Source organism: Pelagibacterium limicola (assembly GCF_015694405.1).
GTDB classification, from domain to species: domain Bacteria; phylum Pseudomonadota; class Alphaproteobacteria; order Rhizobiales; family Devosiaceae; genus Pelagibacterium; species Pelagibacterium limicola.
Map to the genome: position 1 here is coordinate 111,036 of NZ_JADQDB010000010.1, position 57,547 is coordinate 168,582.

At 61.5% G+C, this 57,547-nt stretch carries 50 protein-coding genes (1 of these 50 running past the window's edge); 30 read left to right on the forward strand and 20 right to left on the reverse strand.

Annotated features, from left to right (window positions below):
- Nucleotides 1-133 precede the first annotated feature (133 nt).
- The 4 genes from I2G20_RS15890 to I2G20_RS15905 all read right to left on the reverse strand — a co-directional run bounded on the left by I2G20_RS15890 (nucleotide 134) and on the right by I2G20_RS15905 (nucleotide 4,220).
- The gene (locus I2G20_RS15890; RefSeq protein WP_196260718.1) at nucleotides 134-1,177 is read right to left on the reverse strand and encodes a protein-glutamate methylesterase/protein-glutamine glutaminase; all 1,044 of its coding nucleotides are present in this window, start codon (nucleotides 1,175-1,177) and stop codon (nucleotides 134-136) included.
- Nucleotides 1,174-2,031, reverse strand: coding sequence for a CheR family methyltransferase (locus I2G20_RS15895; protein WP_196260719.1), 858 nt, complete (start codon nucleotides 2,029-2,031; stop codon nucleotides 1,174-1,176). The genes I2G20_RS15890 and I2G20_RS15895 overlap by 4 nt, the downstream gene beginning before the upstream one ends.
- Before the next feature lie 15 nt (nucleotides 2,032-2,046).
- Nucleotides 2,047-3,606, reverse strand: a complete 1,560-nt coding sequence (locus I2G20_RS15900) for a methyl-accepting chemotaxis protein (protein WP_196260720.1) — start codon at nucleotides 3,604-3,606, stop codon at nucleotides 2,047-2,049.
- 119 nt (nucleotides 3,607-3,725) lie between these two features.
- Nucleotides 3,726-4,220, reverse strand: a complete 495-nt coding sequence (locus tag I2G20_RS15905) for a chemoreceptor glutamine deamidase CheD (protein ID WP_196260721.1) — start codon at nucleotides 4,218-4,220, stop codon at nucleotides 3,726-3,728.
- A 386-nt stretch (nucleotides 4,221-4,606) separates the two neighbouring features.
- Here I2G20_RS15905 and I2G20_RS15910 point away from each other — a divergent pair, with 386 nt between their 5' ends.
- Nucleotides 4,607-4,960: a hypothetical protein gene (locus tag I2G20_RS15910; RefSeq protein ID WP_196260722.1), complete on the forward strand. Its 354-nt coding sequence runs from the start codon at nucleotides 4,607-4,609 to the stop codon at nucleotides 4,958-4,960.
- A 234-nt stretch (nucleotides 4,961-5,194) separates the two neighbouring features.
- Here the strand turns inward: I2G20_RS15910 and I2G20_RS15915 are convergent, their stop codons facing one another.
- From I2G20_RS15915 to I2G20_RS15935, 5 genes are all read right to left on the reverse strand, one after another.
- Nucleotides 5,195-5,683 (reverse strand): chemotaxis protein CheW, encoded by a 489-nt coding sequence (locus I2G20_RS15915; protein ID WP_196260723.1) that lies wholly within the window; start codon nucleotides 5,681-5,683, stop codon nucleotides 5,195-5,197.
- A gap of 56 nt (nucleotides 5,684-5,739) precedes the next feature.
- Nucleotides 5,740-7,977, reverse strand: a complete 2,238-nt coding sequence (locus tag I2G20_RS15920; protein WP_196260724.1) for a chemotaxis protein CheA — start codon at nucleotides 7,975-7,977, stop codon at nucleotides 5,740-5,742.
- Nucleotides 7,978-8,008: 31 nt separating this feature from the next.
- On the reverse strand, nucleotides 8,009-8,368 hold the full coding sequence (locus I2G20_RS15925) for a response regulator (RefSeq protein ID WP_196260725.1): 360 nt from the start codon (nucleotides 8,366-8,368) through the stop codon (nucleotides 8,009-8,011).
- Between the two features lie 7 nt (nucleotides 8,369-8,375).
- A complete protein-coding gene (locus I2G20_RS15930; RefSeq protein WP_196260726.1) occupies nucleotides 8,376-8,666 on the reverse strand; it encodes an STAS domain-containing protein in 291 nt (96 codons plus the stop codon).
- Nucleotides 8,667-8,772: 106 nt separating this feature from the next.
- On the reverse strand, nucleotides 8,773-9,825 hold the full coding sequence (locus tag I2G20_RS15935) for an enoyl-CoA hydratase/isomerase family protein (protein ID WP_196260727.1): 1,053 nt from the start codon (nucleotides 9,823-9,825) through the stop codon (nucleotides 8,773-8,775).
- A 203-nt stretch (nucleotides 9,826-10,028) separates the two neighbouring features.
- Between I2G20_RS15935 and I2G20_RS15940 the strand changes: the two genes are divergently transcribed.
- From I2G20_RS15940 to I2G20_RS15965, 6 genes are all read left to right on the forward strand, one after another.
- Nucleotides 10,029-11,369, forward strand: coding sequence for an NAD(P)H-dependent oxidoreductase (locus I2G20_RS15940; RefSeq protein WP_196260728.1), 1,341 nt, complete (start codon nucleotides 10,029-10,031; stop codon nucleotides 11,367-11,369).
- A 130-nt stretch (nucleotides 11,370-11,499) separates the two neighbouring features.
- Nucleotides 11,500-12,609, forward strand: coding sequence for a pyridoxal phosphate-dependent aminotransferase (locus I2G20_RS15945; protein WP_196260729.1), 1,110 nt, complete (start codon nucleotides 11,500-11,502; stop codon nucleotides 12,607-12,609).
- 98 nt (nucleotides 12,610-12,707) lie between these two features.
- Nucleotides 12,708-13,865, forward strand: coding sequence for an ABC transporter permease (locus tag I2G20_RS15950; RefSeq protein ID WP_196260730.1), 1,158 nt, complete (start codon nucleotides 12,708-12,710; stop codon nucleotides 13,863-13,865).
- A 5-nt stretch (nucleotides 13,866-13,870) separates the two neighbouring features.
- Nucleotides 13,871-14,650: an ABC transporter ATP-binding protein gene (locus I2G20_RS15955; RefSeq protein ID WP_196260731.1), complete on the forward strand. Its 780-nt coding sequence runs from the start codon at nucleotides 13,871-13,873 to the stop codon at nucleotides 14,648-14,650.
- Nucleotides 14,640-16,136, forward strand: coding sequence for an MlaD family protein (locus I2G20_RS15960; RefSeq protein WP_196260732.1), 1,497 nt, complete (start codon nucleotides 14,640-14,642; stop codon nucleotides 16,134-16,136). The genes I2G20_RS15955 and I2G20_RS15960 overlap by 11 nt, the downstream gene beginning before the upstream one ends.
- Nucleotides 16,133-16,750: an ABC-type transport auxiliary lipoprotein family protein gene (locus tag I2G20_RS15965; RefSeq protein WP_196260733.1), complete on the forward strand. Its 618-nt coding sequence runs from the start codon at nucleotides 16,133-16,135 to the stop codon at nucleotides 16,748-16,750. The genes I2G20_RS15960 and I2G20_RS15965 overlap by 4 nt, the downstream gene beginning before the upstream one ends.
- 1 nt (nucleotide 16,751) lies before the next feature.
- Here I2G20_RS15965 and I2G20_RS15970 read toward each other — a convergent pair whose 3' ends face one another.
- Nucleotides 16,752-17,399 (reverse strand): DUF1028 domain-containing protein, encoded by a 648-nt coding sequence (locus I2G20_RS15970; protein ID WP_196260734.1) that lies wholly within the window; start codon nucleotides 17,397-17,399, stop codon nucleotides 16,752-16,754.
- Nucleotides 17,400-17,576: 177 nt separating this feature from the next.
- On the opposite strand from I2G20_RS15970, the gene I2G20_RS15975 reads away from it, so the two are divergent.
- The 6 genes from I2G20_RS15975 (at nucleotide 17,577) to I2G20_RS16000 (ending at nucleotide 24,585) form a co-directional block, all read left to right on the forward strand.
- Nucleotides 17,577-19,130, forward strand: a complete 1,554-nt coding sequence (locus I2G20_RS15975) for an ABC transporter substrate-binding protein (protein ID WP_196260735.1) — start codon at nucleotides 17,577-17,579, stop codon at nucleotides 19,128-19,130.
- A 74-nt stretch (nucleotides 19,131-19,204) separates the two neighbouring features.
- Nucleotides 19,205-20,152: an ABC transporter permease gene (locus I2G20_RS15980; protein WP_196260736.1), complete on the forward strand. Its 948-nt coding sequence runs from the start codon at nucleotides 19,205-19,207 to the stop codon at nucleotides 20,150-20,152.
- Complete coding sequence (locus I2G20_RS15985) at nucleotides 20,149-21,939, forward strand: dipeptide/oligopeptide/nickel ABC transporter permease/ATP-binding protein (protein WP_196260737.1); 1,791 nt, start codon at nucleotides 20,149-20,151, stop codon at nucleotides 21,937-21,939. Before I2G20_RS15980 ends, I2G20_RS15985 begins: the two co-directional genes overlap by 4 nt.
- On the forward strand, nucleotides 21,936-22,745 hold the full coding sequence (locus I2G20_RS15990) for an ATP-binding cassette domain-containing protein (RefSeq protein WP_196260738.1): 810 nt from the start codon (nucleotides 21,936-21,938) through the stop codon (nucleotides 22,743-22,745). Before I2G20_RS15985 ends, I2G20_RS15990 begins: the two co-directional genes overlap by 4 nt.
- Nucleotides 22,742-23,548, forward strand: a complete 807-nt coding sequence (locus tag I2G20_RS15995; RefSeq protein ID WP_196260739.1) for a FadR/GntR family transcriptional regulator — start codon at nucleotides 22,742-22,744, stop codon at nucleotides 23,546-23,548. Before I2G20_RS15990 ends, I2G20_RS15995 begins: the two co-directional genes overlap by 4 nt.
- Entirely contained in the window at nucleotides 23,545-24,585 is a 1,041-nt protein-coding gene (locus I2G20_RS16000) for an osmoprotectant NAGGN system M42 family peptidase (RefSeq protein WP_196260740.1), read from the forward strand. The genes I2G20_RS15995 and I2G20_RS16000 overlap by 4 nt, the downstream gene beginning before the upstream one ends.
- On the opposite strand, the gene I2G20_RS16005 is transcribed toward I2G20_RS16000, so the two are convergent.
- Nucleotides 24,582-25,034 (reverse strand): Lrp/AsnC ligand binding domain-containing protein, encoded by a 453-nt coding sequence (locus tag I2G20_RS16005; protein WP_196260741.1) that lies wholly within the window; start codon nucleotides 25,032-25,034, stop codon nucleotides 24,582-24,584. The two genes, I2G20_RS16000 and I2G20_RS16005, sit on opposite strands and share 4 nt — an antisense overlap.
- 142 nt (nucleotides 25,035-25,176) lie before the next feature.
- On the opposite strand from I2G20_RS16005, the gene I2G20_RS16010 reads away from it, so the two are divergent.
- From I2G20_RS16010 to I2G20_RS16045, 8 genes are read left to right on the forward strand one after another with little or no spacing between them, the layout of a single operon-like run.
- Nucleotides 25,177-26,406 (forward strand): thiamine pyrophosphate-dependent enzyme, encoded by a 1,230-nt coding sequence (locus I2G20_RS16010; RefSeq protein ID WP_196260742.1) that lies wholly within the window; start codon nucleotides 25,177-25,179, stop codon nucleotides 26,404-26,406.
- A gap of 2 nt (nucleotides 26,407-26,408) precedes the next feature.
- Nucleotides 26,409-27,428 (forward strand): alpha-ketoacid dehydrogenase subunit beta, encoded by a 1,020-nt coding sequence (locus I2G20_RS16015; protein ID WP_196260743.1) that lies wholly within the window; start codon nucleotides 26,409-26,411, stop codon nucleotides 27,426-27,428.
- Nucleotides 27,425-28,702 (forward strand): dihydrolipoamide acetyltransferase family protein, encoded by a 1,278-nt coding sequence (locus tag I2G20_RS16020; protein ID WP_196260744.1) that lies wholly within the window; start codon nucleotides 27,425-27,427, stop codon nucleotides 28,700-28,702. Before I2G20_RS16015 ends, I2G20_RS16020 begins: the two co-directional genes overlap by 4 nt.
- A gap of 11 nt (nucleotides 28,703-28,713) precedes the next feature.
- A complete protein-coding gene (locus I2G20_RS16025) occupies nucleotides 28,714-29,865 on the forward strand; it encodes an isovaleryl-CoA dehydrogenase (protein ID WP_281389749.1) in 1,152 nt (383 codons plus the stop codon).
- A complete protein-coding gene (locus I2G20_RS16030; RefSeq protein WP_196260745.1) occupies nucleotides 29,862-31,478 on the forward strand; it encodes a carboxyl transferase domain-containing protein in 1,617 nt (538 codons plus the stop codon). Before I2G20_RS16025 ends, I2G20_RS16030 begins: the two co-directional genes overlap by 4 nt.
- A gap of 2 nt (nucleotides 31,479-31,480) precedes the next feature.
- Nucleotides 31,481-33,346, forward strand: a complete 1,866-nt coding sequence (locus tag I2G20_RS16035; RefSeq protein ID WP_196260746.1) for an acetyl-CoA carboxylase biotin carboxylase subunit — start codon at nucleotides 31,481-31,483, stop codon at nucleotides 33,344-33,346.
- A gap of 2 nt (nucleotides 33,347-33,348) precedes the next feature.
- A complete protein-coding gene (locus I2G20_RS16040) occupies nucleotides 33,349-33,801 on the forward strand; it encodes a MaoC family dehydratase (RefSeq protein WP_196260747.1) in 453 nt (150 codons plus the stop codon).
- Nucleotides 33,798-34,634, forward strand: coding sequence for an HpcH/HpaI aldolase/citrate lyase family protein (locus I2G20_RS16045; protein WP_196260748.1), 837 nt, complete (start codon nucleotides 33,798-33,800; stop codon nucleotides 34,632-34,634). Before I2G20_RS16040 ends, I2G20_RS16045 begins: the two co-directional genes overlap by 4 nt.
- 38 nt (nucleotides 34,635-34,672) lie before the next feature.
- Here the strand turns inward: I2G20_RS16045 and I2G20_RS16050 are convergent, their stop codons facing one another.
- The 7 genes from I2G20_RS16050 to I2G20_RS16080 all read right to left on the reverse strand — a co-directional run bounded on the left by I2G20_RS16050 (nucleotide 34,673) and on the right by I2G20_RS16080 (nucleotide 42,220).
- Entirely contained in the window at nucleotides 34,673-36,214 is a 1,542-nt protein-coding gene (locus I2G20_RS16050) for a UxaA family hydrolase (RefSeq protein ID WP_196260749.1), read from the reverse strand.
- A gap of 6 nt (nucleotides 36,215-36,220) precedes the next feature.
- Nucleotides 36,221-37,246: an aldo/keto reductase gene (locus tag I2G20_RS16055; protein WP_196260750.1), complete on the reverse strand. Its 1,026-nt coding sequence runs from the start codon at nucleotides 37,244-37,246 to the stop codon at nucleotides 36,221-36,223.
- Between the two features lie 21 nt (nucleotides 37,247-37,267).
- Nucleotides 37,268-38,365: a mannitol dehydrogenase family protein gene (locus tag I2G20_RS16060; RefSeq protein ID WP_196260751.1), complete on the reverse strand. Its 1,098-nt coding sequence runs from the start codon at nucleotides 38,363-38,365 to the stop codon at nucleotides 37,268-37,270.
- Entirely contained in the window at nucleotides 38,362-39,369 is a 1,008-nt protein-coding gene (locus I2G20_RS16065) for a zinc-binding alcohol dehydrogenase family protein (RefSeq protein WP_196260752.1), read from the reverse strand. The genes I2G20_RS16060 and I2G20_RS16065 overlap by 4 nt, the downstream gene beginning before the upstream one ends.
- A 24-nt stretch (nucleotides 39,370-39,393) precedes the next feature.
- Complete coding sequence (locus I2G20_RS16070; RefSeq protein WP_207747658.1) at nucleotides 39,394-40,179, reverse strand: ATP-binding cassette domain-containing protein; 786 nt, start codon at nucleotides 40,177-40,179, stop codon at nucleotides 39,394-39,396.
- Between the two features lie 69 nt (nucleotides 40,180-40,248).
- Nucleotides 40,249-41,196, reverse strand: coding sequence for an ABC transporter substrate-binding protein (locus I2G20_RS16075; protein ID WP_196260753.1), 948 nt, complete (start codon nucleotides 41,194-41,196; stop codon nucleotides 40,249-40,251).
- 43 nt (nucleotides 41,197-41,239) lie between these two features.
- The gene (locus I2G20_RS16080; RefSeq protein ID WP_207747662.1) at nucleotides 41,240-42,220 is read right to left on the reverse strand and encodes an ABC transporter permease; all 981 of its coding nucleotides are present in this window, start codon (nucleotides 42,218-42,220) and stop codon (nucleotides 41,240-41,242) included.
- A gap of 268 nt (nucleotides 42,221-42,488) precedes the next feature.
- Between I2G20_RS16080 and I2G20_RS16085 the strand changes: the two genes are divergently transcribed.
- From I2G20_RS16085 to I2G20_RS16125, 9 genes are all read left to right on the forward strand, one after another.
- Complete coding sequence (locus tag I2G20_RS16085; protein ID WP_196260755.1) at nucleotides 42,489-43,433, forward strand: GntR family transcriptional regulator; 945 nt, start codon at nucleotides 42,489-42,491, stop codon at nucleotides 43,431-43,433.
- An 11-nt stretch (nucleotides 43,434-43,444) separates the two neighbouring features.
- Complete coding sequence (locus I2G20_RS16090; protein WP_196260756.1) at nucleotides 43,445-44,410, forward strand: phosphotriesterase family protein; 966 nt, start codon at nucleotides 43,445-43,447, stop codon at nucleotides 44,408-44,410.
- A 407-nt stretch (nucleotides 44,411-44,817) separates the two neighbouring features.
- On the forward strand, nucleotides 44,818-46,113 hold the full coding sequence (locus tag I2G20_RS16095; RefSeq protein WP_196260757.1) for an ABC transporter substrate-binding protein: 1,296 nt from the start codon (nucleotides 44,818-44,820) through the stop codon (nucleotides 46,111-46,113).
- The gene (locus tag I2G20_RS16100) at nucleotides 46,113-47,084 is read left to right on the forward strand and encodes a carbohydrate ABC transporter permease (protein ID WP_196260758.1); all 972 of its coding nucleotides are present in this window, start codon (nucleotides 46,113-46,115) and stop codon (nucleotides 47,082-47,084) included. Before I2G20_RS16095 ends, I2G20_RS16100 begins: the two co-directional genes overlap by 1 nt.
- A complete protein-coding gene (locus I2G20_RS16105; RefSeq protein ID WP_196260759.1) occupies nucleotides 47,081-47,902 on the forward strand; it encodes a carbohydrate ABC transporter permease in 822 nt (273 codons plus the stop codon). Before I2G20_RS16100 ends, I2G20_RS16105 begins: the two co-directional genes overlap by 4 nt.
- A 9-nt stretch (nucleotides 47,903-47,911) precedes the next feature.
- Nucleotides 47,912-49,945, forward strand: a complete 2,034-nt coding sequence (locus I2G20_RS16110; RefSeq protein ID WP_196260760.1) for an alpha-amylase family protein — start codon at nucleotides 47,912-47,914, stop codon at nucleotides 49,943-49,945.
- Complete coding sequence (locus tag I2G20_RS16115) at nucleotides 49,942-51,051, forward strand: LacI family DNA-binding transcriptional regulator (protein WP_196260761.1); 1,110 nt, start codon at nucleotides 49,942-49,944, stop codon at nucleotides 51,049-51,051. The genes I2G20_RS16110 and I2G20_RS16115 overlap by 4 nt, the downstream gene beginning before the upstream one ends.
- Nucleotides 51,044-52,105, forward strand: a complete 1,062-nt coding sequence (locus tag I2G20_RS16120; RefSeq protein ID WP_196260762.1) for an ABC transporter ATP-binding protein — start codon at nucleotides 51,044-51,046, stop codon at nucleotides 52,103-52,105. The genes I2G20_RS16115 and I2G20_RS16120 overlap by 8 nt, the downstream gene beginning before the upstream one ends.
- Nucleotides 52,102-54,339 (forward strand): glycoside hydrolase family 95 protein, encoded by a 2,238-nt coding sequence (locus I2G20_RS16125; protein WP_196260763.1) that lies wholly within the window; start codon nucleotides 52,102-52,104, stop codon nucleotides 54,337-54,339. The genes I2G20_RS16120 and I2G20_RS16125 overlap by 4 nt, the downstream gene beginning before the upstream one ends.
- A gap of 110 nt (nucleotides 54,340-54,449) precedes the next feature.
- Here the strand turns inward: I2G20_RS16125 and I2G20_RS16130 are convergent, their stop codons facing one another.
- Both I2G20_RS16130 and I2G20_RS16135 read right to left on the reverse strand, forming a co-directional pair.
- Nucleotides 54,450-56,012 (reverse strand): sensor histidine kinase, encoded by a 1,563-nt coding sequence (locus I2G20_RS16130; RefSeq protein WP_196260764.1) that lies wholly within the window; start codon nucleotides 56,010-56,012, stop codon nucleotides 54,450-54,452.
- Nucleotides 56,013-56,183: 171 nt separating this feature from the next.
- Nucleotides 56,184-57,547 carry the final stretch of an EAL domain-containing protein gene (locus tag I2G20_RS16135; protein ID WP_196260765.1) on the reverse strand. Its footprint extends 1,387 nt past the window's final position, so only the last 1,364 of its 2,751 coding nucleotides appear in the window; its start codon lies off the right edge, out of view — the gene reads right to left on this strand; the stop codon is at nucleotides 56,184-56,186.

The following is a 57,547-nucleotide window of genomic DNA, read 5'->3' on the forward strand; positions in this document are numbered from 1 at the left end:
CTCCAGATCGACATCGGGCGGCGCGGATAGGTGTTCGGACTAAACTACTCTGGAGCGACCCTTTCGGGCACACCCTGTTTGCACGGACTCTAGGCTAGGAAGCGTTACCATTCCCTCAATCTGCGCCAGCGATTTAGGCGGCGGCCTTGAGTTTCAAAAGCGCGGCGACAAGGCGTCCCGCGATCTTTTCGACCGGGGCTTCCTCGACCACCGCGCCAAGTTCGGCGGCGACTTTCGGCATTCCATAGATCAGCGCCGATCCTTTTGATTGCCCGATCGTGAACGCACCCGCCTCGCGCATGGATTTGAGTCCTTGGGCGCCATCGCGCCCCATGCCCGTAAGGATTGCCCCCACGGCCATCGGTCCCACAACCTTGGCCACGGACGCAAAGAGCACGTCAACACTGGGCCTGTGACCCGAGGTCGCCTCGTCCTGGGTTACCCGGCATTTGAGCTGCCCCGAACTTTTCTCGACCCTCAGGTGATTGTCCCCCGGCGCAACATATGCGGTGCCCGGCTCGAGCGGCAGCCGGTCGACTGCCTCGACCACCTTCACGGCGACCAGCTCGTTGAGTCGGTGTGCGAACCGGGCAGTGAAGCCTTTCGGCATATGCTGGGCGATGACGATGGGTGGGCAATCGGGGGGGATTTGCGAGAGCACCTGCCGGATCGCCTCCACCCCGCCGGTCGACGCACCGATGGCGATCAGCGCGCCGCTCGGCGCTGCCGCGGTCTTGAGCGGAAGGTCTGGCGCCGGCGCGCGATGCGCGCGGGCCTGCACGTCGGACGCCGCGGCAAAGCGGACCTTTTCGCGCACTGTGGCGCCGAATGCCTCGAGCCCGCCCGAGAGGTCGTGGCCGGGCTTGGCGACAAAATCGACGGCGCCGAGTTCGAGCGCCAGCATTGTTTCGCTTGCCCCCTTGGTGGTGAGTGTCGAGACCATCACCACCGGCATGGGCCGCAAACGCATGATCTTTTGCAAGAAGGCCAGCCCGTTCATATTGGGCATTTCGATGTCGAGGGTCACGACGTCCGGATTCAGCGCCTTGATCTTGTCGCGTGCATCGAGCGGATCGTGCGCCGTGCCCACCACCTGGATGTCCCCATCCTGGATCAGGGTCTTGCTCAAGACATCCCGGATTAGTGCACTGTCGTCGACAACAAGCACCCTGATCATGCTGCATCCTTTGCGTTTGAATTGGCCTTGAGCTGATAGATCGTCTTGCCCACCAGCCGATATCCCTTGGATACTGCCTGCAGGTTCTCCGAATGCCCGATATAGAGAAAGCCGTCCGGTGCCAGAACGTGGCCGAGGCGGTCGAACAGTACCCCTTGGGTAGGCTTGTCGAAATATATGGCGACGTTCCGGCAGAAGATCGCATCGAACGGGCCCTTGACGGGCCAGGGCTCGATGAGATTGAGCAGCTTGAACGAGATGACGTCGCGCGCCGCCTGCGGGATGCGGATCGTGTCCGGCCCGGCCTTCTCGAAAAGCGCGGCACGTGCCGCCGAAAGCCCGTTGAGTTCGCCGATCGGATAGACGCCGGTTGCTGCCCGCGCGACGACGTTGGAATCGATATCGGTTGCGAGAATCCTGAAATCCCAGCGCTTGAGGTCCGGGAAGGCGGCCAGCAGGCAAAGCGCAATCGTATAAGGCTCTTGCCCTGTCGAGCAGCCCGCGGACCATATCCTGAGGCGCGGACGCCCCCGGCTCATGCGCGGCCGTTCGCTCATGAGATTGCCGACATGGGAAACCAGATGGTCGAAATGGTGATCCTCGCGGAAGAACCGGGTGAGGTTGGTGGTCAGCGCGTTGACAAAGACCTGGTCGTCCTCTGCGCTTCCCTTGGCTTCAAGGTAATCGATATAAGCGCTGAAGCTGGGGAGCCCCAGCGTGCGGACGATCTTTGAAAGGCGGGAAACGACGAGGGTGCGCTTGGCGTCCGATAGCGAAATCCCGGCGATCTTGTAAACCCGTTCCCGGATACGTGCGAATTCCTTGTCGCTGAGCGGAAATTCCCCTGCTTCCATCGCCCCACCTTCCCTTCACACGCGGCGGGACTTTTCCCCGTCCGGTTGTTGTGTTTCCCGTTCATCGCCCGCCAGCGCCCCGGCCTGAGCTTGCGCCCGGTCGACAAGCGCGCCAAGTTCGGACTGTGCCCGCGAAAGCGCGGCCCCGCCGTCGCCGAGCATTCCATCCATCCTTGCCGTTTCATCACTTAAATTCAGTAAATGAGCGTCGATATCGGCAAGGGCAGAGAGCAGCGTTTTGGCCTGCTCCGCACCAGCGCCGGCTTGCGCGAGGCTTTTCGAAACAAGGGCGCGGATCGATTTCGAGCTGCGCGACGAGGCCTGTGCAAGTTCGCGCACTTCGGCGGCCACCACGGCGAAACCGGCCCCTTTTTCCCCTGCGCGCGCCGCCTCGACGGCTGCATTGAGAGCTAGAAGGTTAGTGCGGAAGGACACGTCTTCGATGCCGGCAACCAATTGATCGATCTCCCGATTGAGCGTCTCGACGGCGCCGACCTGCTCATTGGCTTTTTGCGCCGCGAGATTGGCGGCACCGGCTCGCCCCCGCATCTCGGACTGGGTATCCGCCAGCCGCGTCGCACTCGACCGGCCCAGCTCGATTGCTTCCCGCACACTGTCTGACGACAACCGCGCCGCCTGCGCCGCCGCGCTCATTTCGCCAGCGCTCTTGCGACACATCTCTACGAGCGCGCCGATCCGTTCGAGGCGGCCCCGGACCTGCCTGTGAGCCTCGGCTTCGGCCGCGCGCGCTTCGTCCAGCGCTTCGATCGTCCCGGCGAGCGCCCGAACCTGGGGGGCGAGCCCGCCATTGACCGGCTGAAGATCAGCAGCCGCGCCGTCCCGGGCCAAGGCCGCTAGCGCGGCAGCGCTCTCATCGAGAGCAGCAATACCGAGATTGGCCGCTTCGAGATCGGGATTGCCCGACACCGCCGCAGTATCGAAGCGGAAACCGGTCTCTCCTCCGGCAAGCGCTTGTGTGAATGCGTACCAGTCCCTCTCGGCAACCACGACCCCTGGTCGCTCGAGCCCGATCAGCCAGCGATCCTGGCCGAGCGGGATGGAAATCGCCTGCCAGTCGTATCCGGCAAAGCGTATGCGCACCGATCCCGGCTTTTCGAGCCGGGGGACATCGGTACCCCATAGCGCTTCCACAGTTTCGGTCTCGGCGCATTCGGGCGCCCTAACCGCGATCCCGGAACTCATTTTTACGATTTTGCCATCGGCCGCTGCAATGAGGACCGGCTGGCCTATCTGCTCGAATGCCGCTTGATACAGCCTCGCCCTCTCGAGCCGCCCGCACAGATTGGCCACGATCTCGGAAACATGGGCCAACTCGTCCTTGGCGCCGACTGTGCCGCTGCCGATCGCTTCCCCGATCCGTGAAAGAGCGGCGCTTTGGCGCCTGTCGGCCTGAAAGGCGACAAGCCAGCCCACGAACGCCACGATGGCGGCGCCTGCCCCGAGGCCGGAGAAAACCATGGGTTTCGGCAATTCGGACAACAGCAATACCGCGCCCAGCCCCGAAAAGCCGAGCCATAGAAAAATGAGCAGCAGAGCCAGCCGCGTGCGGCGCATCCAGTTAAGCCTCGGGCGAGAATGCCGGAATCAGTATTCCAACCCTAGAGCCGCATGGTTAACGCTTTGTGAGCGCGCGGGCCTGTCCGTAACGAATTGATAACCGGCGCATCGGGCAGCTAGAAGAGTTCGATATCATCCTCGACCGGCTTGACGATCTGCCGCTTGGCAATGGCAAGCTCCTCGCGGACCAGCTGTGCGTTGTCGCGGCTGTCCAGGCGTTTCACCAGTGCGCGTCCCGTCGCGGGCTGGAACATCACACGGCGCGCAAAATTGCCGCCCATATCCTCGCTGGAAATGACGTAATTTTCGTTGCGCAGGAACTCGCGGACGAACTCGATGTTCTTTTGGCCAACATCGTTCATGCCGGCATGGATATTGCCGCCCCCGAAGACCTTGAATTCGAGATTGGACTTGCGGCCGGTCCCCTTGGAAAGGACCATGTTGATGAGTTGCTCCATCGCGAAGGCGCCGTAGCGCGCCGATTCCCCGAATCTGTCCTTGGATGAGCCCGATTGCGTGGCCAGCAGGAAATGGTTCATCCCGCCCACCCCCGCCACCTTGTCGCGCACGCAGGCAGAGATGCACGAGCCAAGAACGGTTGAGAGTGTCACCCCAGGGTCCCCTGAAACCAGGCAGTCGCCTTGATGGACGTTGGAAACCGTACCCCGCGAAAAATCGGCCGGGAATGACGTTGACGACATAGATAATGCAACCTCTGTTTGTTGCTTAACGTCCCTGTTGGATCGAATCCTCATCGATTAACCTTGCCGATTTGCTAATCGGCAAACCGCACCGCGATGAATCACGTATTTTTTCATTTATGTTGCCTTATTCAATCCTTTTGTTGGCACCTCGCGGGAAAAATGCCCGTACCCTCCTTGCCGTTAGGGGTTTTCTAACCCTGAGCAGGCAAGTGTTCGATATTGACGTTTACCGTGATCGCCGGTTTGGCCCTTTGCGATATCGTCAGTAAAAGCATTGCTCAGGAGTGCGTTGCATGGGGTTGCACAAACTGGCCAGGGAGCTGGAAGAAACCGCTCGCCAGACCGCAGAAATGGTCGACGGAATTACGGCCAGCCTCCTTACTTTGGGTGACACCTCCATCGACTGCAATGCGGCCCGCTCGACCGCAATCCGCCAGATCGTAGTAGCGCTGCAGATGCAGGACCGCATCGAGCAGCGCTGCCGCAACATGGCCGAAGCTGCGCGCAAGATGGCCGACCTTCACGACGGCGTCGACAAGGTCTCGAGCGAAGGCGTATGGTCCTCGTTGACGCTCGACGAGTTGCGCGACGAAGCGCTCTCGGGAATCGCCGCCCGTACCAATTCGGGCGAAATCGAATTTTTCTAATCTGCGATTCGGCCTCCAGCGCTGCGCGTAGGCCGTAACGGTTGACGCGTTACCTGACGCCGGCCGGCTTCGATGATATCTGCGAACAGCTGTGGAATAGCTAGCATCCGCAGCGCGGCGGCCCCGGGTATTTGTTCATGCCGTCAGCAGCATTCGTTTCCCTAAAAACAAATGACCCGCCACGCATGGGCGCATGGCGGGTCAATTAATACTGTGTTGCTGCAGCCTTTACGATCAGGCGTCGACCTTCGCCCCGGCGACTACCGCGTGCAGGTCGATGAGGCCGACCATGCGGCTTTCATGGGTGACGATGCCGTTGAGGAGTTCGGTATCGATCGAATTGCCTTCGGGCACGGTGTGAATGTCGTCCCGGGAAACGGTAAGGATGTCCGACACGGCGTCGACCAAAATGCCGATCCACTTCTCCCCGACGCTCATCACGACCACGACGTGGTTCTTGGTCGGCTGGGTCTGCCCGTCGCCAAAACGAGCGCGCAGATCGAAGATCGGCACGATCGTACCGCGCAGATTGATCACCCCTCGCACATACTCGCGTGTGTTGGGGAGCGGGGTCGCTCCGTTCCAGGCGCGGATTTCGCGCACGGTGGTGATTTCGACGCCATAAATCTGCTCGTCGATCGAAAAAGCGATAAGCTGAAGCGTATTCTGGCTCGCGCCCGCGGTGCTTTCGCCATACCCGTCGCGAATATCAAGAGCTTCCATGTCCAAACTCCATGTTCCAGCCCATAGCCGGCCATGCCCTTGCTAGGAGCCGTGCGCTAGGCCGCATTCTGATGCGCGTTACCCGAGCGCAAGCTTTGCACATCAACAATCAACGCAACGTTACCATCGCCGAGGATTGTACCGCCCGCGATTCCGTCGATGCGTTCGAAGTTCTCTTCGAGCGACTTGATGACGACTTGCTGTTGGCCGATGATGTCATCGACAACCAGTGCGATCTTGGAGTTGCCTTCGGCCTCGCAGAGGACAACGAAACGGTCGGCATCGGCTTGTTCGGAAACAAGCTCGAACCGCCGGGCAAGATCCACCACCTGCACGTATTCGCCCCGAACCTGCAGAACCTTGCCGCCCGAGGGCATATGCCCGAAATCGGCGCGCGAATTCTGGATGGTTTCGACGATTGACGAAAGCGGAATGACATAGGGCGAACCGGCAACCCTCACCAGCATCACATCGAGCACCGCAAGGGTCAAAGGCAACCGCAGCGTCATGCGCGTGCCCTTGCCCGCCCATGAGCGCACATGCACCGACCCGCCGATCTTCTTGATGTTCGAGAGCACCACGTCCATGCCCACCCCGCGTCCCGAAATATCGGACACCTCCGAGGCGGTGGAGAACCCGGGTGCAAAGATCAGGTTGTCGATCTGCTCGTCGGTCAATTGCTGGTCCGGGCCGACCACCCCACGCTCGCGCGCGATCTCGAGCACACGTTCGCGGTTGATGCCCTGCCCGTCGTCTTCGACGATGATGAGGATATTGCCGCCCGCCTGCTCGGCCGAAAGCCGGATCGTCCCGATCTCGGGCTTGCCGCGCGCGATGCGCTTGTCGCTCGCCTCGATGCCGTGATCGGCCGAATTGCGCACCATATGGGTCAGGGGATCGGACAATTGCTCGATCACCGTCTTGTCGATCTCGGTATTCTCGCCGATGGTTTCGAGCTTGATCTTCTTGCCGGTCTTGGCAGCCAGCTCGCGCACCAGCCGCGGCATGCGTGAAAACACCGACTTGACCGGTTGAGCGCGGATGGCCATCACGGCGTCCTGAAGCCCTCGCGTCGTCTGGGCAAGAACCTCTATGCCGCGCACCAGCTCCTGATAACGATCGCGGATCGCGTCGTCCATCTGCTGGGTCAGCATCGATTGCGTGATGACCAGTTCACCCACCATGTTGACCACACGATCGACCTTGTCGAGATCCACGCGGATCGACTGCATGCCCATGGCCTTGCCGTTGCCGGCATTGTCGTCCGAACCGTTGTCGCGCAAGGGGGCGCTCTGAAGCATCGGGGTGCTGACCGTGTCTTCGGCGGATGCGGGCGGCAGGGCCTCGACGAGGGAAAGCATGGGGGCAGCGGGTTCGAGATCGTCCGGCTCCCCGGTCGGCGCGAATTTGCGCTCTGCCTTGGCCTCCTCGGCAAGGTCGGCAAAGCTGGGCATTTCGGAGGACGGCTCGACATCCAGAACCGGAGCGGGCGCATCCACGAGCTTTTCGATGCTAATCGCGCAATCGCCATCGACGAACTCGAACACCTCCCTGATTGCTTCTTCGCTCGCCCTGTCGGAGACGAGATCGATGGTCCAGGAACAGTAGACCCCGAACGGGTCGAAGCCTGAAAGATCGGGCAGGTTCTCGATCTTGGGCGTGACTGTGAGCGAGCCGAGCAACGACAATTCACGGAACAAAAGCAGCGGGTCGTTGGCACGCTCATACAGCGTCGGATAGGGCGTGAACCCGATTCTCCACCGCGAAGCCCCGTCGGCGGACGGCGCGACGGATGAGAGCGGTGCATTGACATCGAGATTGACGGCTACCGGCGTAAAGTCGATGTCGAATTCATCGATATCGTCGTCCCCGCCCCCGGCAGCGGCACCTCCGCCAGATTCGGCAGCTTCTCCGCGCGCCAGGGCGTCAAAACTCGCCTTTTCCGCCGCACCGTAATCGGAGGGAAGCGCATCGCCCGTACGAGCCGCGTTGACGAAATCGGCCACGAGATCGACCGACCGGATGCAGAGCACCACGACCTCCTCGGTCAATTCGACCCGGCCGTCGCGCACATAATCGAGAAGCGTCTCGAAGCTATGGGCAAACCGTACGAGCGCGTCGAAGCCGAATGCACCGCCCCCGCCCTTGATCGAGTGGATGGCGCGGAAGACCGCATTGAGCCGATCCGCGTCCCGGTCCCCGTCCTGAATCGCCAGGAATTGCTCCTCGAGTTCGAGCAGCAGTTCGGAGCATTCGTCGAAATACGTTGCCTTGAATTCGTCGAGGTCGCTCATTTTCGCTTAACTGACCTTGCCCTTGGTGCCCTCAGTGGACGACCTTATTGATGACCGCGATGAGTTTTTCGGGATCGAACGGTTTGACGATCCAGCCCGTCCCTCCGGCGGCGCGGCCCTGGTCGCGCTTGTCCTGGCTGGTTTCGGTTGTAAGAATGAGAATGGGCAGGCTCTGGTGCTTGCCGGTGGCCCGTACGTTCTTGATGAACTCGATCCCGTCCATAACCGGCATGTTGATGTCCGTGATCACCACATCGACATCCTGGCTCTTCAGCACATCGAGGCCGATCTGCCCATTTTCCGCCTGAAGCACCTCGAACCCCGCATTTGTAAGCGTGTGATGGAGCATGGCCAGAATGGTCCGGGAATCATCGACAGTAAGAACGCGCATTTGAAACTTACCCTTTAAGGACAGCCGCAAAGCTGGGCGCGAGGCCGAGCTTTTCGATGGAGCCGAGCAAGGCATCGCTTGCCCCGGATATTGAAAATTCGGTTCCCGAACGCGCCGCCGTCTGGGCAGCGCTCAGGAGCATGAACAGGGCATTTGTCGATACCCGCTCGACCGCCCCCGCGACGATTTCGACGGGGCCGGCGTGAAGCGCCTCGAGCAGCGTGTCGCGGACGTCATCGATCGCGTCGAGATCGACGACGCGCGGCAAGGACACGCTCTGGGGTTTGGACTTGGGCATCTGACGGCGGACTCCCCCCTGATTTATGCGACCGCAGTTTGTCCATGAAGCGTTTAAGAATTCGTAACTATAAACGCTTTGGCTGACATGGGCTCTTGCTTAGGGATCAGGGGATGTGCGGCGCAAACACCGCTTCGAGCCCGTCCCTGTCGACATCGGCCAGGCTTGCAGGAGACCAGCGCGGCGCGCGGTCCTTGTCGACCAGTGCAGCCCGGACCCCTTCGGCAAAATCGGGCCGCGGCGCCATGTAGGCCGCGAGATCGAGGTCGAGCGCGAGGATCGCGTCGGTATCGCGCAGTTTGCGGGCAAGCCTGTGGCTCTGCGCGATCACTTCAAGGCTCGTGGGGCAATGGGTTGCCATAGCCTGATGAAGCGCCGACGCCGCGGGATCTCCATCGCTGGCCAACGAAGCAAGATTGGCAACGATCTCGGGTACCGGCTGGTTCTCGAAGGCCAAGCGCAGGGAATCGGCGGTTTGGCAGAACGCTGCCGCGTCTGGGTCCTGCGATTCGCCCGCAATGATCGCAGCGATGGCAGTGTCGGGATCGATAGCGAGCGCTGCCTCGATGATCCGTTGCCGCAGGCCCTGCAATTCTGAATCGGGAACCATTGCGTCGGTCAGGCCCAGTGCAATCGCATCGCCCGGGCCGAGCGCGACCCCGCTCATGAGGAAGGCCAGCGCCCTGTGCTCGGGCGTCTGGTACAGGATGGCATTGACCCCGACATCGCAGAAAAACCCGATCGCGGCCTCGGGCATGGCGAACCGGCTCGAGGCGGCCGCGACGCGATAGCGCGCATGGCTCGAAAGCCCTATGCCCCCTCCCATGACAAAGCCATGTTGGAGGGCAATGATGGGCTTCCGATAGGACGCAATGAGCCCGTTCATGCGATATTCGTCCTCGAAATAGGCCCGGACCTCATCGCGGCGCCCAGCCAAGGACAGCTCACGGGAAGTGCGCACGTCTCCCCCGGCACAGAACCCCTTGGGGCCCTGCCCCTCGATAACCACCGCGGCAACGGATGGGTCATCCTCCCAGTCTTCGAGCGCAACCAGGATCTCCGCAATCATCGCGCCCGAGAGCGCGTTAATCGCCCGTTCCCGGGTCAGGGTTATCACCCCTGCCCGCCCATCGACCCCGATTTCAATTTCTGTGGTCATGCCGTTCCTCGCTCCGATGCCTTCCATACAGCACGGAAGGCGAACAAATTGAAGCGCCATGATCTCGCAAGGGTTTCCTGCCCCGCCAAATGGCTCTCGACCCAATAGCGCTTTCGCATCGGAAAAGTGGTTTCCTCTTTTGAAAAAAACCCACTAAAGCTGCACCGACATACCGCCCGAAACGACCAGCAGACAAAGACGCGATGCCTCACATCCCAGCCCCCAAAATCGCCCTCACCGGTATCGCCCGCGATCTCGAGGAACGCGCTGCCACCGGAAAGCCCATCCGGCTCGGAATCATCGGCTCGGGCGAGATGGGCACCGATCTCGTGACGCAGACGATGCTGATGAAGGGTATCGAAATCGCCGCAATCTCGACGCGACGTCCACATACGGCCATGGCGGCAATGGATATTGCCTATGGGGCGGGCAATGGCGCGGAGCGGGCAAGTGAAGTTGAAACACGCGCGGCGATGAGCCAGGCGATTGCCAGGGGCGCCATTGCCGTCACCGCGGACTGCCAATTGATGGTCACCGCTCCTGAAATCGACGTGGTGATCGACGCGACGGGAAAGCCTGGTGTCGCCGCTGATTTTGACTTGCTCGCCATGGAACACGGCAAGCATCTGGTGATGATGAACGTGGAGGCGGACGTCACCATAGGGGCATACCTCAAGGCGCAGGCGGACCGGCTGGGCGTCGTATATTCCGTCGGAGCGGGGGACGAACCGTCCTCGTGCATGGAACTGATCGAATTCGTGACAGCCCTCGGGCTTGAGGTCGTCTCGGCCGGGAAAGGCAAGAACAACCCGTTCAATCCCGATGCCGTCCCTGCAGATTACCTCGAGGAAGCCACGCGACGGAACATGAACCCTCGCATGCTGGTCGAATTCGTGGACGGATCGAAGACGATGGTCGAGATGGCCGCTATTGCCAACGCCACGGGTCTCATACCCGACAAGCCGGGCATGCACGGGCCCGACGCCGGCCGTGAAACGCTTCCCAAAATCCTGATTCCGAAGGACGATGGGGGCGTGCTCTCGCGTTCGGGCGTGGTCGACTACACCGTTGGCAAGGGTGTGGCGCCCGGGGTCTTCGTCATCGCCAAGGCCAGCCATCCGCGCATCATCGAAAGGCTCGACGACCTCCATGTCGGCCACGGCCCCTATTACGGCTTCTACCGGCCTTACCACCTGACAAGCCTCGAAGTTCCGCTCACCGCCGCGCGCATCATGCTCCATGGGAGGCCCGATATGGTGCCCCTGCCCCGGCCAGTCGCCGAGGTTTGCGCCATCGCCAAGCGCGACCTGCCCGCAGGCATCCCGCTCGATGCCATCGGAGAAACCTGCTACCGCTCATGGACAATGACGGTGGCCGACGCCCGCGCCGCAAAAGCTATCCCGGTTGGATTGCTCGAGGGTGGCGTGACCACAGCTGATATCAAGAAGGGTGAAATCCTTACTGCAGCCAACGCCGCCCCCCAAACCGGCACCAACCTTTACCGGCTGAGGCAGCTTCAGGACGAAATGCTCAAATTGGCGTAAAGTCGCAGCTCGGACCTTCCCTCAGCTGCGTCCGGTTCGCGGCGCCCGATAAGGACCCGCGCAAGACGCTTTTCGTGGCCGCGTTGACATGCAAAGCTAGGCACGCAACCCAGCAGATACCGGCCCGCCCGTGACCAGACCCCGTTTCACACCCGTCATTGAAGCCCTCCCTTCGACCGTTCCTTTTCTCGCCCCCGAAGCCATCGTGAGGCAGACCGGTATCCCCATGCGCGCCCGTCTGGGGGCGAATGAAAGCGGCTTCGGCCCCTCGCCCAGGGTAACGGCAGCCATTGCCCAGGCCGCTTCGGGCGTCTGGACCTATGGTGATCCCGAGAACCACGACCTGCGGACCGCTCTGGCCGCAAAGCTGGGTCGCGGCATCGATGAAATATCCATTGGCGAGGGGATCGATTCGCTCCAGGGGTTGATCTGCCGCCTGTTCATCGAGCCCGGCGATCGGGTAGTGACCTCGCTCGGCGCATATCCAACCTTCAACTACCACGTCGCTGCTCAGGGCGGGGCGCTGGTCACCGTCCCGTATCGCGATGATCGCGAGGACCTTGAGGCGCTGGCCGACGAGACGAAAAAAGCACCGACACGCATCGTCTATCTTGCCAATCCCGACAATCCCATGGGCACCTGGTGGCAATCCCAGGCCATCGAGGCCTTCGTCGATGCCGTTTCGGCCAAAACGCTTGTCGTACTCGATGAAGCCTATGGCGAAACCGCTCCCACCGGCACCATGCCTCCCACCAGCTTTATCCGGCCGAACCTCTTGCGCTTGCGGACCTTTTCGAAAGCCTACGGACTTGCAGGCCTCCGCGTCGGCTATTGCCTGGGCGATCCGGGGATCATTGCGGGGTTCGACCGCATCCGCAATCATTTCGGCGTCAACAAGATCGGCCAGATCGCGGCTCTGGCGGCTCTCGATGACACGGCATATCTCCAAGAGGTCCTGGATGCGATCGCCAGGGCGCGCCGGACCATCGAGAGTTTTTCGTCCGAGCTCGGTCTTCTTGCAATTCCCTCGGCCACGAACTTTGTCGCCATCGATTGCGGGCAGGATGCCGCCTATGCGCAGGCCGTACTGGACGGTCTGGCGGCGCGCGGCGTTTTCGTGCGCAAACCTTCCGCCCCGGTGCTCGCCCGCACCATCCGCATGAGTGTGGGACCGGAGGCCGAACTGGAAATCGCCCACCAAGCTCTGGCGGAAACGATACGCGCGTTAGAAAGGCGTTAACGAACGGGGTAAGCGTCCGGGATCTGGCGACAGCCAAATTGATTCGTGCTACCCCTCGGACATTCAACGCGCATAAACGAGGCCCGTGCCGTCAGACCATGAGTTCCGGGACCGCCGACGCCGCGCCAGCGCGGCTCGACATCGATAGCACCGGCGAGCACACCGCCCTCATTCTGTCCGGACGCTGGACCGGCGATGCGGCGCGGGAGATCGAGCGCGCCATTCACCAACTCGACCGCCGCCTGTCCGATACAAAGGATTTGCGTTTCGATCTGGCCGCGATTGAAGACCTCGATACAGTCGGTGCCTGGCTGATCGTGGGTGCCCAGAACGCCGCGGCCGCCACGGGCCGGAAAATCGAGATTACCGGCGGCACGCCGGCCCAGCTCGCCCTTCTGAGACGTGTAGCGTCAACCCGGCTCGCCCCTGGCATCACGCCAGCAAAAGGATTGCCCTTCCTCATCAGGCCCTTCGATATGCTGGGGCGCGCCGTTGCCGAAGCGGTCACCGATACCGTGCGCCTCGCCACCGCCTTCGGGGAAATGCTGGCCGTTCTCGTCACTTCATTTTCGGGACGCGGCCATTTCCGGCTGACCGCTTTTGTCAACCAGTTCGACCTGATCGTCTTTCGCGCCGTCCCCATTGTCATGCTGATTTCGCTCGTCGTGGGCGCAATCATCACCCAGCAGACCATCCTGCAACTGCGCAATTTCGGCGTCTCCATCTACGTTGTCGATCTCGCCGCCATTCTCATGCTGCGCGAAGTAGGGCTGCTGCTGGCCGCCATCATGGTCGCCGGGCGTTCAGGCTCCGCGATTACAGCGGAAATCGGTTCGATGCGGATGCGCGAAGAGCTCGATGCGCTTTCGGTAATGGGCGTGGACCCCTACCGCGCGCTGGTCCTGCCCCGGATGATGGCTTTGATCGTCGGCATGCCGCTGCTCGCCTTCCTCGCTTCGCTCGCCGGCCTGGCCGGGGCGGCCATCGTTGCGCGCGTCTATGGTGAAATCCCGCTCGAGGTCTTTCTCGATCGCCTGCGCGACGCACTTTCCATGCGCAGCCTGATGGTCGGGATGATCAAGGCGCCCGCCATGGCTTTCATCATCGGGCTCGTCGCCATAAACGAAGGCTTCAAGGTCAAGGGAAGCGCCGAATCGCTTGGGCGCCGCACCACCGCATCGGTCGTGCGGGCCATCTTCCTCGTCATCGTCGCGGACGGCCTGTTTGCCGTCTTCTTCGCTGCCATAGGGTTCTGAGCGTGATGGCCGAGGATTCTCCCATTCTCGAAATCGACAACCTCTCGGTCGCCTTCGGGCCGGTCCGCGTGATCGACGGGTTGAGCTTTTCGGTGAAAAAGGGCGAGATCCTTGGCGTCATCGGTCCGTCGGGTTCGGGGAAGTCGGTGACCCTGCGCGCCATTGTGGGCCTTCTCCCCATGGCCGGTGGCGCCATAAAGGTCTTCGGCAAGGACTACGCGGCGATGAAGCCGGCCGAGCGGCTGCGGACCGAACGGCGATGGGGCGTGCTGTTCCAGCAGGGCGCACTGTTTTCCGCGTTGACGGTCCTTGAGAATATCGAATTCCCCATGCGCGAGCACTTTCCGGTAAGTCCCCGCATCCGCCGCGAAGTTGCCCGCTACAAGATCGATCTTGTCGGGCTGCCGGCCGAGGCCGCCTATCGCTATCCGTCCGAGCTTTCCGGCGGAATGATCAAACGTGCGGCGCTCGCCCGCTCGCTCGCGCTGGACCCCGATATCCTGTTCCTCGATGAACCCACGGCCGGGCTCGATCCCATCGGGGCTGCAAAGTTCGATGAACTTGTCGTGGCCCTGCGCGACACGCTGGGCCTGACCGTCTATATGGTAACCCACGACCTTGATACCCTGGCTGCGTCCTGCGACCGTATAGCGGCGTTGGGCAAGGGCCGGCTTCTCGCCATCGGGACGATGAATGAAATGCTCAAATCGGACGACCCCTGGCTAAACGACTATTTCAAAGGGCCGCGTGCGCGGCATCTGGGAACAACACGCGATGGAAAATAAGGCCAATTACGCTCTCGTCGGCGCCTTTGCGACCCTTGTCATCGCCGCTCTGTTCGGCTTCGTCTATTGGTTCAATGCCGCCGACAGTACAGCGCCGCGTACTCCCTATGACGTGGTCTTCACCGGCGCGGTCACCGGGTTGACGGGTGGCACCAACGTGCTTTTCAACGGCATCAGGGTCGGCGACGTCACGAGCCTCAGGATCGATCCGCAAGACCCCCAGCGCGTCATCGCCCGCATCGCGGTTCATGAGGGCACGCCGGTCATGAACGACACCCGCGCCGTTCTCGGTGTTCAGGGTTTGACCGGCATGGCTCATATCCAGCTTCTTGGTGGCACTCTGGCCGCGGGCCCCGTCACGGCGCCCTCCGGGCACGACGCCGCCGTGCTGATCGGCGAGCCATCGGATTTCCAACTCATCGTCGAGGGGGTACGCGACATCGTTGCCAGCGCGGAGTCCACCCTCGCGCGGGTCGATAGCTTCCTCGGCGAGAACGCCGACAGCGTGTCGCGCACCATCGCCAGCATCGAGCAGCTTTCAGCTTCCTTTGCTGCCCTTGCCGACAATATCGGCATGGGCGATGATTCGGACTTTGCAGCAATCCTTGAAGCGGCCCGTTCGACGCTCGAAGGTGCCAGCACGACCTTTTCCCGCATCGAGCAGTTCATCGCCACCAACGAGGCCTCGCTTTCGGCAACCATCGCCAATGCCGAAACCTTTTCGGATGCTTTGGCAACCAACGCCGATGGGCTTGGAGCCTTCCTCGACAGCCTCACGGAGACGGCCGACAGGGTTGGCCCGCTCGCCGACGAGTTGCGCAACCTCACGGTCGAGGTGCGCGGCGTCATTGAAGCCGTGCCGCCCGAACAGGTACGGCAGACCTTTGCCAATATTGAGACTTTCTCGGAGTCGCTCGCCCGCAACACCGGGAATATCGATGGTTTCTTCACCGATGCCCAGGAGCTTGCCCAGAATCTCTCGGGCATTTCCGAGGGCCTTCAAACCACGCTCCAACTGATCGACAACGCCTCGAGAGCGGTAAGGCCGGAAGTGATTGAGCGGGCCATGAACAACATCGACGCTTTCTCGGCCTCGCTGGGGGAAGGTGCCCCTGCGGTCAGCGAGATCATCGAGAATGCCCGCGCGCTGACCCAAAGCCTCATGAGCACTGCAGATCAGATCGAGATCATCACCAGCCGCATCGACGGGCTCGTTGCGTCCGACGAGGGCACGACGCTTTTTGCGGACCTGGCTTTGACCTCCGAGGCGATCAGGACGCTGGCCATAAACCTCAACGACCGCACAGAGGCCATCACGACCGGACTTACCGGCTTTACCAGTCGCGGGCTGGGCGAATACACTGCCCTTGCCAATGAGGCGCGTGGAACCTTGCGTCGCCTCGATCGTATACTCGCAAACTTCGAGCGCAATCCGCAGCTTCTGATTTTCGGCGGCCAGACAGTGAGAGACTTCCAGGCGCGATGACCAACCCCCGGACAGCTTCGTTTCCCTCGTCAACCCGCCGCGGCTTTCTTCTTTTCGCCGCCACCGGAACCGCCGCGCTGGCTGCGGGCTGCCTGCCGCGTCCCGCACCCGTGACCTACGATTTGTCGCCAGCGGCGGTCCAGGCAGCAGCCCGCCGGACAAGCCGCACGGTCCTCATCGCCGAACCCGAGGCCATCCAGACCTATGACACCGACAGGATCGTCGCCAGGGAACCGGGCGGCGTCCTGAGTTATCTCCCCTCGGCACAATGGTCCGACAGACTGCCCCGGCTCGTCCAGACGCGCATGGTGCAGGCCTTCCAGGACGCCGGCATTTCCAATATCGGCCGCACGACCGACCCGCTTAACCCCGATCGCGTGCTATCCTCGGATATCCGCGCCTTCGAGGTGGACGTTTCGGCAGGGCGGCTGGCCGTTGTGAGCATCAGCGTACGCCTCGTCGACGATTGGGATCGTCGTATCGTTGCGTCGTCGGCCTTCACGGCGTCGGTGCCGGTCCCGGGAACCGGCGCCGCAGAGGCCGTTCCCGCTCTGAATGCCGCTCTCGCCCAGGTCCTGGATCAGGTGATCGCCTGGACTGTGCGGAATACGTAAGTCAGACAGGGCGTCTGGGCAGCCCTTTGTAGAACCCGCTATAGTCGGGTCGGTCGACTTCAACGAAAAGATCGCGCAGCGCCGCGATAGGGTCGGGGGCGAAATCGATCCGCATGTCATAGTGGGGGTAGGGCTGGTCCAGATAGGTCAGGATTGCCCCCGAGCGCACGCCGCGTGCATCGCCCCCCTTGCCTGCACCGGCCTCAAGCGCCGCAAAAAGCCGGCGCTCAAGGGGAGCCTCTCCGGCTGCTTGGTAGGCCCCGAGCATCGCATCGAGCACCGACAGATCGGCCAGCAGATTGCCGGCCACGGCCACACCCTGTTCGAGGCGCATCCCTGAATGCGGCGTCAGCGCGCCACCTGACCATCCCGCCGTGTTGCCGTTTCTGTCGATTGCGATCACCTGGCGTCTGTCGCGCCCGGTATCTGCACCCGTCAGCGCCGCAATCACCGCTTCCGCCTCTGTGCCGCCCGCCAGCGCCGCAAGCCCGTCGATCCCATAAAGCGGGTTGGTGTAGCCTTGCGTTGCAATTGCCCCGACCCCGGCTGCCGCATGGGGAACAAGCGAACCGACAACAGGCCCTCCCGTTGCTGTGGCCACTCCGAAGGCGCCGGTTTCAGCGTCGCGGGCGACGATGGAAAAGGTCATGAGCCAACTCGTCCTCTTGTACGATATTTATAGCGATAAATATCTTGCGCTGTCTATTTATACTGATAAATTATTTCAAGGCATGGCGTCCCGCAAGGCATCGCCATGGCCAACGGACCGGGGTTCCCGCTTCTTTATGGACGAGGTCAGGAAACTCCGCGAAAGGAGAGGACTGTCATGAAAAGCCTATTGAGAGGGGTGGCGTTTGCCGTGCTGTTGGCTGCGTCCCCAGCGGTGGCGCAAACCCCGCCCAATGTTCTGGTGGTCGGCCAGATCGCCGAGCCGCAATCGCTCGACCCCCATGTCGTGACTGCGGCTAACGATTTCCGTATTCTGGTCAATGTCTTTGAAGGCCTCGTTCGCTTTGGCGACGGCACGCTCGAGATCGAACCCGCGCTGGCGACCGACTGGACGATTTCCGACGACGGTCTCGTCTATACCTTCAATCTGCGCGAAGGCGTCACCTTTCACGACGGCACCCCGTTCAACGCCGAGGCGGTGAAGTTCAATTTCGACCGCATGCTCGATGAGAACCACCCCTATTACCACACGGGCCCATTCCCGCTTTCCTTCTTCTTTGGGGAAATTGCCGAAACCACGGTGCTCGACGACTATACCGTCCAATTCACCCTGAGCCTGCCCTTCGCCCCGTTCATGAGCAATCTGGCCGGCACGACGGGCGTGATCGTTTCGCCTGCAGCTGTCGCCGAACATGACGAGAATTTCGGTCGCAATCCGGTCGGCACCGGCCCTTTCAAATTCGAGGAATGGCAATCGAACGCGCGCGTCGTCGTCTCCCGCAACGACGATTACTGGGGCGAGCCCGCCGGGGTCGAGGCGGTCGTCTTCCGCCCGATCACCGATGCCAACACGCGGGTGGCCGAAATGCTTTCGGGCGGCATCGACGTGATGGTCGAGGTTCCCCCCGACAATGTAGCGATGTTCGACACTGATCCCGGCTTTCTCGTCCACGATGCCGTCGGTCCCCACGTCTGGTACGTGATGCTCAACATGCGCGAGGGTCCATTTACCGATGTGCGTATCCGGCAGGCAGCCAATTACGCGGTCAACAAGGACACGCTCGTCAATGACGTGCTCCAAGGCACGGCCGACGTTTCCGCCGGCCCCATCCCTCCCGCCTTCAACTGGGCCTATAACGAAGACGTTGGCCCCTATCCCTACGATCCAGACCGCGCGCGCGAACTGATCGCAGAGGCCGGCATCGAGGACCTTTCGGTGACCTTCTACGTGACGGAGGGTGGCTCGGGCATGCTCGACCCGATCCCGATGGGCACCGCCATCCAGGCCGACCTCGAAGCGGTGGGCTTTGATGTCGCCATCCAGACCTATGAATGGAACACCTTCCTCGCCAACGTGAATCCGGGGCTAGAAGGGAAGGCCGACATGGCCCAGATGGCATGGATGACCTCCGATCCCGATACGCTCCCCTTCCTCACCCTACGCACCGCCGCGTGGCCCGAGGACGGAGGGTTCAATTCGAGCTATTATTCCAATGTCGATGTGGACGAGATGCTCGACCAAGCCCGTATGGAGACCGATTTCGACGTCCGCGCCCAGCTTTACAAGGACGTTCACCAGGTCGTCCATGACGACGCACCGTGGATTTTCGTCGCCAATTGGAAGCAGAACGCGGTGACCACCGCCGATGTCGAAGGCTTCGCGTTGCAACCCAATTTCAGCCTCATCCTCTCGGGTGTGACAAAGAACTGACGCGGCGTGGGGAGGGTCTTCATAGGATCCCTCCCCATGCTCCCTAGTAGCGCTTCGGCAAGGAGCCAAGACGAATGGGCGGCTATATCGTCAAACGGCTGATCTATGCGGTGCCCGTGATTGTCGGGCTCTCGGTCATCGTCTTCGGCATCATGGCGCTGATCCCCGGCGATCCCGCCCAGGCCATCCTCGGCGCCTATGCCACCCCCGAAAACGTTGCCCGCATCAACCGCGATCTCGGCCTCGACCGCCCGCTCCATGAGCAATATTTCATATGGGCGGGCAACCTCCTGCAGGGGGATTTCGGACGCTCGTTCATCCTCAACCGCCCGGTCCTCGATGAAATCCTCGAACGCTTCTCAGCGACCATCGTCCTGGCGGGGGCCGCGCTGGTGCTCTGTTCTGTTTTGGGCATCCTCGCCGGCGTCGTTTCCGCCGTCCGCCAGTTCGGCTGGACCGACCGCGTGGTCACCCTGTTTGTGCTTATCGGCATTTCCACCCCTGCCTTCTGGCTCGGCCTGCTCTTTATCCTGATCTTTGCCGTGCACTGGCGCGTCCTGCCGGCCTCTGGAATGTATGCGGTCTACGGCGGGGGCGATCTGCCCGATCTTCTGAGGCACCTGATCCTGCCCGCAGTGACGCTCGCCATCGTCGCAACCGGGGTCATCGCACGCCTGACGCGCGCGGCAATGCTCGAGGTGCTCCGTCAGGACTTCGTGCGCACGGCCCGTGCCAAGGGGCTCCCTGAGCGGGCCGTTATCTATCGCCACGCCTTCAAGGCGGCGCTCGTCTCGATCATTCCCGTCATCGGGGTGCAGGCCGGGTTCGTGATGGGCGGCGCGGTCTATATCGAGACCGTGTTTCAGTGGCCCGGAATCGGCGCCATGCTCGTCAACGCCATTTCCACCCGCGACATTCTTCTGGTGCAGGGCGGCGTGCTGGTCATCGCCGTCACCTACGTCCTCATCAACCTCCTTGCCGACGTCGTCCAGGCCGTTCTCGACCCAAGGCTCAAGTCATGACCCAGGCCCTCGCGACCACGCCTCAGACCGTTTCGACCGCTCGGCTCTCGAGTTGGTCGCTTCTGCTCAACAACCGGCTCGCCGCCGCCGGGCTCCTCGTTCTCGCTGTCATCGGCCTTATCGCCCTTCTCGCGCCTTGGTTGCCGATACCCAATCCGAACGCGACCCTGCCAGCCAATCGCCTGCAACCCGTGCTGAGCGAAGGCCACCTGCTCGGCACCGACCATCTGGGCCGCGATATCCTCGCCCGGCTCATCTGGGGCACGCGTGTATCGATCGCGGTTGGCCTGTCGGCCACCGCCATTGCCGCGCTCATCGGTTCGGTCATCGGCCTAGTTTCGGGATATGCGCGCGGCGTAACCGACAACATTCTGATGCGCGGCATCGATATGCTGATGGCGTTCCCCTATATCCTTCTGGCGCTGGCCATTGTCGCTGTCCTGGGGCCGGGACTTTTGAACGCGCTTTATGCCATTGCCATCGTCAACATCCCTTTCTTTGCCCGCAATGTGCGCGGGGTGACCGTGGGGCTCGCCAGCCGCGAATTCGTCGATGCCGCAAGGCTTTCAGGCAAATCGCACGCAGCGATCCTTTTTACCGAAGTCCTGCCCAACGTCCTGCCGGTCATCGTCATCACCATGTCGACGACGGTGGGCTGGATGATCCTCGAAACCGCTGGCCTCTCTTTCCTAGGACTAGGCGCCCAGCCCCCACAATCCGATCTGGGATCGATGCTCGGGGAAGGCAGGCGGCTTCTCTTTAACGCTCCTCACGTTTCGATCATCCCCGGATTGATGATCTTTGCGCTGGTGATGAGCATCAACCTCCTTGGCGATGGCGTGCGCGACGTGCTCGACCCCCGCCTCCGCGCCGGCGACCTCACCCGCCCCCAGGCCGTAACCCGCTTCGACCGGCGCACCCAGCCGCCACAACCCTCTGGAGCCCGCGATATCCTCGAAGTCGAAAGCCTCGAAACAAGCTTTCAACGCGGCCGCGCGACGGTCCCGGCCGTCAGGAACATTTCCTTTACGCTGGGCAAGGGCGAATGCTTCGGCCTGATCGGGGAGTCTGGATCGGGCAAGTCGGTCACCGCGCTGTCGCTCCTGGGCCTCGTTGCTTCCCCGCCGGGCATCATTACCGGCGGGACGGTGAGGATCGAGGGCGAAGACGTTTTCTCCCGCTCCGAAACGGGCATCCGCGCGCTACGTGGCGCCAAGGTCGCCTATGTCTTCCAGGACCCTCTTACGACCCTCCACCCGCTCTACCGCGTCGGCGAGCAGATCGCCGAAGCTATTCTCGCACACAAAAGGATCGGCAAGACCGAAGCCCGGGCCCGCGCGATCGCCCTTATGGAGAAGGTCGGCATCCGCGACGCGAACGAGCGAGTCGATGCTTTCCCCCACGAGATGTCGGGCGGCCAGCGCCAGCGCATCGGCATTGCCATGGCGCTGGCCAATGATCCAGACATCATAATCGCTGACGAACCGACAACCGCCCTCGACGTCACCGTGCAGGCGAAAATCCTCGATCTCCTGCAGGATTTACGCCGCGAGCGCGGACTGGCACTCCTGCTCATCACCCACGATTTCGGGGTGGTGGCGCAGATGTGCGACCGTGTTGCGGTGATGAAGGACGGCGAAATCGTTGAATGCGGCAGGACTGCCGACGTACTCAGGGCCCCGAGGCACGAATACACGAGAAAACTCATCGCCTGCGTGCCCGAACTCGGTCAGGGCAAGGCTTTCCTCGAAAGCGTGCGACCCCTTTTTGCCGAGGTCAAGCCATGAGTGACGCCATCGTCGTTACGAACCTCAGAAAAACTTTCGGCGGCAGGCGAAATATCCTGGGCAGTGCAAGCCATAGTGTCCATGCGGTCAAAGGCGTCTCGTTCGCGCTCCGACAGGGCGAAACCCTGGCCATTGTTGGAGAAAGCGGATCGGGCAAATCGACCATCGCCCGCATGCTGGTCGGGCTCGAGACCCCTAGCTCTGGAACAATGGAAATCGACGGGCAGGACGCCGCCACCCTGCGCGCCAGAGGCAGCAAGGCCTTCGGCCGGACAATCCAGTATGTCTTCCAGGATCCCGTCGCTTCGCTCAACCCGCGCAAGACCATCGACAAAATCCTTGATGTACCGCTACGCCTGCTGCGCAATTACGACGGGAGCACGCGTGCCGCCCGCAAACGTGAACTGCTCGACGCTGTAAAAATGCCCAAGGATACGCTCGAACGCTATCCGCACGAATTTTCAGGTGGCCAGGCCCAGCGCATTGCCATCGCCCGCGCGCTGGCCGCGGAAGCAAAAATCATGGTGCTCGACGAGCCGGTTTCGGCGCTCGACGTTTCGGTGCAGGCACAGGTGCTGCTCCTGCTCGACGAACTCAAGTCCCGGTTCGGGCTGTCTTATCTCTTCATCAGCCACGACCTTGCCGTGGTCGAGTCCGTCTCGGACCGCGTGGCGGTGATGTATCTGGGGGAAATGGTGGAACTCGATACCGCCGCCAACCTGTTCGCAGCACCTCGTCACGACTATACAAGAGAGCTGATCGCCAGCGCGCCCAGGCTGAACGCCGCCTCGCTCCAGGACCCATGACACAGACCATTTCGCCCACGCCTCCCATCCGCCGCAAGCGCACAGACGAAATCGTCGATGCGATCAAGCGCACCATTATCGAGCATGGATTGCAGCCGGGTGATCGCCTGCCTCAGGAACGCGAACTGATGGAACAGTTCGCCGCCTCCAAGGGGACAATCCGCGAGGCCTTGAAGGCGCTCGAAGTGCAAGGCCTGATCGGGATTCGCACGGGTCCAGGCGGTGGCGCATTCATCGAGACCATGTCCGAGCAGCGCGCCATGAGCCTGCTCTCCAACTACCTCTTTGCCAAGGCGCTGAGCATTTCCGACATCTATGCATTGCGGAAAGTGCTCGAACCTCTTGTCGCCGTCAGCGCCATGCGTAGCATCGACGAGCGGGGGTACCAGCGCCTTAACGATATCATCGCCATCTACGATCACGAACCGGCCGACGCCCGGGAGCGCTGGGACCAGCGCATGGCTGAACTCGATTTCCATGCCGTTGTCGCCGAATATTCCGACAATGCGCTTCTCGCCTTCATCTGCCGCTTCCTCCAGAGGCTGCTCAAGGATCTCGCCATTTGCCGCGATATCTATATCCAGCCCAAGCCCGTCGCACGGCAGGAGGGCATCCAATACCAGCGTCAGTTGATCGCCGCGATGCGTAGCGGCGACGCCGAAACGGTACATGCCATCATGGCCCGGCACATGGCCTACGCCGAACAGGCTATGCTGGGACTGCAGGCCGAGTTGACGGGCGATTTCATCCACGACCCCGTGGCACGCGGGCGCGGTGAAAAACGCAGGAAGATCGCGCCGTGATCGATCTCGATTATCTCAAATCAACCCTCAAAACTCTCGTCGAAACTCCATCCCCGGTCGGGATGACCGAACAAGCGGTGGCCAAGTCCGCCCATTGGCTCAACGCGATGGGATTTGAGACCGCTTATACCCGCCGAGGCGTGCTGCACACGCAAATCGGAACAGGTTCCCCTAAACGCGCGCTCGCCGCCCACCTCGATACCTTGGGCGCCATGGTCACCGGCCGGCGTGACAATGGCCGCCCGACGCTGCGCAACACGGGTACATGGGCCGCCCGCTTTGCCGAAGGCGCGCGCTGCACGGTCCTTACCGATACCGGCACGATCCGCGGCACCATACTCCCCTTGAAGGCATCCGGGCACCTCTTTAACACCGAGGTCGATACCCAGCCTAGCGACTGGGACAATCTCGAAATCCGGCTCGATTCCGATGCAGAAGGGCAACAAGCGGTCCGGATCGGCGACATCGTTGCCATCGATGCGCAGCCCGAATTCCTCGACAACGGCTTCATCGTCTCGCGTCATCTCGACGACAAGGCCGGGGTTGCCTGCCTCCTGACGGCGCTCAAGCACTTCGCCGACAGCGGAAAAAGCCCCCGGATTCCAGCCCAGATCATGTTCACGATTTCCGAAGAGGTCGGGATCGGCGGCACGCACGGATTCGGCCAGGACGTCCAGGAACTGCTAGCAATTGACAACGGCGTAACCGGTCCCGGGCAGGCGACGCGCGACGATGCGGCAACCGTCGCCTTCCGTGATCGCACCGGCCCGTTCGATCTGCCCATCGCGCGGCATCTGGTCAAGCTCTGCGAGGAGAACGATATCCCCCACGTCCGCGACACCTTCCGCTCCTATCGCTCCGACAGCGCCGCCGCAATCGAAGCGGGCTGGGATATTCGCACCGGCCTCGCCTGTTTCTCACTCGATTCCTCGCACGGCTGGGAGCGGACCCACATCGCTTCGTTGTCTGCCCTCACCCGGCTCATTGTCGCCTATATCGAAAGCGATCTCGTACCCCTGCCGGGCACACGATCCTAAACGGGTAGCTGCGTCGTCAGCTTGATGCACTTGAGTGCAAAGTGCGAATTGATCGCGATGACGCCGGGCAGATGCAGGAGCTTGCGTTTGAGCAGTCGCTCATATTCATCGATCGAGCGTACCACGGCCCGGACAACATAGTCCGTCTCCCCGCTCATCGAATAGCATTCGATGACTTCAGGATATTCCGCGACCTGGCGCTCGAAGGCCTCAAGCGTTTCCTCGTCGTGCTGCCTCAATCTGATATTGGCGAAAACGGTAATGGCCAATCCGAGTTTTTCGGGGTCGAGAATGGCGACGCGCTTGCGGATAACGCCGTCCGCTTCGAGCTTTTTCAGACGGCGCCAGAACGGGGTGTGCGAAAGCCCGATGGCATCCGCCATCTCGGCAATCGATACGCTGGCGTCGGCCTGGATGGCCGCGAGGATTTTGCGGTCAGTCTCGTCCACCAGATTGTTCCTATTTTCTGCTTAATATGAGGACAAAGATACTCCGTTTTCCGTTTTCCGACAAGCATGAGGTTAATTATTTTCGCAATTATAGATGTATAATTCAAGTTGCTGGGACGGCGCAATCTGGGAGGAGAGCAGCATGTCGAATAGGCCGCCGCTTAGCCTATATATACCCGAACCGCCGGCGCGCGCCGGCGAGAGGGCGGATTTCTCATTCCTAGATATCCCCCCGCCAGGTGAGACGCGTCGGCCCGACATCACCGAGCCCGAAGCCGGAATGCGCGATCTCCCCTACGGCCTCGTCCGCGTGCTCGACGAAGAACACAATGCGGTAGGGGCCTGGGACCCTCGCCTTCCGCCCGACGTTCTAAGGCGGGGTTTGCGGGCCATGCTTTTGACCCGGCTCTTCGATGAGCGCATGTTCAGCGCCCACCGTCAGGGCAAGACGAGCTTCTATATGCGCTCACTGGGCGAGGAAGCCATCGGCGCGGCCCAAGCCCTCGTCATGGGCCGCGAGGACATGTGCTTCCCGACCTACAGGATGCTCGCCTGGCTGATGGCGCGCGATTATCCGCTGCTCGATCTTTGCAATCAGATTTATTCAAACGAACGCGACCCGCTGCGTGGGCGGCAACTGCCGATCCTCTATTCGGCCCGTGACTACGGCTTTTATTCGCTTTCGGGCAATGTCGGCTCTCGTTTCGGCCATGCCGTGGGCTGGGCGATGGCCTCGGCCTTCAAGGGCGACGACAAGATTGCCATCGGCCATGTCGGCGAGGGCACGACCGCCGAGGGCGATTTTCATGAGGCGCTGACCTTCGCCTCCGTCTACCACGCCCCGGTGATTCTCTGCGTCACCAACAACCAGTGGGCGATTTCGAGCTTTTCCGGCTTCGCAGGTGGAAACGAAACGACCTTTGCCGCCAAGGCAATCGCCTATGGCATTCCCGGGCTGCGGGTCGATGGTAATGACTTCCTCGCCGTTTACGCCACCACCGAGTGGGCCGCAGAACGCGCCCGCACAAATAACGGCCCGACGCTGATCGAACTCTACACCTATCGCGCCGCCGGCCATTCGACCAGCGACGACCCCACGCGCTATCGCCCCGACGATGAGGCGGCGCAATGGCCTCTGGGCGATCCGCTTGAACGCTTGAAGGCTCACCTCATAGCGCTCAAGGAATGGTCCGAGGAACAGCACCAAGCGCAGGTTGCGGAACTGGCTGAGGCGATCAAGGCGGCCTCAAAGCAGGCTGAGGGCGTGGGGACGCTCGGCCAGTCCAAGCCAAATGTGCGCGAAATGTTCGAGGACGTGTTCAAGGAACCCGACTGGCGCATCCTCGAGCAGCGCCGCGAGATGGGGGTCTGACCATGCCGCGCATGAACATGATCCAGGCGCTCAATTCTGCCCTCGACATCAAGCTCGCCACCGATCCCGACACGCTGATCTTCGGCGAGGATGTCGGTTATTTCGGCGGCGTCTTCCGGGTCACCGAAGGCCTTCAGCAAAAGCACGGACTGACCCGCTGTTTTGATGCGCCGATCTCCGAGGGTGGGATAGTGGCCACGGCCATCGGCATGGGGGCCTATGGCCTGCGTCCGATCATCGAGATCCAGTTTGCCGATTATATCCTACCCGCCTACGACCAGCTCGTCTCGGAGGCAGCCCGGCTGCGGTATCGCTCGAATGGAGAGTTCTGGTGCCCGATTACGGTGCGCTCGCCCTACGGCGGCGGCATATTCGGAGGGCAGACGCACTCGCAGAGCCCTGAGGCGATCTTTGCCCATGTGACCGGGCTAAAGACCATTATCCCGTCCAACCCCTACGATGCCAAGGGCCTGCTGCTCGCCGCGATCGAGGAGGACGACCCCGTGATCTTCCTCGAGCCCAAGCGCATCTATAACGGCCCGTTCGACGGTCACTACGATAAGCCGCTCAAGACCTGGGCCGAGCATCCGGCGGGCGAAGTTCCCGTAGGGCATTACACGGTTCCGCTCGGTTCGGCGGCTATCGTGCGTCCCGGCACGGAGGTGACGGTACTTGCCTATGGCACAATGGTGCATGTTTCTGTCGCCGCGATCAAGGAAACCGGGATCGATGCCGAGCTTGTCGACCTGCGCTCGATTGTACCGCTCGACATCGATACGATTGTCGCGTCGGTCAAAAAGACCGGGCGCTGCGTTATCGTCCATGAAGCCTCGCGCTATGGCGGCTTCGGCGCGGAATTGTCCGCGCTGATCCAGGAGCGGTGCTTCTATCACCTGCGCGCGCCCATCGAACGCGTTTGCGGGTGGGACACACCTTATCCGCACGCCTTCGAGTGGGACTATTTCCCCGGACCGGCACGCGTGGGCAAGGCGCTCAGGCATTGCGCGGAGGCTCTGGCATGAAGACCTTTTCATTCCGGCTGCCCGATATCGGAGAAGGGGTCGCCGAAGCCGAGATTACCGGCTGGCACGTCAGACCCGGCGATACGGTCGAGGAAGACCAGTCGCTGGTCGATGTCATGACCGATAAGGCAACGATCGACATGACCTCACCGGTTTCGGGCAAGGTTCTGGCCATGCATGGGGCGCCAGGTGACAAGGTCGCGGTGGGTTCGGTCCTCGTCGAGTTGGAGATTGAAGGCGAAGCTGACGACCGTGCTGGCCCCGCCGACGCCGCCCCGGGACGTGTTCCCGGGGTCGAGAGCGACACGTACGCAAGCTCCGCCGATGAAACTCGAGGCGCGGGGGACTCCGGAGCCAAACCCGACAATGACATTGGAGGGGGAGAACCTGTCCGCGAAAACATCCTCGTCCTTGCCTCGCCAGCGACCCGCCGCCGCGCCGAGGATCTCGGTATCGATCTAGCGGATGTGGTGGGTACCGGCCCGGATGGTCGGATCACCGATGCCGACGTCGACGCTCATCTTAAGGAGCGTGCCCCACCCCCCATCGCGCGCGAACGGCATGGGGTACGCGAGGTGCGCGTCATCGGCCTGCGCCGGCGCATAGCCGAGAAAATGGAAACCGCCGCCCGCCGCATTCCCCATTTCTCCTATGTCGAGGATTGCGACATGACGGCGCTCGAAGGCCTGCGCCGGGAGATCAACGCGTCACGCCGGGGCGCACAGCCCAAGCTCACTCTCCTGCCGTTCTTCATGCGGGCGCTCGCGCAGCTTCTGCCTGAATTCCCCCAGATCAACGCCCGTTACGACGACGAGGCCGGTGTACTGCACGAGCATGAAGCCATCCATATCGGCATCGCCACCCAGACGGCCGACGGCCTGATGGTACCGGTGGTGCGCCATGCGGAAGCGCTCGACATCTGGGATTGTGCCCGCGAGATGAGCCGCGTCACCAATGCCGCGCGCGAAGGGGCAGCATCCCGTGAGGAGCTTTCGGGATCGACGATCACACTTACAAGCCTCGGCGCGCTGGGGGGCGTTGCCGCGACCCCGATCATCAATCACCCCGAAGTCGCAATCATAGGGCCCAACAAATTGATGGGGCGCCCCGTGGTCATCAACAATCACGTGACGATCCGCACCATGATGAATCTCTCGTCCTCGTTCGACCACCGGATTGTCGATGGCTATGACGCTGCCAAATTCATCCGGCGCTTCAAGCGTCTTCTGGAAAATCCGGCGCTGATCTTCATTGAACCGCGGACGTGGATTTGAGGAGGAAAGAGATGATGACGCTCAATTTTTCCCTCGGCGAAATGGCCGACGCCATCCGCGAAACCACCGCCGATTTTGCCGCCGCGCGCATTGCTCCGCGCGCCGCGGAAATCGATGAGACGAACACGTTTCCACTCGATCTGTGGCCCGAAATGGGTGAACTCGGACTTCATGGCATCACCGTCGAGGAAGAGTTCGGCGGGCTGGGGCTCGGCTATCTCGAGCATTGCGTGGCGATGGAAGAGGTCAGCCGCGCCTCGGCCTCTGTGGGACTGTCCTATGGCGCGCATTCGAACCTCGCCGTCAACCAGATCAGGCGCTGGGGCACCGAGGAACAGAAGCGCAAATATCTCCCCAAGCTCATTTCCGGTGAACATCTGGGGGCGCTGGCCATGTCAGAAGCTGGATCGGGATCCGACGTCGTTTCCATGCGCCTGCGTGCCGAGAAGGCCGACAGTCATTACCTTCTTAATGGAACCAAGTTCTGGATCACCAACGCGCCCAGCGCCGATGTGCTCGTCGTCTACGCGAAAACCGATCCAACGGCCGGCCCCAATGGCATAACCGCCTTCATCATCGAAAAGGAATTCGAGGGCTTTTCCGTTTCCCCAAAGCTCGACAAGATGGGTATGCGCGGCTCGGACACGGCCGAGCTGGTGTTCAAGGACTGCAAGGTGCCCGAGGAGAACGTCATGGGCACTGAGGGAGAGGGGGTGAAAATCCTCATGTCGGGGCTCGACTACGAACGTGTCGTCCTCGCTGCCGGACCGCTGGGTATAATGCAGGCATGCCTCGATGCGGTGCTGCCTTATGTCCGCGACCGAAAGCAGTTTGGTCGCCCCATCGGGGACTTCCAGCTCATGCAGGCAAAAATCGCCGACATGTATGTGGCCCTCAATTCCGCCCGCGCCTATGTCTACGCGGTCGCCCAGGCCTGCGACTCAGGCTCAACCACGCGCTTCGATGCCGCGGGTGCCATCCTCCTTGCCTCGGAAAATGCAGTGAAGGTTTCCCTCGAAGCCGTGCAGGCGCTGGGCGGAGCCGGCTACACCAAGGAATGGCCGGTCGAACGCTACGTCCGCGACGCAAAACTCTACGATATCGGCGCGGGCACCAACGAGATCAGGCGATTCCTCATCGGGCGGGAGTTGATTGGGGGATGACCGCACCTATCCTTCCTACGTCAGTCAACCGCGCCGCCCCCGGCTTCATCGCCAATGCGGAAAAGAATCGCGCCTTGGCCGAGGACCTCCGGCAACGGGTTGCGCAAGTTGCTCTTGGCGGCCCCGAACGCTCTCGCGAACGCCATGTCGCGCGCGGCAAGATGCTTCCCCGTGAGCGCGTCGAACGTCTGCTCGATCCAGGCTCGCCCTTCCTCGAAATCGGGCAACTGGCTGCTTATGGGCAATATGGCAATGAAGCGCCGGCGGCGGGCGTGATCGCCGGCATAGGCCGCGTCTCGGGCCGGACGGTGATGATCGTTGCCAACGATCCGACCGTCAAAGGCGGCGCCTATTTCCCGCTCACGGTCAAAAAACATCTTCGCGCGCTGGAGATCGCGCTCGAAAACCGCCTGCCCTGCATCTATCTCGTCGACTCCGGCGGCGCGAACCTGCCCTACCAGGCCGACGTCTTCCCCGACCGCGACCATTTTGGCCGTATCTTTTTCAATCAGGCGCAAATGTCCGCCAGCGGTATTCCACAGATTGCCTGCGTGATGGGGGCGTGCACCGCAGGCGGCGCGTACGTTCCGGCAATGTCGGACGAGACCGTCATCGTGCGCAACCAGGGGACCATCTTTCTTGCTGGACCGCCGCTCGTCAAAGCCGCGACAGGGGAAGTCATCTCGGCCGAGGAGCTGGGCGGGGCCGAAACGCATGGCAAGCGGTCGGGTGTTGTCGATCATATCACCGACAACGATGCGCACGCCTTGACCATTGTTCGCGACATCGTCTCAACGCTCAAGCCGGACCTTGTGCCTCCGATGACGCTGGAGGATATCGACCCGCCCCTGGCGACCACCGACGATATTCCGGGTCTCATCCCAACCGATGTCCGCGCTCCCTATGAGGTACGCGAAGTGATCGCGCGACTGGTCGATGGGTCGCGCTTCCACGAATTCAAGGCCGGCTACGGCGCAACGCTCGTCTGCGGGTTTGCCGAGATCTGGGGTACCCGCGTCGCTATCCTCGCCAATAACGGTGTCCTCTTTTCAGAGAGCGCTTTAAAGGGCGCCCATTTCATCGAACTGGCCTGCCAGCGCGGAATACCCCTGCTGTTCCTCCAGAACATTTCCGGGTTCATGGTCGGGGGTAAATATGAGGCCGGTGGCATCGCCAAGGATGGTGCCAAACTCGTTACCGCCGTTGCCACTGCAAACGTTCCCAAGATCACCGTCATCATCGGCGGCAGTTTCGGCGCTGGCAATTACGGCATGTGCGGGCGGGCCTATTCCCCGCGCTTTCTCTTCACATGGCCCAACGCGCGCATTTCGGTGATGGGCGGCGAGCAGGCCGCTTCGGTGCTGGCCACGGTCCGCCGGGACGCAATGGAAGCGAAGGGAGAAAGCTGGAGCAAGCAAGACGAGGAAGCGTTCAAGGAGCCAATTCGCGCCCGTTATGAGGAGGAGGGAAGTCCGTATTACGCCACGTCGCGATTGTGGGACGACGGCATCGTAGACCCGCTTCAGACCCGCGATGTCCTGGGCCTTGCCCTTCGCGTCACGCTCAACGCACCCATTCCCGAGCGGGCGCAGTTCGGGATCTTCAGGATGTAACGATGTTTAAGTCCCTTCTCATTGCAAACAGAGGCGAGATTGCCTGCCGCGTCATACGGACGGCGCGCCGGATGGGATTGCGGACGATTGCAGTTTATTCCGATGCCGATGCAGGCGCCCTGCACGTTACGATGGCCGACGAGGCCGTTCATATAGGCCCGTCGCCCGCGATCGAAAGCTATCTCGCGAACAAAAGCATCATTGATGCGGCACTGGACACTGAGGCCGAGGCGATTCATCCGGGTTTCGGGTTCCTCTCGGAAAATGCCGATTTCGCACAAGCGGTCATCGATGCAGGTATCGTCTGGGTCGGGCCCGATCCCGCTTCCATTCGCGCGATGGGCCTCAAGGACGCCGCCAAGAAGTTGATGGCCGAGGCCGGCGTGCCGGTCACCCCGGGCTATCTGGGCGAGGATCAATCGGCCGCGCGGCTTTACGAGGAGGCGAGCAGGATCGGTTATCCGGTGCTCATCAAGGCCGTGGCGGGCGGGGGTGGAAAGGGGATGCGCCGCGTCGAGCGGGTGGAGGATTTCGAAGCTGCGCTCGAAGGCTGCCGGCGCGAAGCTGCCGCTGCGTTCGGTGATCCTCGCGTTCTGGTGGAAAAATACGTCTCGCGCCCGCGCCACATCGAGGTTCAGGTGTTTGGCGACCGGCACGGCAACATCGTCCATCTCTTTGAGCGCGACTGCTCGGTCCAGCGCCGCCACCAGAAGGTGATCGAGGAAGCCCCAGCGCCCGGCATGGACGCGGCAACGCGCGCGGAAATCTGCGCTGCCGCTATCCGGGCGGCCAGAGCGGTGGACTATGTGGGCGCGGGAACCATCGAGTTCATCGCCGATGCCCGGGACGGCCTGCGCGCCGACCGCATCTGGTTCATGGAGATGAATACCCGCCTCCAGGTTGAGCACCCCGTCACCGAAGAAATCACCGGCATCGATCTCGTCGAATGGCAATTGCGCGTCGCCGCAGGCGAAAAACTGCCTAAGGCACAGGACGAGATTTCCATCAGCGGCTGGGCAATGGAGGCGCGACTTTATGCGGAAGACTCGGGGCGGGATTTCTTGCCCTCCACCGGCCGTCTGGAACATTTCGCTATGCCCGCCGAATTGCGTATCGAAACCGGTGTGCGCGAGGGAGATACGGTGACGCCATTTTACGATCCCATGATCGCAAAACTGGTCGCGCACGGGCCGACGCGTGACGTTGCAATCTCAAGGCTGCGCGCAGGTTGTGCAAAAGCATCGGTCTATCCCGTGCGCACGAATGCCGGGTTTCTCGTTCGTGTGCTCGATAATCCGCTTTTCCGTGCGGGCGAGGCCGATACGGAACTCATCGCCCAGGCGGGGCCAATGCTCGCCAAGCCCTCCGAACCCTCGGATGCCGCCCGGGCCGCCGCCGCAACCGCCATGCTGCCGGAGGCAAGCGACGCCTGGACGGCGCTTACGGGGTTCCGTTTGAACGCCCCTCCGGTGCGGGAGATTTTCATGCGTTTAGGCGATGAGGTGGTAAAAGGGTCGGTTCAGAACCCTCCTACAAATTCGCCCTCCCCTGCCCCTGTCCGGCAGGGCGACGGCGTCATTGTCACCGAAAACGGTGAGACATGGTTTTTCAGGCCGAACCGCATCGATGCAACTCATACCGGCGCAGCAGGAGATGGTGCTATTGCCGCTCCAATCCCCGGCAGGATTATTGTGCTGTCCGTTGAAGAGGGCCAGACCGTCGAGCGAGGCCAGCCCCTGCTGGTGCTTGAAGCGATGAAGATGGAATATACCCTAACGGCCCCCTTTGGTGGCCGGGTTGCGCTCGATACAGTGCCCGGGGCGCAGGTCGAGGAGGGGGCGATCCTCGTGCGGATCCAAGGAGACTAGTCATGACGGGACGGTGGTTCGAGGATTGGGGCGTTGGGGACGCGATCGTTCATCCCATCCACCGCACGGTGACCGAGACGGATAACCTGCTGATCTCGACCCTTACCCACAACCCCCAGCCATTGCATCTCGATGCCGAATATGCCGCGAAATCCGATTTCGGCAGGATCCTGGTCAATGGCACATTTACCTTTGCGCTGATGGTCGGGCTTTCGGTCGAAGAGACGACACTTGGCACGCTGATTGCCAACCTCGGTTATGACAAGGTACGGATGCCCAAACCTGTGTTCATCGGCGATACCTTGAACGTGGAAACCGAAGTGGTCGAGCTGCGCGTTTCCGAAAGCCGCCCCGGTGCCGGGATCGTGACCTTTGCCCATCGGGCGAAAAACCAGCATGGCGATGTGGTTTGCGAGTGCCTGCGCACCGCACTTGTCCGGCGGCGCGAACAATGAAGCTCCGCTCGCTACTCTTCGTGCCGGGAGACAGGACCGACCGCATGCACAAGGCGGTGACGAGCGGCGCCGATGCCGTGATCCTTGATCTCGAGGATTCGGTCGTTCCCGAGCGAAAACCTTGGGCGCGGAAAGATGTCGCGACGTTCCTGGGCGAAACCAGGCGCGAAATACCGCTCTTCGTGCGGATCAACCCATTTGGTTCGCCCTACCTGCGGGACGATATAGCCGCGCTGGCTGCCGCCAAACCGGACGGTTTGGTCCTGCCAAAGGCGGAAGGCGCGGCCTCTATTATGGAACTCATGACCATGCTGGGATTGGCAGATGTCAAAATTCTGCCCATCGCTACCGAGACTCCCAAATCCATCTTTGCAATCGGCACGTTCGACGCCGTAGCCACGCGCCTGCTGGGCCTTGCATGGGGCGCCGAAGATCTTTCTTCTGCCGTGGGTGCTGCAACGACCCGCGAGGCCGACGGACGCTTTACCCCGCCCTACGAAACGGTCCGAAACCTCGCGCTCTTTGCTGCCCATGCCGCCGGGGTACCAGCAATCGACACGGTTTATACCAACATCACCGACTCGGAAGGGCTCGCAGCCTATGCCGCGCGCGGTCGCCGCGACGGCTTTTCGGGGATGATGGCGATTCACCCCTCGCAGGTGCCGGTCATAAACGCGGCCTTCACGCCCAGCCCGGACGAAATCGCCAAGGCCCGCGCAATCGTTAGGGCTTTCGATGCCGACCCGGGGGCTGGCGTCCTCCAGATCGACGGCCAGATGGTCGACCTGCCCCACCTCAAGGCAGCTCTGGCGCTTCTTGCCAGAACGGAATAGAACCTGCGTCGCTCCTTATCCGCGGCACCGGGGCTTGGCTACATCACCGCGCCGACCTGCCAGGGGGCAAATTCGCTGTCGCCATAGCCGAGCAGTTCCGATTTGGTACGCTTGCCCGACGCGACAGCCAGTATTTCCTCGAATATCTCGCGGCCCTTTTCCTGAAGGCTTACACCCTCGAGAACATCGCCGCAGTTGATATCCATGTCGTCGGCCATGCGGCGATAAAGGTCGGAATTGGTTGCAAGCTTGATCGAAGGGACCGGCTTGCACCCAAAGGCCGAGCCGCGGCCTGTCGTAAAGCACAGCACATTGGCGCCGCCCGCAACCTGTCCGGTAGCCGACACCGGATCGAATCCGGGAGTATCCATGAACACAAAGCCGCGTACGGTGACCGGCTCGGCATATTCGTAGACCGCATTGAGCGGGGTCGTTCCGCCTTTCGCGGCAGCGCCGAGAGATTTTTCGAGGATGGTCGTCAACCCCCCTGCCTTGTTGCCCGGAGAAGGATTGTTGTTCATCTCCCCGCCATTGCGGGCGCAATAATCCTCCCACCAATGGATGCGCTCGATGAGCTTTTCGCCCACCGCGCGCGAGACCGCCCTGCGGGTGAGAAGATGCTCGGCGCCGTAGATTTCGGACGTTTCCGAAAGGATCGCAGTGCCGCCGTTTCTCACCAGAATATCGGCGGCCACGCCCAGGGCGGGATTGGCCGTGATGCCCGAATAGCCGTCCGAACCGCCGCATTGCAGCGCCAGGACGAGTTCGGATGCGGGAATCGTTTCGCGCTGGGCACGCGCCGCGATCGGCAGCATCGCCCGGATACGCTCAAGGCCCTGCTCGATGGCCTTGCGCGTGCCACCTTCGCCCTGAATGGTGAAGCTCTGGAAGGTATCGTCCTCGGTAATGCCGTAGGTCTGCTTCATGCGCCCGATCTGGAACACCTCACAACCCAGGCCCACGAGCAAGGCGGCTCCGAGGTTCGGATTGGCGGCATACCCCCATTGCGTCCGCGAAAGGATATCAAACCCTTCCCCCTGGCCGGACATTCCGCACCCCGTTCCGTGAACGAACGGGACCACGCCGTCGATGCTCGGATAGTCGTCAAGCATCCCGGACCGGTTGACGGCATCGGCGATGTAGCGGGCAACGGTCGCCGAGCAGTTCACCGAAGTGAGGATGCCGATATAGTTTCGCGTCCCCACCTTGCCGTTCGCACGCCGGAAACCCTCGAATGTCGCCCGGTCGCTTTGAGGTACGAAATCGACCGGGCTGATACCGGCACCGAATTCATAAGCGCGCTCGAAAGCACCGCTTTCCGCCCCCATGCCGCAATTGTGCTCATGCACCCATTCCCCGGGGGAAATCGGCTTGGTCGCAAAGCCGATGATCTGCCCGAACTTGCGCACCGCCTCGCCCTCCGCGATAGCCGCGATGGCCAGCTTGTGCCCCTTGGGAATGCGTTGGGAGGTGGCTATATCACCATCCAGACGGATGCCCGCCGCCAGATTGTCGAGCGCGACCGCGACGTTGTCGGCGGAATTGAGGACAAGGACGGGCGAAGGCTTGAGATCACTCATTGTCGATCACGATCGGTTGCCGGTGGCGGTGGGAAGGGGAGCCCGAGCATCGATAACGGCCTCGTCGACCAGGGCCTGCCAGAACGCGGCGGGAATGGTTTCATCGAGATAGCCCAATGTCTGTTCCACATTTTGCGGACGGGTCATACCGAATACCACCGACGCGATAACGGGATGGCCAAAGGAGAATTGGGCCGCAGCGGCAGGCATCGTGACACCGAACGCGCCACAGATCCGTTCAACTGCCTGGACCTTCTCGATCACGTGCTGCGGCACCGTGTCATAGTCATAGGTGGCTCCGGATACGCCCTTGGCCAGAACGCCGGAGTTGAAGACCCCGACGTTGACGATCCCGACGCCTTTTTCTTCCGCCTTGGGAAAACAGTCAGCGAGGGCCGGCTGCTCGATCAAGGTATAGCGGCCCGCCAGCATGACGAGATCAAGATCGGTTTCGGCCATGAAGTCGGCTGCAACATCGGATTCATTGACGCCGATGCCGATGGCCTTGACGAAGCCCTGGCTGCGCAGCTCGTCGAGCGCCCGGTATGCGCCCTCGATGGCGGAGCGGAAGTGCCGGTCGAAATCGGCTCCCAGATTGCGCCGGTCGATATCGTGGATATAGACGACGTCGATATCGGCGAGCCCGAGCCTTGCGTGCGATTGTTCGAGCGAGCGCATGGTCGCATCATAGGAATAATCGAGCACCGGCATCAGGTCGAGCGGGGCGACCCACATCCCGCGGTCGTAGGTTCGGCCACGAGGGGGAACGAAATAACGGCCGACCTTGGTCGAGAGCACATAGTCGGTCCGCGGTTTCTCCCGCAGAAAGTGTCCCATGCGCAGTTCGCTCAGGCCGAACCCATAGAGCGGGGAAGTATCGAAGTAGCGCAAGCCGCCATCCCATGCCGCAGCAAGCGCGCGCTCGGCTTCCGCCTCGCTAAGCGCGCGCGACAGGTTGCCGAGCCCCGAGCCGCCGAAACCGAGGCGGGGAAGATCGAGCCTGCCAGCGACCGATGAACGATCAATTCTCATGATGCTATTCCTGTACTTGATTCAGGCTACCTCAAACGCCGCCCTCAATCGAGGACACGCGGCTCGGGAGCCATTTTCAGCCATAACCCAATCGAGAAAGCCACCGGCCCGTCGCTCGATCTTGGCAGCATGGTTCTGGGCGATGTCAGCGAGCCGGTGATCGAGAAAGGGATTGGAGAACCGTTCACGGCACTGTGCCCAATAGGCCTCCGCGCCATAGCTTGCCGGAAAGAGGGGAAGAACCTCTTCGCGCATGATGGAGTCGAGCCACCCGCTGATCTGCACGGCGGCCATGGCGTCGCGCACGGTGAGGCCCTGCGGTGAACCACTCGACAGCCAACGCTGGGCCAATAGCGTATGAGCAAGATTGAGGATAAAGAGCTTTTTGCGCTCAAAGGGCGCGAGGTCGGGCACCACTTGTATCTGTTCGTGGTCACAAGGCGCAGTAAGACCCGGCTGATCCTCGAGCACCCAGAGCGCATAAGGTTCAGCCACCGCGCCGATGGGATCGATGGGCTCGGAGACGATGCGGTCGACCAACGTATTGATGAACAGGCAGCGTTCGGCGATCCAGTCGCTAAAGGCCTGACAGTCGTTCTCTCGCGCCGCCAGATCGAGGACGATGCTGCGCAAGGTATCGCCATTGCGCGAAATCAACTCGCACGGCAGAATCGTTATCGGCGCCCCGCCGGCTTGGAATCGTCCGCGCAAGAGCGCGGTCAGCAGTTCGGGGAAACTGCTCCACCCCTCAAGCGTGGGCTCGGTGCGGGCCGGGATTTCATAACCCTTGTCACCGGTATTGCTGATGACGAAAGCCGCATCGATAAACCCGGCACGGGTGGCATCCGGGTCCTCGCGCGCAGAAAGGCCTGTCGCGACAATCCGGACCTGACGCGTTTCATCAAGCGGCACACCCTTGTCCAGTCCGCGAATGCGCACCGGAAATGACTGCCCCATGGCGAACGCGGCGACACGGGCACGGCTGGCGGGCGAGCCTGTGGTTTCCACAACGGTCACCGGGCCCACATCCTGGCCGGCGTCCCGTGCCTCGGACAGCATCAGATCCGCATGGGCCTGCAGGAACCGGCTGGTACCAAACTGGATAACGGACCTGCTCATGCAACCTCCACGATGGCCTTTATGAGCGTATCACGATTGTTGAGTAGGTCCTGAAACTGCTCGGGGAGGGAATCAAGCCGGGCCGAATGTGTGCGCAGTGCCGCGGTATTGATTTCGCCTGCTGCAATGGCGGCAATAACGGTATCGAAATCCTCGCGCGTGGCGTTCCGGCTCCCCACCAGCTTCATTTCGCGCTTGTGGAATTCGGGATCGGCAAAGGTAATCGAATTGGTGACCACGCTGACAAGGACATAGGTGCCGCCGTGAGCGAGGTAGGCGAAACCGGCCTCGATGGCGGCCGCATTGCCCGTGGCGTCGAACACGATATCGTAACCCTCGCCATCGGTACGGGTCATGACCGCGTCCGCACCCTCCTCGAGCGCCATCGTGCTGTCAAAGCCGAATTTTTCGGCCACAAGATCGAGCCGGGAACGGCTGGCATCGAGAAGATGCACTTCAGCACCCCGCAAGCGCGCAAAAAGCGCAACCCCGAGCCCGATCGGACCTACCCCAACGACCAGCACGCGATCGGCGCGCGTGAGTTCGGATCGCCGCACCGCGTGGGCGCCGATCGCCAGGAACTCGACCATGGCGGCCTCGAAAGGCTCGAGGCTTCCGGCAGGATAAAGGTTCTCGAGCGGAACATGGATGCGCTCGCACATTCCCCCGTCGCGATGCACACCGAGCACCCCGATATTATAGCAGCAATTGGGCTTGCCGCGGCGACAGGCCCGGCACGTGCCGCAGGCGATATAGGGATTGATGATCACGAGATCGCCCCGGGCAAACGGGCCCGCGGCTTCCGCTACGCGTCCCGAAAGCTCGTGTCCCATGACCCGGGGATAGGCCAGAAACGGGTGCTTGCCCTCGAAGATGTGATAGTCCGTGCCGCAGATGCCCACGTGACCGATATCGACGGCGACCCAACCTTCTCCCGGACTGGGGGGAAGTTCGCGTTCTTCAAGGCGAAGCGTGCCGGGTTGCTCGCAAACGAGGGCTTTCATGATCGGCGTTCCTGACCGTTCGTGCTAGGCCGCCGCACCGCGGGGGCGCCAGCCCTCGGGCAGCGATCCCTTGATGATGAGGCTTAGGATATCGTCTTGCGTCACATCGGAAATCCTGTGGGAGCCGACATTGCGCCCGTTGTTCATAACCATCACACGGTCGCAGAGCCGGAAGACGTCGTGCATGTCGTGGCTGACGAGAAAGATGCCGATCCCCTCGTCGCGCAGCTTCTGCACCAGTTCGGCAACCATTTCGGTCTCGGATGGCCCGAGCGCCGCGGTCGGTTCGTCCATGATCAGTGCACGGACGTTGAAATGAATCGCACGGGCGATCGCGATGACCTGGCGCTGGCCGCCAGACATCTGCGCGACGGGGTCCCCGAGGTTCTTGAAATTGGGGTTCAGCCGCTGGAGCACCTCTCTGGCCTCGCGGAACATACGTTTGTCGTCGAGGTTGCCGAACCGCGTCTTGAGCTCGCGGCCAAGGAACAGGTTGGCCGGCGCATCGAGGTGATTGGCGAGAGCGAGATTTTGATAGATCGTCTCTATGCCGTGCTTGCGCGCAGCGGTCGGGGTGGCGATCTCGATCTTCTCTCCATCAAGATAGATTTCGCCCGCACTGGGCGTCATGGCGCCGGACAGCATCCGCATGAGGCACGATTTGCCCGCGCCGTTGTGCCCGAGAATGCCGACGACCTCTCCCGGATATAGATCAATCGATACGTCGCGGACCGCCTGTATGCCGCCGAAGTGCTTGGAGATGCCGCGCATCTCGACAAGGGGCGTGGCGCTTGATTGGAGGCTGGTCATGCTCGTATTCCGGATCACAAAGGGGTGGTACCGGGAGCGCGTTCGAGCGCGCTCCCGGAAGGGTCGGGATTAATAAAGGACGTTCTGCGCCTCATCGGCATCGATGTTGTCGGCGGTAACAACGACAACGCCTGTATTGATGAAGCTTTCGACGGCCTCTCCGGCCAGCAGCTTGGCAATGGTCTGGACGCCCAATTCACCCATCTGGAACGAACCCTGCACCGCAATCGCGGCAAGCACGCCGTCGCGGACAAACTGTTGCAGATCCTCGTTGCCGTCAAAGCCAAGGGCAACGAGCGAGCCCTCGCGCCCCGCCTGGACGATCGCCCGGCCCATGCCGACCGCCGTCGGTTCGTTGGCACCGAAGATGCCGTCGAGTTCTGGATAGGCTGCAAGGATATCGGTCGTCTGGTTGAGCGCCGTCGCCATCTGGGACTGGGAATAGAGCGTATTGACGATCTCGATGTCGGAATTGGCTTCGATATAGGCAGCAAAGCCGCCCACACGGCCAATTTCCGAGCCGACGCCCGGCACATAGGACATGATGGCGATCTGGCCTTCATTGCCGATGGCATCGATCATGACTTGCGCCATCAACTCGCCCGCCGCCTGGTTGTCCGTCGAAAGGAACGCCTGGTAATATTCCTCGGCCCCTTCTGCGAGCATGGAGTCGATGATGACCACCGGAATGCCGCTTTCATAGGCGCGCTGGACCGAAGGAACCAGGGCTTCCGGATCGGATGGCGCCAGGACGATGCCGGCGACGCCGCGGTTGATCGCGTTGTCGACCAGATTGACCTGTGCCGCGATATCGGATTCCGAGGCCGGCCCGTCAAAGCTCATGGTATAACCCTCAAGCCCCTCCATGCCAGCTTCGGCGCCGCGATTGACGTTCTGCCAGAAATTGGAGCTCGTGGTCTTGACGATCACGGCGATTTCGTCGGCCATCACGGCGGCCGGAAGTGCTGTCAGCGATATGGCTCCTGCAAGGGCCAAGGTATGCAATACGGACTTCATTGTTTCCTCCTGATTGAAAGTCCAAGGCGAAATGCGGCACGCCTCAGCGCCGATTGCGCAACTGATCAATATAGACGGCCCCTATCACCACGCAGCCGATGACGATCTGCTGGATGAAGGCTGAGACGCCCGCCATATTGAGTCCGTTGCGCAAAATTCCGATAATGAAGGCACCGATCATGGTGCCCGAGATTGACCCCACGCCCCCCATCAGGGAAGCGCCGCCAATTACGGCCGCCGCGATGGCGTCGAGTTCATACATGACGCCCTCGTTCGGCTGGGCGGTGACCAGACGCGACATGAGGACGATGCCGGCAAGCCCGGCGAGAAACCCCGAAATTGCATAGGCTGCGAGCTTGGTGCATTCGACATTTACGCCCGACAGGCGCGCTGCCTCTTCATTGGAGCCCACCGCATAGATGTGACGGCCGAACTGGCGGCGCTTGAGCACATAGGCCGCAAAGAGCGCTACGGCGAGAAGCAGGATCGCCGGGAAGGGAATGCCGGGAAACACCATACGCGGCAGGCCGTTCGCCTGAGTCTCGACGATCCGGAACAGGGCGCCATTGCCGAGGAGGCCGAATTCCTGCCCCAGTTGCGAAACCGGAGAAGCCCCGGTCAGCTGTAGCGCCAGACCGCGCGCGATCATCATCATCCCCAACGTGGCGATGAAGGGCGCAATACGCAGGCGGGTGATGACGAGACCGTTCACCATACCGCAGAGTGTCCCAACGATCAGACCTCCGCCCATTCCGAGGGGCACGGGAAGCCCAGCCTTGACCAAAAGTCCGGCCACAGTGCCGGAAAGCGCAAGAACCGAACCCACGCTCAGATCTATTCCTCCTGTGAGGATGACCACGGTCAGCCCGATCCCCAACAGACCGATCACCGCGGTCTGCAACAGCACAGACATGGCATTATTGGGCGTCAGAAAGGCACTGTTGAGAAAGGCAAAGGCGACGATCAGACCAATCAGCGTCACGAGGGCCGAGATACGGTGAAGCATGTCTGCCTTGACCGGCATGCCGAGCCCCTCGCGAGGAAAAAGCCCAGCCGTGCCATCGCCCGCGCCGAATACTCTCATCAAATCAGTCCTCCTCTTTCCCGGTTCGGTTGCCCAGCCGTGGGAAAGCCATTTTATGCCGCAAACGCTTTGGTCCGCGCTCGATACCCTGGTTGCGGCAATCAAGGCATGCAGGAATGCTCTGGGTCAACTGTTTTTAATTTTTAATATACATCGTGCCAAAAATGCGTTTTAATCCTTTCGGTTGGAAGCGAACGGTATCTTAAAAATGGCGCGCTCGAATGATCGCTACAAATCCGCATACAACCAGATGCTCGAAATCCTGGAGACGATGGAGCCGGGGCACGAACTACCTTCGGAAACCAATCTGGCCAGCGAGCTGGGCGTCAGCAGAACCATCGTAAGATCGGTGCTCGCCCACCTTCAGAAAGTGCGGATCATCTCCTGGCGGGGTCGCCGGAAGCGGTTGTTGCGCCGGCCCCTGGGGTCCGAGCGCTTTCCGGAAAGCGAAGTGGAGAGCGCCGCCGAACGGCTGGAGGACAGGTTCCTCGAATGGGTTCTGCGAACCGACGTGGCCCCGGATACGCGGCTCAACGTCTCGCTGCTTTCCCGGCAGTTCGGTACGTCCCCCCATATGCTGCAGGAATTTCTCGTGCGCTTTTCCCGTTTCGGCATTGTCGAGCATCTGACGACCGGGGGTTGGGTATTGCGTGGCTTCACGGCCCAATATGCGATCGAATTATCCGAATTTCGCGAAATGATCGAACTCGCTTCGGTCAAAAAGCTCGTGGCGCTCGATGTCGGCCATCCGATCTGGCAGGAGCTTGACGATCTCGCGCGCGACCACCAGCTGCTGCTCGAGGAGGTCGAGACGCGGTACCGCGACTTTTCCGCACTGGACGACCGCCTGCACAGCACGATCAACAGCGTTCAGGACAATCGCTTTACGCGCGAGTTCCAATCCCTGATTTCCATGATCTTCCACTACCACTATCAATGGAACAAACGGCTCGAGAAACAGCGAAATACGGTCGCGATCCGCGAGCACCTGGCCTATATTGAGGCACTTCTAAGCCGGGATCTGGAGCGCGCGCGCGCGGCATCGCTAGCCCATCTCGCCACGGCCCGGCAAACACTTCTGGCCTCGACGGGGACTACCGTGCCTATCGAGACTTCGCAATTGCCGGATCGGCCGGCCGTACCAGCTGAGTAAGGCGCAAGGACATGGCAGGACCGCACACAGAAACCCCCGCCGGAGTTGATCGATCCGAGCGTTTTCTCTACACGACCTTGGGGCTACTGGAACGCAGCAGACTGGACATGATACTGCCCCACGAGCACGTTTTCGTTGACCTCAGGACCCCGGATCAGCCCGGCTATGCGCGAGCTGACGAGACCGAGGTCGTTGCGGTAATGGCCCCGAGAATCGAGGAGATCAAGGAGCGCGGCGTCACAGCGCTGGTCGAATGTTCGACAGTTGGCGTAGGCCGTCGGGCCGATATCGATCTCGCCGTTTCGCGCGCCACGGGCTTCCCGATCGTCGTACCGACCGGCAGCTATCGCGAACCGTGGATCACACCGTTTGTTCGCGAGGCCGAGGACGACGCACTGGAAGCCTGGATGTTCGGCGAATTGACCGAGCGCTTCGATGAGGCCGATTATCGCGCCGGATGGATCAAGCTCAGCGCCGGCGATGACGGGATCACCCAACTCGAAGAGCGCGTTTTGCGCGCTGCTGCCCGCGCCGCCGCCCGAACCGGTGCGGTCATCGGCAGCCATACGATACGAGGCCGTGTCGCGATGCAGCAACTCGATATCATCGAGCAGGAGGGCTATTCGGCGTCGCGCTTCATCTGGATCCATACCCAGGAAGAGCCCGATCTTAGTTTTCACGATGAGGCGGTGTCCCGGGGCGCCTGGATCGAATACGACCACGTCTCCCGCAGCCCGGACGAGGATGTGAAATCACTCATCTTGCAGGCGTTGGAAAAGGGATACGGTGGCAATCTGCTGGTCAGCCATGACCTCGGATGGTTCGATCCGGCCTTACCAAAAGGCGGCAACCAGCGCCCCTATACCCACCTCTCGGATGTCATGTTACCCCTGCTGAAAGCTTCCGGCGTCGACGAGGAAACGCTGGGGCTTCTGACGATGGAAAATCCTTTCCGGGCTTTTGCGCGGCCCGCCTGAGCAGAAGTCGCCAACGCCAAAATGAAACGTTATCAACGGATTTGATCGGAACTCGACACCGGGATGCTTGTCGCGGTCATCTCCAGACGCTTTTCGAGACCCCTCCAAGGGGACGAAATGACCGGCCCGAAAAGCAGAGGCGGCAGGTGGGGCGGCCATCGGATTTATCCGGAGCACGAATTAAAGCCCGCTGGAAAGTCAGCATAATTTACCTATTTACCGACCAGTCCCGCGTTTTCTGGCTTGGGCAATGGCCCCCTGACTCTGAACGTCACCCTTGAAGTGGACCCTCGGCGTCGATTCTTCGCCCCGCAGACGCGAGTCTTGCCAATGCCGTTTTTTTGATGATAACGTTTCAATTAAGTTGAGTGTCCATAAGGGCTCCAGCTGAAAAGGGAGGAAGTCAAATGAAGAATGGATTATTCGGCCTGCGCAGGCCGGCTATTGTCGGAGCCGCGAGCGCAGCGTTACTGCTCGGCACGTCACCAGCCGCACTCCAGGCCCAGGAAGTGAGCGGAGAACTTATAATCTTGCAGTGGTTGGGTGGGACGGAAGCCGAACTTTGGGCCGACCTGCAAGCGGCCTTCATGGAAGCCAATCCCGGCGTGACGGTTCGGGAACTCGTCGTGACCGGCGTGGGCGACATGCGAGGCGCGATGCGCACCGCCCTGCTCGGCGGCGAGACCGTGGACATCATCATCAACACCTGGCCCGCCTTCCGCGCAGAGCTTGCCGATGCCGGCATTATCCAACCTATCGACGATGCGTGGACCGAGAATGACTGGAGCACCCAACTGAGTGACAGTTGGCGCACGCTCGGCGCGATCGGCGACGACACCTATGGGCTGACCTACACCTACGGCAACCGCTCGGGTATCTGGTACAAAACCGAGCATCTCGAGAACGCTGGCATCGAGCCGCCGCAGACATGGGACGCGTTGATCGCCAGCTTCGATACCCTCAAAGCCGCGGGCCACGAAGCGCCTTTCGCCGTTCCCGCGCAGTTCTGGGCGCATAGCGAGCTGTTTGAAACGCTGCTCATCCGCACCTCTGGCGTCGAAACCGCAACGGCACTTGCCGCTCATGACATTCCCTGGACCGATCCCGCCGTCCGGGCCGCGCTGGAAAAATATGCCGAATTGCTCGCTGCAGGGTGTTGCGCCAGCGCCTCCACCATGCTGGCCAGCGATTGGGATGCGGAGGCCGACCAGCTCTTTCTGGCAGACAACCGGAACTATCTGTTGATCGGCATGTGGATGAATACCCGTGCGCGCAACGACTACGGTCTGAGCGAGGGCGAGGACTATTCCATGTTCCAGTTCCCCGCCCTCGGCCTTGGTCATGACGACACGTCCATGGTCGACTCCAAGGAACTGAACCTGACCACCAACGGCAACAACCCCGAGGCCGCCATCGCGTTCTTTGACTTCATGTTGTCGGCAGAGGCCTCGGAGATTCAAGCCGGTTACGGCTTTGCGTCCCCGAGTTCGGAAGCCGACACCTCGCTCCTGGGTCCGGTGCAGCAGATCTCGACGGCGGCCGTGGCGGAATCGCAGGTCCAGTTCGTCCTCGGCGATCTCTTGCCGGGCGATCTCGTCGATGAGTATCGGGTACAACTGCAACGCTTCCTCCAGGACCCCAGCGATGCGATGATCGACTCCGTGCTCGAGGCCATCGAAGCGAAGGCACAGGTTTCCTACTGATGTCCAACGGCGTCGTAAACGGCGAGACGGCGCCGTCCGGACCAACCAGCACCGCGCGCGGCGGCCGGGCCATTCCGGGCGCCGCGCACGAGGGGCGTCTCTGGCGTCTGTCCGACACTCCGGCGGCTTGGCTGCTCATCCTGCCGGTTCTGGTCTTTTTCAGTATTTCGGTCGTCTATCCGCTCGCGGAGACGATCCGTCTGAGCTTCTTCGACATTCGGGGATTGTCGGCTCCCCGGTACGTCGGCTTGGGCAACTACATCGCTCTTTTCGCCGATCCCCTGTTTAGGAACACGATCGTCACGGCCCTGATCTTTACGCTGGGGGTAACGGCCATTTCCGTTTCCATCGGATGGGGGCTGGCGATGTTGAGCGCTTTCGCACCGGCCCAGACCATGCCATTCCGCATGATGGTTTTCGCCGCGTTCGGAATATCCGAAACGGTATCGGCCTATATGTGGATCATGATCCTGCGACCCGACCAGGCCGGGCTTCTCAACAGCATCATCGGCATATTCAATCCCGGCTTCGCCCATGCCTGGCTCGGCGACCAGAACACCGCCCTTTGGGCACTGATCATCGCGGCGAGCTGGAGCGCGGTCGGGCTGCCCCTTCTCCTGTGTTTCGCCGCAGTGCAGGCGATCCCCAAAAGCGTACTCGAAGCCGCATACATGGATGGCGCGAGGCCCACCTCAATCATGCGTCACATCATGATGCCGCTGTCCCTGCCAGGGGTGCGCGTTGCCATCTTTATTAACCTGCTCAATGCCCTGCGCGCTTTCGACATCATTTTTGTGCTGACAGGCGGTGGGCCGGTCCGCTCGACCGAAACCATCGGCTATTTCATGTATCGGGAGTCCATGACCCAGTTCAAACTGGGCTATGGCGCCGCGGCCACCGTTGTGCTGCTGATCGCCGTGCTGGTGGTCTCGATCCCCGCCATCCTCCAGCGCACGGCAGGTGCGAAATGATCGGTAGGGCGCCGCGCTGGGCCATCGCCATCATGGGGCTGATCGCCCTTGTCTGGATCATTCCTCTCTTCGGCATCGTGGTCCTCTCGGTCCGGCCGGTGGGAGAAACCATGCTCGGTTGGTGGCGGCTCGACAGTTTCACCCTCACCCTGAGCGCCTGGCAGCGCGTTTGGGACCGGTACCCGTTGGCGGATGCCTTCTGGACGACCGCGTTTCTGGCGGGCGTCTCGACTTTTCTCACGATGCTGCTCACTCCAGCCGCCGCCTACGCCTTTCATTTCCTCAAGTTCCGCTTCCGGCGCCTTCTGCTCATCGTCATCATCAACGCCTTTGTGCTGCCCCAACAGGTGGTGATCATTCCTTTGTTCCGGCTCTGGCGCGATATGGGCCTGATGGACAACTTCGCGGCTGTCGTTGTCCCCTATGTGGGATTGAGCTTTGCGTGGTCGATTTTCCTCGTAAAGAACTTCCTCGAGGACTTTCCCAAGGATCTGATCGAGGCGGCAAGGATAGACGGCTGTGGACCGGTGGCAACGTTTCGGCACGTCGTACTGCCCAACATGCTCAGCCCCGTCTACGCGGTTGGCATCCTTCAATTCCTCTGGACATGGAACGCGCTGCTGCTGCCCATGCTCTATCTCAGAACCCATGTCCCCCTGCCGGTGGTCTTGGCTCGTGTCGCCGGGACTTACGACCTCAACTGGGACTTGCGCGCGGTAGCCGCTCTCATCACGACAGCTGTGCCGCTGATTGTCTTCATCGTCTTTCAACGTCAGTTCGCCGCCGGATCACAGGCGACGAGCGGCGGCAAGGAGTAGTCCAGAACTATGCGCGTCAAGAACAATAAGCCGCTCCGTTACCGGCAGATCCATCTCGATTTCCATACATCCGAACACATTCCGGACGTCGGCGCGGATTTCGATGCCGAAAAGTTCGTGGCCACATTCAAAGAGGCCTCTGTCGACTCGGTCACGATCTTTGCCAAGTGCCATCATGGCTGGTCCTACTATCCAACCAAGGTTGGGGCACCACACCCCAATCTTGTCCGCCCCGACTTGCTGGGTGAGATGGTCAATGCGCTTGCCGCCGCCGATATCGAGAGCCCCATCTACATCTCGGTGATGTGGGATGAGCGCAATGCCCGCCTCCACCCCGAGTGGCGCGCGCGCAGCGCCACCGAAAACCGCTTCGATCCCCATCAGCTCCAGGCGGGCTGGCACACGCTCTGCCTCAACCATAAGGCCTACCGCGACGAACTGCTCGCGCAGGCCCGCGAGGTCGTTCGCAACTATCCCACGCCCGGCCTTTTCTTCGACATCATCCTCAACACCGACTGCGTTTGCGCCGCATGCCTCGCCTCGATGCAAGCACACGGGCTCGACCCCGATAACCTCGATGACCGGCGCAAGAATGACGAGTGGGTCAACGAACGCTTCCGCTCGGAAATGACAGAGGCGCTGGAAGCCGAGTTTCCAGGCTTGAGGATTTTCTATAATTGCGGACACATCCACAAGCAGGGCCCGAAGCGCTTCGCGCCTTACACCCATCTCGAGATCGAGAGCCTGCCAACCGGGGGATGGGGCTACGATCATTTCCCGTCGGGCGCGCGATACGCCGCCTTCCTCGGCCTAGATGCCGTCAGCCATACCGGCAAGTTCCACACGAGTTGGGGGGAATTTGGCGGCTTCAAGCATCCGCACGCCCTGGAATATGAAACGGCGCAAATGGTCGCGCTCGGGGTCAAGTGTCTCGTGGGCGATCAGCTGCATCCCAATGGCGCCATCAACCCCGATACCTACGCCTCCATAGCGCCCGCCTATCGCCGCATCGCGCGGCTAGAACCCTATCTCGAAGGCGCGCGCCAGGTCTCCGAGGTTGCCATTCTCTCGTCCGAATATTTCCATCCAACAGGCCCCCAGAACAATGTGAGCGATGATGGCGCGGCCCAGATGCTCCTCGAACTCAAATACGGCTTCGATGTTATCGATCCCAGCGCCGATTTTGCGCGGTACCGCCTCGTCATCCTTCCCGACAATATTCCGGTCGAGGCAGACCTCGAAAGGCGCCTGGTGGCATATGCCGATGGCGGCGGAGCGATTCTTTTTTCCGGCACAAGCGGGATCGACGGAAGCGGCAGGGTTGCGTTGCCCGGGGGCTTTGAGGTCTCCGGCCCTCAGGTGGCGTTCGACCCTTCCTATATCGCGACAAAGGGCAATCTCGATGCCCAACTGCCGGTGACGCCGTTCGTGATGTACGGCCCTGCTCAATCGATTGCGGCAAACGAGGCGGAAGTACTGGCGGAAGTCGTGCCAAGCTATTTCAACCGATCCTACAGGCATTTCTGCTCGCATCAGCACGCGCCTGACGATCCCAGCGCGCCGCGGCTGGGCGCCGCCGCGACCGTCCACGGGAAGATCGGCTATATCGCCTATCCGATATTCGACATGTATCAGGCCATCGGCCAACCCCTGTACCGCTATCTGGTGCGCGGACTTTTGAACCGTCTTCTGGAAAACCTGGTGCTCGTCACCGATCTGCCCTCATCTGGCCGCGCATCGCTCGCCCTTCAGGCCGATCGCAACCGCCACATCCTTCATTTGCTCTATGGCCCGCCTCAGGTTCGCGGCAAGCGCGTGCCCATCGCGGGCGGATCGACTCGCTTGATGGAGATGATCGAGGACATCCCGGCCCTCGGCCCGGTGACGGCGTCGATCAGATTTCCCAGCCTTCCGAGCCGCGTCTACGATGCACAATCCGGTGAAGATGTCGTTTGGTCGCAAGGCGCAGACGGCGCGGTAACGGTTAGCATACCCCGACTCCATATCCACTCCGCCTTGGTCTTTGAGGGAACGAACGGATGAGCGCAGGGGACGAAACCACAATCGAGACCCAGTCGGTGATACGGGCTGCCGAGGAAGGCGGTCGCCGTCGGGCCTCCACTATCATCGATGTCGCCAACGAAGCCAACGTGGCAATCGGCACCGTATCGCGTTACCTCAATGGACTCACGGTCCGGGCCGCCAACCGCGACGCGATCGAAACGGCGATCCATCGCCTGGGCTATCGGCGCAACGCACTCGCCGCCGCCATGAAGTCAGATCTCACCAACATGATCGGCTTTATGGTCCCCACCCTGAGCGAATTCCACGCGCCGATCCTTGAGCAAATGAGCAGCCGGATGCGCAAATCGGGCCGAGCGGTTCTATCGTATTGCCACAACGACGACCCCGCATCGGTCCTCGATGCGATAGAATTCTTTGCCGCACACCGCGTCGATTGCCTCGTCATGGACGGGCATGAGGAGGCAATCGAGGGCATCAGGGAACTCCTGGCCGGTGGCACTCCGGTAATCTTGTACGATAACGACGTAGCGGGCCCACCCGTCGATCGCGTCTTGGTCGACAATCGCACCGCAAGCGCCCGTGCCGTCGGTCACCTGCTCGATATCGGCCATACGCGCGTAGCGGTGCTCGCCGGCAGCCTGCACGATTATGCCGGCAGCGAACGTCTTGCCGGATACAAACAGGCGATGGTGGAGCATAGCGTCGAAATCGTTCCCGAATATATTGCGCAGGCCGCTTGGACCGAAAGCGGGGGTTATGCCGAGATGTTACGCCTGCTTTCGCTCGAAGAACCCCCGACCGCCGTGTTCTGCTGCAACTACAATATGACGGTTGGCGCGCTCGCCCTTCTCAAGGAATACGGCCGCCGTGTTCCCGAAGACATTTCGATCGTCAGCTTCGACGACGTTCCCCTGTTCCGGCTCCGCGAGGTCGGTATCACGACGGTGGCCCAGCCTGTGGGGAAAATAGCCGAAACGATCGCTGGCATCATCGCCTCGCGACTCTCCGAAGACGGCGCACATCATGCACCCCACTCCATTACCCTTGCCTGCGATATCATCTTGCGGGAATCGACGCGCCGGCCACACGCCGCATCCACGCCAGGGAGCCGAGCGGATGTCTAGAATCGACCTCGTCGATCTCAATAAATCCTATGGAATTTTCGAGGTGATTTCCGGCCTCAACCTCTCGATTGAAGACGGATCCTTTACCGTTTTCGTCGGCCCGTCCGGCTGCGGAAAGTCGACCCTTTTACGGATGATCGCCGGTCTCGAACCGATCACCGGCGGAGACGTCCGCATCGATGGCAATCGGGTAAACGATGCCAGCCCCATTGAGCGCGGCGTAGCGATGGTCTTCCAGAATTACGCGCTCTATCCGCACATGACCGTCGAGCAGAACATCGGTTTTTCACTGCGCATGGCGAAATTCGGAAAAACCGAGATTGCCGAACGTGTGTCGGAAGCAGCAAAAACGCTGCAGATCACCGATCTGCTCAAACGCAAGCCAGCGCAACTGTCGGGCGGTCAGAGGCAGCGGGTCGCGATCGGGCGGGCCATCGTGCGTGATCCACAGGCTTTCCTGTTCGATGAGCCGCTCTCCAATCTCGATGCCGAGTTGCGTGTCTCGATGCGCGTCGAGATCGCCAAGCTCCACAACAAGCTCGGCGCCACCATGATCTACGTGACGCACGACCAGACCGAAGCCATGACACTTGCCGACAAGATCGTTGTCATGCGGCACGGAGCAATCGAACAGGCCGGATCTCCCGCAGTGCTCTACAACGATCCGGCCAACATGTTCGTCGCCGGTTTCATCGGTTCCCCACGCATGAATTTTCTGCGTGCTTCGGCCTCTGCAAACGGCGTCGTCCTCGCGGCCGGTCCGGTTCTGCCCATGCCGGTGTCCGACCAGAGCGATTTGCGTGTCGGCATACGACCCGAGCACTTCATTGTGCAAGGCGAAAGCTCGCGTTTCGACATGCATGTCGATGTCGTCGAATATCTCGGCGGCACACGTTACCTTTACGGCACCGCTCCCTCAGGCGAAGAACTGATCGTTGAGGCGCGGGATTTGGGTTCGGTCAGAGCCGGCGATTCCGTGCCGGTCGGGTTTCAACCGGATCAGGCCTTGGTGTTCTCGGGAACGGGCGATCGAATCCGGACTGAACGTCAATGAGCGATCTCGAACTCTGGTATGACCACCCGGCGGCGGAATGGACGCAAGCCCTGCCGGTCGGAAACGGTCGGCTCGGCGCGATGATTTTTGGCGGTGCGGCACACGACAGGCTGCAACTGAACGAGGACACGCTTTGGACCGGCGGGCCCTATTCTCCCGTCAATCCTGAGGCACGCGAACATCTCGATGAAGTCCGTAGGATGCTCTTTGAGAACCGGTTTACCGAAGCCGAGGCCCTCGCCGAACGGCACCTGATGGCACGGCCAGTCAAACAGATGTCCTATCAACCGGCCGGGGATTTGTGGATTGACCAGCCTGGCGCCGGCGCTGCTCAAAATTACCGACGCTCGCTTGACCTCGAAACCGCCACCGCGCAAACCCGGTTTTCGGTCGGCGGGGTGAATTATACGCGCGAAATCTACGCCACCGCAGCCGACGGGGTCATCGTTCTTCACATGACGGCCGACCGGCCGGGCAGCATTTCCGCTGGGTTTTCGCTCACGTCCGGGCAGCCGGGAGCGGCACGACCGGCAACCGCTGACACCCTTTCCTGGAGCGGCACCAACAGATCCGCCCACGGCATCGAAGGCCGGATTCGGCTCCGGCTCGGGGCGAAAATCCTCGCGTCTGGCGGATCGGTCACACTGGAAGGCCCGGTGATCAGGGTAGACAGCGCCGATGAAGTACTTGTCCTCCTCGACGCTGCAACCAGCTTTCGCCGGTTTGATGACGTGTCGGGTGATCCCGATATAGCCGTCGAGCGACGCCTCGATGCGGCGGCCCGCAAGTCTGCCGCCGCGCTCAAGTCCTCCCATATTGCCGATTATCGGAGCCTCTTTGACCGTTTTGGTATCGCGCTGGGCGACAGCCCGGCTGCGAACATGCCGACCGACACGCGCCTGGCCGCGAACACGCAGTCCCCCGACCCGGCGCTTGCAGCGCTTTACATCCAGTACGCACGGTATCTGATGATCGCCTCTTCGCGGCCCGGAACTCAGGCCGCGAATCTCCAGGGCGTCTGGAACGACCTCGTCGATCCCCCCTGGGGCAGCAAATATACGGCCAATATCAACCTCCAGATGAACTATTGGCTGGCCGACCTGGCCAATCTTGGAGAATGTCTGGAACCGCTCCTTCGCCTCGCCGAGGAAGCGAGCGTCACGGGGGCGGAGATGGCGGCCGCCCATTACGGCGCGCGCGGCTGGGTTCTCCACCACAATACCGACATCTGGCGGGCTACTGGGCCGATCGACGGACCGCAATGGGGTCTCTGGCCGATGGGAGCGGCCTGGATCTGCGTCCAGCTCTGGGACCATGCGGTGTTTGCCGGTCGCCCCGATGCCCTGGTTAGGCGGGTCTATCCATTGATCGCGGGTGCCGTGCGCTTTCTGCTCGACACGCTGGTCGTCTTGCCCGGCACCGACTTTCTGGTGACCAATCCTTCAGTCTCTCCCGAGAACATCCATCCCTACGGAACCTCTCTCTGTGCAGGGCCTGCCATGGATCGGCAGCTCGCGCGCGATCTTTTCGATGCACTGGAAGCCGCGGCCGGCCAACTCGGCATCGAGGATAGCCTCGTCGCGGAAGCGCTGCAGGCGCGGACACGGATTCCTCCGGACCGTATCGGCCATGCGGGCCAGTTGCAGGAATGGCTCGAGGACTGGGACATGCAGGCGCCCGAAATGGATCACCGCCACGTATCCCATCTCTATGGGCTTTATCCCAGCCTCCAGATCAGCCTCTCAGGCACACCCGAGTACGCAGCTGCCGCCCGACGTTCCCTCGAAGTCCGAGGGGATGAAGCAACCGGTTGGGGCATTGCATGGCGGATAAACCTTTGGGCCAGGCTACAGGAAGGCGAGAGAGCGCAGTCTGTCGTCCAGATGCTGTTGTCGCCCCAACGAACCTATCCCAATCTCTTTGATGCGCATCCGCCATTCCAGATCGACGGAAATTTCGGCGGCGCGGCGGGAATTCTCGAAATGCTCGTGCAGTCCGACGGCCGGACCGTCCAGCTTCTCCCCGCGCTTCCCAGCGCGTGGCCCCGCGGTCGGCTCACCGGTGTCCGGTGTCGCGGTGGCATCGTTGCCGACCTCGAATGGCACGATGGCCGGATCGTGTCGGCCAAGCTCATGAGCCGGACCGGACAGTCGGTGACCGTGCGGTATCGCGACGAGACCACCACGGCCCACCTTCCTGCCGGCCTGTGGTGGACCTACCCGATCAGCGCTTAAGGGCGAGAGGATTCCGGGACAAGGCGCGTATTTGCAAGCGCTAACCTGTATTGATCCGCTGTAGAATTTGGGAAGAATTGAGGAAGACTGGTCGCCTGGATTGGGCCCGATTATGCCGCGGTGTCTGCTTTCGGCCTGTGGTGCCCTTGGATTTCGACCGCGACTTCCGCCTCAAAGACCGTACCGCGGGCATCAGAAGAGAGCGAATACGATCCCCCCATCTGACCTATGAGGCCCCGGATAAGCCGCGTTCCCATGCCCTCACGTCGATTCGGGGCCAGGCCAACGCCATTATCCGCCACCGTGAATTTCGCACGCCCCCCTTCGCTTGCCTTGAGGGAGATGTCGAGCTTGCCGGCACGACCGTCAGCAAAGGCATACTTGCACGCATTGGCGACAACTTCGCTCGCCAGCAAGGCGAGCGGCATCGCGTGGTCTCGGTCGACAAGCACGGAATCGACGTCGAAATTGACCTCGCACTCGGTGCCATAAGCGCTCAACGCCTCCCCAACGACAACTGGGACATAGTCGTGCGCGTCGATGTCCACGAACCGATCGAACCGGTATAGATGCTCGTGCATTGCCGCCATTGCGCGCAGCCGGGCATCGAAATCCTTTTTCGTGGCAACCGGAAGATCATGCAACGCCACGAGACTACGGACCGATTGCAGGTTGTTCTTCACCCGATGGTGGATTTCGCGCATCAGGAGCTTGTTGGCCTCGAGCGTTACTTCGAGCTCGGTGTTTTGTTTGGCCTGGCGCGACAGCAATCGCACGGCCCAGGCAGTGCCTAAAACGAGAGCCAGCAGGATGGGTGAGGTAATAAGTATGGTGGCCAGAATCGCCCAGCGAAACTGAGCCCAGCGCTCGGCGGTTGCGACTGACGCCAACGCAATCATATTGAATTCGGGCAGTGATCGATAGCTGACAACCCTCTCAGCCCCATCCACGGGAGATCCAGCGGAGGCGTAGGTTCCCGTCGGCCCGGCCGGCAAGTGCTCGGTCATCAACGGGTGCTGGCTGAGGTCGATTGCTCCGCCGGCCGGCGGCACACGTGCAATCACCATCCCGTCGTTTCTCACGAGGCTGATCGTCGAGTGTTCCGGCAGGTCGAGGCTGTGTAGTATCGGCTCCAGGATGGCGGCGGGGAACGAAACCACCGCAGCCCCCGAGAAATGTCCATTCCGCTCCAGCCGCTTGCTGAACACAAATATCGGCTCGTTGGTGAGCCGGCTGACAATCGCGGAAGAAACGTAAAAGGACTGGCCCTCCCGGATTTCGGAAAAATAGGCGCGGTCGGTTATGGAAACCTGCTCGGCCCCGGGAATGGTGGCGAAAAGCGTGCTTCCGTTGTGGTCGACGACGTAAGCATCGGCAAAAGGCGGAATTCCTTGCAGCATATGGTCGAATTCGGGTGTCGTCGTCGAGAGTTCCTGACCCAGCGCTGCATCCATGCGGCGCAGGGTCTGGCGAGCGACCTCCGACATCCAGGCCGCATTCGTCGCAACGACATGGGCAGCCGCCTGGGCCTGCTGTTCGAGCGTCGCGGAAGTCTGCCGGACACCCTGAATGATGAAATAGGCAAAAATCGAAACGAAGGCCAGAAGCAGAAAAGTCTGCAAAGAGAGCAGCATGAATACCGGCGAAACGCTCGCCTTTTTCAACCCTCCCATCGACAATTGCGGCCTCCAGGCCTCTCCACTGGCGGAGAGAATTACGACAACCGGGCAATTTCGGTGGTCAGAGTCGAGACGTATAGCCAGTGAGGGGACTATACGTGAAATTGCCCCCCTTACAAGCGAGCGGCGGCGTCGGGAACCGTGCGTCCGGCCGTAATCCGCCGCTCAGCCCGCCGCGCTCAATCTCACGTGCCCGGCTTCCCTCTGGCGGTCGAGCAGATGGGCGGCAAGATCGGCAATCGCCTCGGGCGCCATCGGGCGCCCATAAAGATAGCCTTGCAGCACCGCGCAGCCCAGCCTGCCAAGCAAAGCCGCCTGCTCCTGCGTCTCCACCCCTTCGGCAATCACAGATTTGCCCAGCTGCCGCCCAATGCCGATGACCGATTCCACGATCTGCGCGGCTGCGGCATTTTCACCTAGGGCATCGACGAAGCTCTTGTCGATCTTGAGAACGTCGAACGGCAGGTCGCTGAGATAGGAGAGGGACGAGAAGCCTGTGCCGAAATCGTCGATGGCTATCTTGACGCCCAGCGCACTCAGCCGCCGCAAGGTCTCGATTGCGGCATCTCGCTCTCGCATGACCAGACCTTCGGTGATTTCCAACTCCAGTCGACTTGCGGGGAATCCCGTTTTCTCCAGAGCCAAGGCGACTTCGGCAAACATGTCGCATAACTCGAACTGCAAGGGCGAAACGTTTACCGCCAGGCGAATATCGTCCGGCCATTTCAAAGCTTCCCTGCATGCGCGTTCGAGCACCATGCGGCCGATCTCGACAATCAGCCCGGTCTCTTCGGCGACAGGGAGAAAATCGAGGGGAGAGACCGGCCCGCGCTCGGGATGTTGCCAGCGCAGCAACGCTTCAGCACCCACCATCCGCCTGCCATTGTCAGCGTATTGGGGCTGGTAGGCCAGGTGGAATTGCCCGGCCTCAAGGGCCAGCCGCATTTCACCATCGAGGCGCCGACGGTCATCGAGCGCGCGTTCCTGCGCCTCATTGTATTCGACAAGTGGATTTCCAGCGGCGGCACAGGCCTCGACCAAAGCCAGATTGGCTTGTTGCAGCAAACTCGCTCCATCCTGCGCAGGTCCGGACGTCCAGCCGCCGGCAAAACCGACCGCCGTAAAATGTCCCCCCACCTTGTAGGGCCTGACGAGAAGAGCGGCCACGGGCCCGAAGAGCGCTCTCCCGTCGGTCTGGCCATCCAATACCGCCAGCGCGAAACTGTCGCCGCCCAGCCGGGCAAGACATCGATAGCCCGCATCGCCGAGCCGCCTGGCCACCTGGCGCAGCAATTCATCGGTTATCTCGTGCCCGAGCGTAGCGGTTATGGCGGCGAACCGGGGAAGATTGAAGGCCAGGACATAAACGGTGCATTGCTCTGCAATGGCCTCGTCCAAAATCTCGACAAAGCGATTGCGGCTATAAGTTCCAGTAAGATCGTCATGCGCAGCCAGGTATTGGAGCCTGTCCTCGCTGGCACGCCGGGCTGTGACATCCCTGAAGGTCAGACTGGCAAACGCTTCGGTGG

Excerpts from the sequence above, each read along its gene's own strand:
- I2G20_RS15955 (WP_196260731.1), top strand. The coding sequence starts at position 13,871 with ATGGCCGAGGATTCTCCCATTCTCGAAATCGACAACCTCTCGGTCGCC.
- I2G20_RS16025 (WP_281389749.1), top strand. The coding sequence starts at position 28,714 with ATGATGACGCTCAATTTTTCCCTCGGCGAAATGGCCGACGCCATCCGC.
- I2G20_RS15940 (WP_196260728.1), top strand. The coding sequence starts at position 10,029 with ATGCCTCACATCCCAGCCCCCAAAATCGCCCTCACCGGTATCGCCCGC.
- I2G20_RS16045 (WP_196260748.1), top strand. The coding sequence starts at position 33,798 with ATGAAGCTCCGCTCGCTACTCTTCGTGCCGGGAGACAGGACCGACCGC.
- I2G20_RS16120 (WP_196260762.1), top strand. The coding sequence starts at position 51,044 with ATGTCTAGAATCGACCTCGTCGATCTCAATAAATCCTATGGAATTTTC.
- I2G20_RS16010 (WP_196260742.1), top strand. The coding sequence starts at position 25,177 with ATGTCGAATAGGCCGCCGCTTAGCCTATATATACCCGAACCGCCGGCG.
- I2G20_RS16100 (WP_196260758.1), top strand. The coding sequence starts at position 46,113 with ATGTCCAACGGCGTCGTAAACGGCGAGACGGCGCCGTCCGGACCAACC.
- I2G20_RS16035 (WP_196260746.1), top strand. The coding sequence starts at position 31,481 with ATGTTTAAGTCCCTTCTCATTGCAAACAGAGGCGAGATTGCCTGCCGC.
- I2G20_RS16065 (WP_196260752.1), bottom strand. The coding sequence starts at position 39,369 with ATGAAAGCCCTCGTTTGCGAGCAACCCGGCACGCTTCGCCTTGAAGAA.
- I2G20_RS15890 (WP_196260718.1), bottom strand. The coding sequence starts at position 1,177 with ATGATCAGGGTGCTTGTTGTCGACGACAGTGCACTAATCCGGGATGTC.
- I2G20_RS16105 (WP_196260759.1), top strand. The coding sequence starts at position 47,081 with ATGATCGGTAGGGCGCCGCGCTGGGCCATCGCCATCATGGGGCTGATC.
- I2G20_RS16075 (WP_196260753.1), bottom strand. The coding sequence starts at position 41,196 with ATGAAGTCCGTATTGCATACCTTGGCCCTTGCAGGAGCCATATCGCTG.
- I2G20_RS15980 (WP_196260736.1), top strand. The coding sequence starts at position 19,205 with ATGGGCGGCTATATCGTCAAACGGCTGATCTATGCGGTGCCCGTGATT.
- I2G20_RS15910 (WP_196260722.1), top strand. The coding sequence starts at position 4,607 with ATGGGGTTGCACAAACTGGCCAGGGAGCTGGAAGAAACCGCTCGCCAG.
- I2G20_RS16085 (WP_196260755.1), top strand. The coding sequence starts at position 42,489 with ATGGCGCGCTCGAATGATCGCTACAAATCCGCATACAACCAGATGCTC.
- I2G20_RS15915 (WP_196260723.1), bottom strand. The coding sequence starts at position 5,683 with ATGGAAGCTCTTGATATTCGCGACGGGTATGGCGAAAGCACCGCGGGC.
- I2G20_RS15895 (WP_196260719.1), bottom strand. The coding sequence starts at position 2,031 with ATGGAAGCAGGGGAATTTCCGCTCAGCGACAAGGAATTCGCACGTATC.
- I2G20_RS16115 (WP_196260761.1), top strand. The coding sequence starts at position 49,942 with ATGAGCGCAGGGGACGAAACCACAATCGAGACCCAGTCGGTGATACGG.
- I2G20_RS15935 (WP_196260727.1), bottom strand. The coding sequence starts at position 9,825 with ATGACCACAGAAATTGAAATCGGGGTCGATGGGCGGGCAGGGGTGATA.
- I2G20_RS16110 (WP_196260760.1), top strand. The coding sequence starts at position 47,912 with ATGCGCGTCAAGAACAATAAGCCGCTCCGTTACCGGCAGATCCATCTC.
- I2G20_RS15995 (WP_196260739.1), top strand. The coding sequence starts at position 22,742 with ATGACACAGACCATTTCGCCCACGCCTCCCATCCGCCGCAAGCGCACA.
- I2G20_RS15985 (WP_196260737.1), top strand. The coding sequence starts at position 20,149 with ATGACCCAGGCCCTCGCGACCACGCCTCAGACCGTTTCGACCGCTCGG.
- I2G20_RS16080 (WP_207747662.1), bottom strand. The coding sequence starts at position 42,220 with ATGCCGGTCAAGGCAGACATGCTTCACCGTATCTCGGCCCTCGTGACG.
- I2G20_RS15960 (WP_196260732.1), top strand. The coding sequence starts at position 14,640 with ATGGAAAATAAGGCCAATTACGCTCTCGTCGGCGCCTTTGCGACCCTT.
- I2G20_RS15925 (WP_196260725.1), bottom strand. The coding sequence starts at position 8,368 with ATGCGCGTTCTTACTGTCGATGATTCCCGGACCATTCTGGCCATGCTC.
- I2G20_RS15965 (WP_196260733.1), top strand. The coding sequence starts at position 16,133 with ATGACCAACCCCCGGACAGCTTCGTTTCCCTCGTCAACCCGCCGCGGC.
- I2G20_RS15930 (WP_196260726.1), bottom strand. The coding sequence starts at position 8,666 with ATGCCCAAGTCCAAACCCCAGAGCGTGTCCTTGCCGCGCGTCGTCGAT.
- I2G20_RS15970 (WP_196260734.1), bottom strand. The coding sequence starts at position 17,399 with ATGACCTTTTCCATCGTCGCCCGCGACGCTGAAACCGGCGCCTTCGGA.
- I2G20_RS16130 (WP_196260764.1), bottom strand. The coding sequence starts at position 56,012 with ATGGGAGGGTTGAAAAAGGCGAGCGTTTCGCCGGTATTCATGCTGCTC.
- I2G20_RS16055 (WP_196260750.1), bottom strand. The coding sequence starts at position 37,246 with ATGAGAATTGATCGTTCATCGGTCGCTGGCAGGCTCGATCTTCCCCGC.
- I2G20_RS16040 (WP_196260747.1), top strand. The coding sequence starts at position 33,349 with ATGACGGGACGGTGGTTCGAGGATTGGGGCGTTGGGGACGCGATCGTT.
- I2G20_RS16030 (WP_196260745.1), top strand. The coding sequence starts at position 29,862 with ATGACCGCACCTATCCTTCCTACGTCAGTCAACCGCGCCGCCCCCGGC.
- I2G20_RS15990 (WP_196260738.1), top strand. The coding sequence starts at position 21,936 with ATGAGTGACGCCATCGTCGTTACGAACCTCAGAAAAACTTTCGGCGGC.
- I2G20_RS15920 (WP_196260724.1), bottom strand. The coding sequence starts at position 7,977 with ATGAGCGACCTCGACGAATTCAAGGCAACGTATTTCGACGAATGCTCC.
- I2G20_RS16125 (WP_196260763.1), top strand. The coding sequence starts at position 52,102 with ATGAGCGATCTCGAACTCTGGTATGACCACCCGGCGGCGGAATGGACG.
- I2G20_RS16095 (WP_196260757.1), top strand. The coding sequence starts at position 44,818 with ATGAAGAATGGATTATTCGGCCTGCGCAGGCCGGCTATTGTCGGAGCC.
- I2G20_RS15975 (WP_196260735.1), top strand. The coding sequence starts at position 17,577 with ATGAAAAGCCTATTGAGAGGGGTGGCGTTTGCCGTGCTGTTGGCTGCG.
- I2G20_RS16070 (WP_207747658.1), bottom strand. The coding sequence starts at position 40,179 with ATGACCAGCCTCCAATCAAGCGCCACGCCCCTTGTCGAGATGCGCGGC.
- I2G20_RS15950 (WP_196260730.1), top strand. The coding sequence starts at position 12,708 with ATGAGTTCCGGGACCGCCGACGCCGCGCCAGCGCGGCTCGACATCGAT.
- I2G20_RS16020 (WP_196260744.1), top strand. The coding sequence starts at position 27,425 with ATGAAGACCTTTTCATTCCGGCTGCCCGATATCGGAGAAGGGGTCGCC.
- I2G20_RS16060 (WP_196260751.1), bottom strand. The coding sequence starts at position 38,365 with ATGAGCAGGTCCGTTATCCAGTTTGGTACCAGCCGGTTCCTGCAGGCC.
- I2G20_RS16015 (WP_196260743.1), top strand. The coding sequence starts at position 26,409 with ATGCCGCGCATGAACATGATCCAGGCGCTCAATTCTGCCCTCGACATC.
- I2G20_RS15900 (WP_196260720.1), bottom strand. The coding sequence starts at position 3,606 with ATGCGCCGCACGCGGCTGGCTCTGCTGCTCATTTTTCTATGGCTCGGC.
- I2G20_RS16090 (WP_196260756.1), top strand. The coding sequence starts at position 43,445 with ATGGCAGGACCGCACACAGAAACCCCCGCCGGAGTTGATCGATCCGAG.
- I2G20_RS16050 (WP_196260749.1), bottom strand. The coding sequence starts at position 36,214 with ATGAGTGATCTCAAGCCTTCGCCCGTCCTTGTCCTCAATTCCGCCGAC.